Source organism: Clostridium sp. DFI.1.208 (assembly GCF_024463855.1).
GTDB lineage: Bacteria > Bacillota_I > Bacilli_A > Erysipelotrichales > Erysipelotrichaceae > Clostridium_AQ.
The window spans coordinates 1-55,758 of sequence record NZ_JANGCA010000001.1 but is presented as its reverse complement, the minus strand read 5'-3'; the positions used below and the strand labels follow the sequence as shown (position 1 = coordinate 55,758).

At 46.4% G+C, this 55,758-nt stretch carries 64 protein-coding genes and 1 tRNA gene (1 of these 65 only partly in view); 5 read left to right on the top strand and 60 right to left on the bottom strand.

What is annotated here, in order from left to right; genetic code table 11:
- The 18 genes from NE665_RS00325 to NE665_RS00240 form a co-directional block, all read right to left on the bottom strand.
- Positions 1-416: the 5' portion of a peptide chain release factor 3 gene (locus NE665_RS00325; protein ID WP_117441652.1), read on the bottom strand. 1,177 nt of this gene lie to the left of the window's left edge; the window shows 416 of its 1,593 coding nt (coding positions 1-416); its start codon is at positions 414-416; the stop codon falls past the left edge of the window.
- Positions 417-594: 178 nt separating this feature from the next.
- The gene (locus tag NE665_RS00320) at positions 595-1,596 is read right to left on the bottom strand and encodes an NAD(P)H-dependent glycerol-3-phosphate dehydrogenase (RefSeq protein ID WP_117441653.1); all 1,002 of its coding nucleotides are present in this window, start codon (positions 1,594-1,596) and stop codon (positions 595-597) included.
- Between the two features lie 2 nt (positions 1,597-1,598).
- Positions 1,599-2,909: a ribosome biogenesis GTPase Der gene (gene der / locus NE665_RS00315; RefSeq protein WP_117441654.1), complete on the bottom strand. Its 1,311-nt coding sequence runs from the start codon at positions 2,907-2,909 to the stop codon at positions 1,599-1,601.
- Between the two features lie 35 nt (positions 2,910-2,944).
- Positions 2,945-3,601 (bottom strand): (d)CMP kinase, encoded by a 657-nt coding sequence (cmk, locus tag NE665_RS00310; protein WP_117441655.1) that lies wholly within the window; start codon positions 3,599-3,601, stop codon positions 2,945-2,947.
- Positions 3,602-3,603: 2 nt separating this feature from the next.
- Positions 3,604-4,581 (bottom strand): hypothetical protein, encoded by a 978-nt coding sequence (locus tag NE665_RS00305; protein ID WP_117441656.1) that lies wholly within the window; start codon positions 4,579-4,581, stop codon positions 3,604-3,606.
- Between the two features lie 122 nt (positions 4,582-4,703).
- Positions 4,704-5,267, bottom strand: coding sequence for an elongation factor P (gene efp, locus NE665_RS00300; protein WP_002609065.1), 564 nt, complete (start codon positions 5,265-5,267; stop codon positions 4,704-4,706).
- A gap of 97 nt (positions 5,268-5,364) precedes the next feature.
- A complete protein-coding gene (locus NE665_RS00295) occupies positions 5,365-5,694 on the bottom strand; it encodes a hypothetical protein (protein WP_117441657.1) in 330 nt (109 codons plus the stop codon).
- Positions 5,695-5,710: 16 nt separating this feature from the next.
- Positions 5,711-6,196: a hypothetical protein gene (locus NE665_RS00290; protein WP_117441658.1), complete on the bottom strand. Its 486-nt coding sequence runs from the start codon at positions 6,194-6,196 to the stop codon at positions 5,711-5,713.
- Positions 6,141-6,560 (bottom strand): competence type IV pilus minor pilin ComGF, encoded by a 420-nt coding sequence (locus NE665_RS00285; RefSeq protein ID WP_117441659.1) that lies wholly within the window; start codon positions 6,558-6,560, stop codon positions 6,141-6,143. The genes NE665_RS00290 and NE665_RS00285 overlap by 56 nt, the downstream gene beginning before the upstream one ends.
- Positions 6,523-6,687, bottom strand: coding sequence for a hypothetical protein (locus NE665_RS00280; protein ID WP_178759873.1), 165 nt, complete (start codon positions 6,685-6,687; stop codon positions 6,523-6,525). Before NE665_RS00280 ends, NE665_RS00285 begins: the two co-directional genes overlap by 38 nt.
- Positions 6,677-7,084 (bottom strand): competence type IV pilus minor pilin ComGD, encoded by a 408-nt coding sequence (comGD, locus tag NE665_RS00275; protein ID WP_117441660.1) that lies wholly within the window; start codon positions 7,082-7,084, stop codon positions 6,677-6,679. The genes NE665_RS00280 and comGD overlap by 11 nt, the downstream gene beginning before the upstream one ends.
- Complete coding sequence (comGC, locus tag NE665_RS00270) at positions 7,050-7,349, bottom strand: competence type IV pilus major pilin ComGC (RefSeq protein WP_117441661.1); 300 nt, start codon at positions 7,347-7,349, stop codon at positions 7,050-7,052. The genes comGD and comGC overlap by 35 nt, the downstream gene beginning before the upstream one ends.
- A gap of 22 nt (positions 7,350-7,371) precedes the next feature.
- Positions 7,372-8,379 (bottom strand): type II secretion system F family protein, encoded by a 1,008-nt coding sequence (locus NE665_RS00265; RefSeq protein ID WP_233104498.1) that lies wholly within the window; start codon positions 8,377-8,379, stop codon positions 7,372-7,374.
- Positions 8,315-9,313: an ATPase, T2SS/T4P/T4SS family gene (locus NE665_RS00260; RefSeq protein WP_117441663.1), complete on the bottom strand. Its 999-nt coding sequence runs from the start codon at positions 9,311-9,313 to the stop codon at positions 8,315-8,317. The genes NE665_RS00265 and NE665_RS00260 overlap by 65 nt, the downstream gene beginning before the upstream one ends.
- A gap of 116 nt (positions 9,314-9,429) precedes the next feature.
- A complete protein-coding gene (locus tag NE665_RS00255) occupies positions 9,430-9,894 on the bottom strand; it encodes a GNAT family N-acetyltransferase (RefSeq protein ID WP_117441664.1) in 465 nt (154 codons plus the stop codon).
- Between the two features lie 2 nt (positions 9,895-9,896).
- A complete protein-coding gene (locus NE665_RS00250; RefSeq protein WP_117441665.1) occupies positions 9,897-10,508 on the bottom strand; it encodes an MBL fold metallo-hydrolase in 612 nt (203 codons plus the stop codon).
- A gap of 38 nt (positions 10,509-10,546) precedes the next feature.
- Positions 10,547-10,696 (bottom strand): 50S ribosomal protein L33, encoded by a 150-nt coding sequence (rpmG, locus tag NE665_RS00245; RefSeq protein ID WP_002609076.1) that lies wholly within the window; start codon positions 10,694-10,696, stop codon positions 10,547-10,549.
- Between the two features lie 53 nt (positions 10,697-10,749).
- On the bottom strand, positions 10,750-12,822 hold the full coding sequence (locus NE665_RS00240) for a penicillin-binding protein 2 (RefSeq protein WP_117441666.1): 2,073 nt from the start codon (positions 12,820-12,822) through the stop codon (positions 10,750-10,752).
- Positions 12,823-12,964: 142 nt separating this feature from the next.
- On the opposite strand from NE665_RS00240, the gene ispG reads away from it, so the two are divergent.
- On the top strand, positions 12,965-14,029 hold the full coding sequence (gene ispG, locus NE665_RS00235) for a flavodoxin-dependent (E)-4-hydroxy-3-methylbut-2-enyl-diphosphate synthase (protein WP_117441667.1): 1,065 nt from the start codon (positions 12,965-12,967) through the stop codon (positions 14,027-14,029).
- 279 nt (positions 14,030-14,308) lie between these two features.
- On the opposite strand, the gene NE665_RS00230 is transcribed toward ispG, so the two are convergent.
- From NE665_RS00230 to NE665_RS00220, 3 genes are read right to left on the bottom strand one after another with little or no spacing between them, the layout of a single operon-like run.
- Complete coding sequence (locus NE665_RS00230) at positions 14,309-14,839, bottom strand: GNAT family N-acetyltransferase (protein ID WP_117441668.1); 531 nt, start codon at positions 14,837-14,839, stop codon at positions 14,309-14,311.
- A gap of 1 nt (position 14,840) precedes the next feature.
- On the bottom strand, positions 14,841-15,722 hold the full coding sequence (locus NE665_RS00225) for a deoxyribonuclease IV (RefSeq protein WP_117441669.1): 882 nt from the start codon (positions 15,720-15,722) through the stop codon (positions 14,841-14,843).
- The gene (locus NE665_RS00220) at positions 15,719-17,083 is read right to left on the bottom strand and encodes a DEAD/DEAH box helicase (RefSeq protein WP_117441670.1); all 1,365 of its coding nucleotides are present in this window, start codon (positions 17,081-17,083) and stop codon (positions 15,719-15,721) included. Before NE665_RS00220 ends, NE665_RS00225 begins: the two co-directional genes overlap by 4 nt.
- 200 nt (positions 17,084-17,283) lie before the next feature.
- Here NE665_RS00220 and ispH point away from each other — a divergent pair, with 200 nt between their 5' ends.
- Entirely contained in the window at positions 17,284-18,195 is a 912-nt protein-coding gene (gene ispH, locus NE665_RS00215) for a 4-hydroxy-3-methylbut-2-enyl diphosphate reductase (protein WP_117441671.1), read from the top strand.
- 203 nt (positions 18,196-18,398) lie between these two features.
- Here ispH and NE665_RS00210 read toward each other — a convergent pair whose 3' ends face one another.
- The 10 genes from NE665_RS00210 to ybeY all read right to left on the bottom strand — a co-directional run bounded on the left by NE665_RS00210 (position 18,399) and on the right by ybeY (position 27,324).
- Complete coding sequence (locus NE665_RS00210) at positions 18,399-18,911, bottom strand: NUDIX domain-containing protein (protein ID WP_117441672.1); 513 nt, start codon at positions 18,909-18,911, stop codon at positions 18,399-18,401.
- A 134-nt stretch (positions 18,912-19,045) separates the two neighbouring features.
- Positions 19,046-19,708 (bottom strand): class I SAM-dependent methyltransferase, encoded by a 663-nt coding sequence (locus tag NE665_RS00205; protein WP_117441673.1) that lies wholly within the window; start codon positions 19,706-19,708, stop codon positions 19,046-19,048.
- Positions 19,708-20,904, bottom strand: coding sequence for an RNA polymerase sigma factor RpoD (rpoD, locus tag NE665_RS00200; RefSeq protein ID WP_117441674.1), 1,197 nt, complete (start codon positions 20,902-20,904; stop codon positions 19,708-19,710). The genes NE665_RS00205 and rpoD overlap by 1 nt, the downstream gene beginning before the upstream one ends.
- A 4-nt stretch (positions 20,905-20,908) precedes the next feature.
- On the bottom strand, positions 20,909-22,681 hold the full coding sequence (dnaG, locus tag NE665_RS00195) for a DNA primase (protein WP_233104499.1): 1,773 nt from the start codon (positions 22,679-22,681) through the stop codon (positions 20,909-20,911).
- A gap of 14 nt (positions 22,682-22,695) precedes the next feature.
- Complete coding sequence (locus NE665_RS00190; RefSeq protein ID WP_117441676.1) at positions 22,696-24,078, bottom strand: glycine--tRNA ligase; 1,383 nt, start codon at positions 24,076-24,078, stop codon at positions 22,696-22,698.
- A 404-nt stretch (positions 24,079-24,482) separates the two neighbouring features.
- On the bottom strand, positions 24,483-25,223 hold the full coding sequence (gene recO / locus NE665_RS00185; protein WP_117441677.1) for a DNA repair protein RecO: 741 nt from the start codon (positions 25,221-25,223) through the stop codon (positions 24,483-24,485).
- The gene (gene era / locus NE665_RS00180) at positions 25,223-26,122 is read right to left on the bottom strand and encodes a GTPase Era (RefSeq protein ID WP_117441678.1); all 900 of its coding nucleotides are present in this window, start codon (positions 26,120-26,122) and stop codon (positions 25,223-25,225) included. The genes recO and era overlap by 1 nt, the downstream gene beginning before the upstream one ends.
- On the bottom strand, positions 26,119-26,529 hold the full coding sequence (gene cdd / locus NE665_RS00175) for a cytidine deaminase (RefSeq protein WP_117441679.1): 411 nt from the start codon (positions 26,527-26,529) through the stop codon (positions 26,119-26,121). The genes era and cdd overlap by 4 nt, the downstream gene beginning before the upstream one ends.
- Positions 26,526-26,888: a diacylglycerol kinase gene (locus tag NE665_RS00170; protein WP_117441680.1), complete on the bottom strand. Its 363-nt coding sequence runs from the start codon at positions 26,886-26,888 to the stop codon at positions 26,526-26,528. The genes cdd and NE665_RS00170 overlap by 4 nt, the downstream gene beginning before the upstream one ends.
- Positions 26,857-27,324, bottom strand: a complete 468-nt coding sequence (gene ybeY, locus NE665_RS00165; RefSeq protein ID WP_117441681.1) for an rRNA maturation RNase YbeY — start codon at positions 27,322-27,324, stop codon at positions 26,857-26,859. The genes NE665_RS00170 and ybeY overlap by 32 nt, the downstream gene beginning before the upstream one ends.
- A 292-nt stretch (positions 27,325-27,616) precedes the next feature.
- Between ybeY and NE665_RS00160 the strand changes: the two genes are divergently transcribed.
- On the top strand, positions 27,617-29,305 hold the full coding sequence (locus NE665_RS00160) for a Na/Pi cotransporter family protein (RefSeq protein ID WP_117441682.1): 1,689 nt from the start codon (positions 27,617-27,619) through the stop codon (positions 29,303-29,305).
- A gap of 242 nt (positions 29,306-29,547) precedes the next feature.
- Here the strand turns inward: NE665_RS00160 and phoU are convergent, their stop codons facing one another.
- The 5 genes from phoU to NE665_RS00135 all read right to left on the bottom strand — a co-directional run bounded on the left by phoU (position 29,548) and on the right by NE665_RS00135 (position 34,191).
- On the bottom strand, positions 29,548-30,186 hold the full coding sequence (gene phoU, locus NE665_RS00155) for a phosphate signaling complex protein PhoU (protein ID WP_117441683.1): 639 nt from the start codon (positions 30,184-30,186) through the stop codon (positions 29,548-29,550).
- 12 nt (positions 30,187-30,198) lie between these two features.
- Positions 30,199-30,960, bottom strand: a complete 762-nt coding sequence (gene pstB / locus NE665_RS00150; RefSeq protein WP_117441684.1) for a phosphate ABC transporter ATP-binding protein PstB — start codon at positions 30,958-30,960, stop codon at positions 30,199-30,201.
- A gap of 15 nt (positions 30,961-30,975) precedes the next feature.
- Positions 30,976-32,223: a phosphate ABC transporter permease PstA gene (gene pstA / locus NE665_RS00145; protein WP_117441685.1), complete on the bottom strand. Its 1,248-nt coding sequence runs from the start codon at positions 32,221-32,223 to the stop codon at positions 30,976-30,978.
- Positions 32,220-33,161, bottom strand: coding sequence for a phosphate ABC transporter permease subunit PstC (gene pstC, locus NE665_RS00140; protein WP_117441686.1), 942 nt, complete (start codon positions 33,159-33,161; stop codon positions 32,220-32,222). The genes pstA and pstC overlap by 4 nt, the downstream gene beginning before the upstream one ends.
- A 79-nt stretch (positions 33,162-33,240) precedes the next feature.
- A complete protein-coding gene (locus NE665_RS00135; RefSeq protein ID WP_117441687.1) occupies positions 33,241-34,191 on the bottom strand; it encodes a substrate-binding domain-containing protein in 951 nt (316 codons plus the stop codon).
- A 171-nt stretch (positions 34,192-34,362) separates the two neighbouring features.
- On the opposite strand from NE665_RS00135, the gene NE665_RS00130 reads away from it, so the two are divergent.
- The gene (locus NE665_RS00130) at positions 34,363-34,947 is read left to right on the top strand and encodes a hypothetical protein (RefSeq protein WP_117441703.1); all 585 of its coding nucleotides are present in this window, start codon (positions 34,363-34,365) and stop codon (positions 34,945-34,947) included.
- A gap of 91 nt (positions 34,948-35,038) precedes the next feature.
- On the opposite strand, the gene NE665_RS00125 is transcribed toward NE665_RS00130, so the two are convergent.
- Positions 35,039-35,323 carry a hypothetical protein gene (locus tag NE665_RS00125; RefSeq protein WP_117441688.1) on the bottom strand — a complete coding sequence of 95 codons (285 nt, stop codon included), beginning with the start codon at positions 35,321-35,323 and terminating at the stop codon, positions 35,039-35,041.
- Positions 35,324-35,705: 382 nt separating this feature from the next.
- On the opposite strand from NE665_RS00125, the gene NE665_RS00120 reads away from it, so the two are divergent.
- Entirely contained in the window at positions 35,706-35,996 is a 291-nt protein-coding gene (locus tag NE665_RS00120) for a hypothetical protein (protein ID WP_117441689.1), read from the top strand.
- Between the two features lie 59 nt (positions 35,997-36,055).
- Here NE665_RS00120 and NE665_RS00115 read toward each other — a convergent pair whose 3' ends face one another.
- The 23 genes from NE665_RS00115 to spoVAE all read right to left on the bottom strand — a co-directional run bounded on the left by NE665_RS00115 (position 36,056) and on the right by spoVAE (position 55,618).
- Complete coding sequence (locus NE665_RS00115) at positions 36,056-36,544, bottom strand: hypothetical protein (RefSeq protein WP_117441690.1); 489 nt, start codon at positions 36,542-36,544, stop codon at positions 36,056-36,058.
- A 396-nt stretch (positions 36,545-36,940) separates the two neighbouring features.
- Positions 36,941-37,015 (bottom strand) — tRNA-Glu (locus NE665_RS00110).
- Positions 37,016-37,139: 124 nt separating this feature from the next.
- Positions 37,140-38,360, bottom strand: coding sequence for a HAMP domain-containing sensor histidine kinase (locus NE665_RS00105; RefSeq protein WP_117444632.1), 1,221 nt, complete (start codon positions 38,358-38,360; stop codon positions 37,140-37,142).
- Positions 38,347-39,027 carry a response regulator transcription factor gene (locus NE665_RS00100; protein ID WP_117444631.1) on the bottom strand — a complete coding sequence of 227 codons (681 nt, stop codon included), beginning with the start codon at positions 39,025-39,027 and terminating at the stop codon, positions 38,347-38,349. Before NE665_RS00100 ends, NE665_RS00105 begins: the two co-directional genes overlap by 14 nt.
- Complete coding sequence (locus tag NE665_RS00095) at positions 39,005-39,991, bottom strand: PhoH family protein (protein WP_117444630.1); 987 nt, start codon at positions 39,989-39,991, stop codon at positions 39,005-39,007. The genes NE665_RS00100 and NE665_RS00095 overlap by 23 nt, the downstream gene beginning before the upstream one ends.
- A 15-nt stretch (positions 39,992-40,006) precedes the next feature.
- Complete coding sequence (locus tag NE665_RS00090) at positions 40,007-40,933, bottom strand: sporulation protein YqfD (protein ID WP_117444629.1); 927 nt, start codon at positions 40,931-40,933, stop codon at positions 40,007-40,009.
- Positions 40,923-41,123 (bottom strand): YabP/YqfC family sporulation protein, encoded by a 201-nt coding sequence (locus NE665_RS00085; protein ID WP_117444628.1) that lies wholly within the window; start codon positions 41,121-41,123, stop codon positions 40,923-40,925. Before NE665_RS00085 ends, NE665_RS00090 begins: the two co-directional genes overlap by 11 nt.
- Before the next feature lie 313 nt (positions 41,124-41,436).
- Positions 41,437-42,234, bottom strand: a complete 798-nt coding sequence (locus NE665_RS00080; protein ID WP_117444627.1) for an ABC transporter permease subunit — start codon at positions 42,232-42,234, stop codon at positions 41,437-41,439.
- Positions 42,227-43,123: an ABC transporter ATP-binding protein gene (locus tag NE665_RS00075; RefSeq protein ID WP_117444626.1), complete on the bottom strand. Its 897-nt coding sequence runs from the start codon at positions 43,121-43,123 to the stop codon at positions 42,227-42,229. Before NE665_RS00075 ends, NE665_RS00080 begins: the two co-directional genes overlap by 8 nt.
- A gap of 231 nt (positions 43,124-43,354) precedes the next feature.
- Positions 43,355-43,534 (bottom strand): 30S ribosomal protein S21, encoded by a 180-nt coding sequence (rpsU, locus tag NE665_RS00070; protein WP_002609166.1) that lies wholly within the window; start codon positions 43,532-43,534, stop codon positions 43,355-43,357.
- Positions 43,535-43,657: 123 nt separating this feature from the next.
- Positions 43,658-45,118, bottom strand: coding sequence for a UDP-N-acetylmuramoyl-L-alanyl-D-glutamate--2,6-diaminopimelate ligase (locus tag NE665_RS00065; RefSeq protein WP_117444625.1), 1,461 nt, complete (start codon positions 45,116-45,118; stop codon positions 43,658-43,660).
- The gene (gene mtaB / locus NE665_RS00060; RefSeq protein ID WP_117444624.1) at positions 45,096-46,421 is read right to left on the bottom strand and encodes a tRNA (N(6)-L-threonylcarbamoyladenosine(37)-C(2))-methylthiotransferase MtaB; all 1,326 of its coding nucleotides are present in this window, start codon (positions 46,419-46,421) and stop codon (positions 45,096-45,098) included. Before mtaB ends, NE665_RS00065 begins: the two co-directional genes overlap by 23 nt.
- A 4-nt stretch (positions 46,422-46,425) precedes the next feature.
- Positions 46,426-47,211 (bottom strand): RNA polymerase subunit sigma, encoded by a 786-nt coding sequence (locus tag NE665_RS00055; protein ID WP_117444623.1) that lies wholly within the window; start codon positions 47,209-47,211, stop codon positions 46,426-46,428.
- The gene (locus NE665_RS00050) at positions 47,195-47,953 is read right to left on the bottom strand and encodes a 16S rRNA (uracil(1498)-N(3))-methyltransferase (protein ID WP_117444622.1); all 759 of its coding nucleotides are present in this window, start codon (positions 47,951-47,953) and stop codon (positions 47,195-47,197) included. The genes NE665_RS00055 and NE665_RS00050 overlap by 17 nt, the downstream gene beginning before the upstream one ends.
- A gap of 215 nt (positions 47,954-48,168) precedes the next feature.
- Entirely contained in the window at positions 48,169-48,906 is a 738-nt protein-coding gene (locus NE665_RS00045; protein ID WP_117444621.1) for a pseudouridine synthase, read from the bottom strand.
- Between the two features lie 61 nt (positions 48,907-48,967).
- Positions 48,968-49,297 carry a cell division protein SepF gene (locus NE665_RS00040; RefSeq protein WP_117444620.1) on the bottom strand — a complete coding sequence of 110 codons (330 nt, stop codon included), beginning with the start codon at positions 49,295-49,297 and terminating at the stop codon, positions 48,968-48,970.
- Positions 49,298-49,327: 30 nt separating this feature from the next.
- Positions 49,328-49,840: a spore maturation protein gene (locus NE665_RS00035; RefSeq protein ID WP_008817187.1), complete on the bottom strand. Its 513-nt coding sequence runs from the start codon at positions 49,838-49,840 to the stop codon at positions 49,328-49,330.
- Positions 49,833-50,405, bottom strand: coding sequence for a hypothetical protein (locus tag NE665_RS00030; protein WP_008817186.1), 573 nt, complete (start codon positions 50,403-50,405; stop codon positions 49,833-49,835). The genes NE665_RS00035 and NE665_RS00030 overlap by 8 nt, the downstream gene beginning before the upstream one ends.
- Positions 50,402-51,385, bottom strand: coding sequence for a serine hydrolase (locus tag NE665_RS00025; RefSeq protein WP_117444619.1), 984 nt, complete (start codon positions 51,383-51,385; stop codon positions 50,402-50,404). The genes NE665_RS00030 and NE665_RS00025 overlap by 4 nt, the downstream gene beginning before the upstream one ends.
- 757 nt (positions 51,386-52,142) lie before the next feature.
- The gene (scpB, locus tag NE665_RS00020) at positions 52,143-52,691 is read right to left on the bottom strand and encodes an SMC-Scp complex subunit ScpB (protein ID WP_002609177.1); all 549 of its coding nucleotides are present in this window, start codon (positions 52,689-52,691) and stop codon (positions 52,143-52,145) included.
- Positions 52,684-53,421 carry a segregation/condensation protein A gene (locus NE665_RS00015; RefSeq protein WP_117444618.1) on the bottom strand — a complete coding sequence of 246 codons (738 nt, stop codon included), beginning with the start codon at positions 53,419-53,421 and terminating at the stop codon, positions 52,684-52,686. The genes scpB and NE665_RS00015 overlap by 8 nt, the downstream gene beginning before the upstream one ends.
- 467 nt (positions 53,422-53,888) lie before the next feature.
- On the bottom strand, positions 53,889-55,265 hold the full coding sequence (locus tag NE665_RS00010) for a spore germination protein (protein ID WP_117444617.1): 1,377 nt from the start codon (positions 55,263-55,265) through the stop codon (positions 53,889-53,891).
- Positions 55,265-55,618 carry a stage V sporulation protein AE gene (gene spoVAE, locus NE665_RS00005; protein ID WP_008817181.1) on the bottom strand — a complete coding sequence of 118 codons (354 nt, stop codon included), beginning with the start codon at positions 55,616-55,618 and terminating at the stop codon, positions 55,265-55,267. The genes NE665_RS00010 and spoVAE overlap by 1 nt, the downstream gene beginning before the upstream one ends.
- Between the last annotated feature and the right edge of the window lie 140 nt (positions 55,619-55,758).

Here is a 55,758-nt window from a genome sequence, read left to right as displayed (position 1 = left end):
ATAAAGGTAAATACCGGAATCTTGCGCAGCAGACATACCTTGAACAGCTTTTTCGTCTGTGCCTCAACACCCTTGGAAGCATCGATCACCATGACGGCAGAATCTGCGGCCATCAGGGTACGATAGGTATCCTCCGAGAAATCCTGGTGACCCGGGGTATCCAGAATATTGATACAGAAATCATTATATTCAAACTGCAGCACAGAGCTTGTGACGGAAATTCCTCTTTGTTTTTCGATTTCCATCCAGTCGCTGACCGCATGCTTGTTTGCTTTTTTTCCCTTTACACTTCCGGCAGAAAGTATCGCCCCGCCATACAGCAGCAGCTTCTCCGTCAGCGTTGTTTTTCCGGCATCCGGGTGTGATATGATGGCGAAGGTTCTCCGCCTTTGTATTTCATTGACATAATTCGTCATACAGCTTCCTCCTATAGTTCTATGTGAAACGATCTTCTCGTATCCTTTTTCGCATAAAGCAGTTCTCATCTACATGATGATTCCTCCAGTACAGGTAGATGACTAGCGTTTTTTATTATAGCATATTCCCACGCTTAAAATCCATAAAACACAAAAAAATGACGCCTTTTCAGCATCATTATTTCATTTCATGTTTTAAATCCCGCAGCATCAAATCCCTTGCGGACTGCTGTGGTTTCTTATCCTCGTACAATACCCGGTAAATCTCTTCAACAATCGGCATATCGATCTGCTTTAGCTTTGCTACCTCGTGTACTACCTTGGCCGTGCGTACCCCCTCCACGGTCTTGGTATTGTTCTCCCAGAAATAGCGGGCGCTGTTATGCGTTCCGATTTCATAGCCTGCCTGAAAATTTCGGGAATGTACACTGGTGCAGGTCACAATCAAATCACCGATACCGGTCAATCCCATAAAGGTTTCCGCTTTGCCGCCCAATGCGACGCCATAGCGAATCATTTCCGCAAGCCCACGCGTAATCAGGGCAGCCTTGGTATTATCCCCATAGCCAACGCCGCTCAACACACCGCTGGCAACCGCGATGGCATTTTTCAATGCAACCCCGATTTCACTTCCAACCTCATCATCCCCACGATAAACACGCAGATATTCATTGGAAAACAGCTCCTGTACAGTACAGGCATCCTCTTCACTTAAGGATACTGCACAGATCGTTGTCAGCATGCGCAGGACAACCTCCTCTGCATGACTGGGGCCAATCAGCGATACGACGCTTTTCAGCTTATCCTTTGGCATAAAGCGACGGATGACATTGGACATGCGTTCATTTGTCTGCGGATGAAATCCCTTGGATGTATTCACGATGATTACCGGTTTTTCAACAAGCGCTCCGATTTTTATACACAGCTCTTCGACAGCGATGGTTGGAACGGATAAAACAAGAAGATCTGCATCACGAACAATATTGAGATCACATGTCGCCTTCAGCTTTTCATGCAGCGTCACATCCGGGAAAAAGCGGGAGTTTTGATGCCGCAGATTGATATCGTCTATCTCTTTGGGATTCTTCCCCCACAGGATAACCTCTCTTGCATTGTCGACGAGTACCTGTGCAAGCGCCGTTCCCCAGCTTCCACTTCCAATCACAACTGTCTTCAACATGATCACCTGTTTCTTTCTCTGGCAAGTATTCTTAGTGTGGTACCGCTAAAGCCGAATGCCTCCCGCAATCTGTTTTCCAGATAGCGCTTATAGCTGAAATGCAGCAGCTCCGGATCGTTGACAAACAGAACAAAGGTCGGCGGAGCTACCGATACCTGAGATGCATAGTAAATCTTCAGCCGCTGTCCCTTGTGGGTTGGCGGCGGTGTCATCAGCTGCGCATCCATAATGACCTCATTCAGTACATTGGTTTGAATTCGCAGAACGGAATAATCATGAACCTCGTCAATGACTGGCAGAATCGTGTGGATCCGCTGCTTTTTCAATGCGGAAACAAACAGAATCGGTGCATAGGATAAATACAGAAACTGTGCACGAATTTCCTTTTCAATCGTATGCATGGTCTGCTCGTCCTTCTCTACAGCATCCCATTTGTTGTATACGATGATAACACCCTTACCTGCCTCATGGGCATATCCGGCAACGTGCTTATCCTGATCACGGATACCTTTTTCCCCATCGATGACAACAAGTACGACATCACTACGCTCAATGGCGCTCATGGCACGCAAAACAGAATATTTTTCAATGTTTTCATATACCTTGCCGCGCTTTCGGATTCCGGCAGTGTCAATTACAACATATTCCTTGCCTTCCCGTTTGAACGGTGTATCAATGGCATCTCTGGTGGTGCCCTCGATATTGGAAACAATAACACGCTCCTGATTTAAAATTGCATTGACAAGGGAGCTTTTTCCTACGTTTGGACGACCGATAACACAGAATTTTGTCATGCCGTCATATTCGTTTTTCTCTTTTTCCGGTAACGCATGGATAACCGCATCCAGCACATCACCGATCCCGATACCATGTGCACCGGATACGGCGAGCGGATCTCCAAGTCCCAGACTGTAAAACTCATAGATCGCATCATTCTGTGCAAAATCATCCACCTTGTTGACAGCCAGAATGACCGGTTTTTTTGTTCTGTGCAGCAGTCTTGCGACATATTCATCATCATGTGTCAGACCATCCTTGCCACTTACAACAAATACAATGCAGTCAGCCTCATCGATAGCGATTTCCACCTGCATGTTGATTTCCGTCTGGAAATCCTGGTCTGCCAGCTGAATACCTCCAGTGTCGATCACCCGGAATTCTCTGGTCAGCCATTCCGCTTTTCCATAGATACGATCCCTGGTTACTCCTGGTGTATCCTCTACAATGCTTTTACGTTCACCGATAATTCGGTTAAAAATCGTTGATTTACCGACATTCGGACGACCAACGATGGCTACAATTCCATTTATCATATATTGACTTCAGCTTGCGCTGAATTCACCTCCTATCATGAAAGGGTAGGAATATTCCTGCGTATTTCTTTGACAACCTCATCGATCGTCATATTTGACGTATCAATTTCGATTGCATCCTCCGCCTTACGCAGTGGCGAGGATTTGCGGTTCATGTCCTGATAATCACGCTGTTCAATATCATGGTAGATTTCGTCATAATCCGCCTCTACATGCTTTTCCAGATATTCCTTATATCTGCGATCCGCCCTAGCCTTGACACTGGCAACCATGTAGACCTTCAGTTCTGCATCCGGCAAAACAACCGTGCCGATATCACGGCCATCCATGATGAAGCCTTTTTCACGTGCGATCTGCTGCTGGAGCTCCACCAGGCGCTCTCTTACCTTAGGATGCGCAGAAATACTGCTGGTAAGCATGGATATTTCATTTACACGAATCTGTTTGGATACATCCTCGTCATTGATATAGACATTCCCTGCCGGATCAAAGCTAATCTTCATTTCATCCAGCATGGCTGCCAGAGCAGCTTCATCGTTTGGGTCGATACCGCGCCGCTTAGAAGCAAGCGCCGCACAGCGATACATCGCACCGGTATCCAGATGCGAATAGCCCAGCTCCTTTGCCAGAATTTTGGCAATGGTGCTTTTACCGGCCGCACTCGGTCCGTCAATAGCGATATTTATTTTCATCTCTAAATTCCTCCAGCCTTCCATAATGAGTAAGCGATAAAGCCGATGATGACCAGCAGTACCAGAATCAGAAAGCACAATACAAAATTCAACAGCTTGTTGGTCTTCTCCACACCATCGGAAAGATCGGTCAGCTCATCCTCATATTCATCCATTTGTACACGCAGCTGCTGTGTTTCCTCCAGCAGCTTTTTATGCAGCACCGCCTGTTGCGGCGCATCCTTTTTCACCGACGCCTCTTCTTCATCCTCAACCGCATCCTCCATCATGATTGGCTGAATGATTTTTTTAGCAGGACGCTGGGGCTTTTGCTCCGGCTGTGAGATATATTCCTCGACAGCTTCCTCAGCAGCTGGCTGTGGCTGAAAGGATTCCACAACAGGGGCTTCCTCCACCACCGGTTCCTCATATACAACATCCTCCGCCTGAGCATGATCAGCAGGTGTTTCCTTTGGCTCCTTTGCAAAGCGCATATCTGAATCAAAGGAAGGAGCTTCCTCTTCCTTTAACAGATTTTGTACCTGCAGGGCAATATCATCCCGGCTCAATATGGTTTTCTTCGTCTCCTCCGGCTGTGGCTCCTCTTGAATTTCCTGTATGTAATGGGATCTTTTTACACGGTTTGCCGCATTCAGCTGATACAGAATATCAGCCTGTGTATTATCGCTTTCTCTGGTTCCCTTGCGAATATTGTATTCTCTTACTTCCTTAATGAAATCATCCAGATATTCATTGGTAAAGGTATCATCTACCGGCGGCTGCTCCAGCGGCTCCTGTTCTTTCTTTTCCCGAACCGGAGTATATTCCTCATCCTCTTTGATATCCACCTTCTTGAAGATGGATGAATCGAATTTCTTTAGGGTTTCCTCCTGCTCCAGCGCAGCGTTTTCCTCTGTGTGCAGAGTTTTATCTATATTATTATCAGTTTCAATGGATTTTCTCAATTCCGCATATTTTTTTACTCTTGATAGCTTTTCCATCCGATTACCTCCCAATCTAACAATCATTATAACAAAAATAAAGGTTCTTGGATACGTATAATCCTTAAGAAATCATACTTTTTGAAAACGATTTGCAAAAGAAAAGCTGCATGGGCAGCTTTTTAGTCTTTTGCTCTTCCGGAATATTTTCCATCGGACGTGTTTACCAGCACCATTTCATCCTGATTGATGAACAGCGGCACCTTGATTTCCAGCCCGGATTCCAGTGTGGCGTTCTTGCTTGCGGAAGTAGCTGTATCACCCTTGACAGCAGGCTCGCATTCCACAATCTGCAGCGCTACCTTATCCGGCAGGATAACACCGAGAATTTCACTTTCAAACATGGAAATATTAACGTTGTCATTCGGCTTCATGAAGTTCATTTCCCATTTCAGACGATCCTTTGGAATCTCAATCTGCTCATAGGTTTCATTATCCATGAATACCAGTGCATCATCTGTATCATACAGATACTGCATTTCTTTCTTCTCAATGTGCGCAGGTGTGATTTTGTCTCCACCGCCCCATGATAATTCTACATTGGATCCCGTTCTCAGGTTTCTGACTTTCGCCTTTACCACCATAGCGGAACGAGCTGTTTTATTCTGACTCTGTTCCAGCACAACGAAGATTTCTCCATCCTGCTGAATCGTCATACCAGGTTTTAAATCATTGGAACTGATCATAATACATTCACCTTTCCTTTATATTTTCTTATGTCCTATTCTATTTTATAGGATTTGGCGCATTTGTCAAATTTTTTATGAAAAAAGTCTGATTTTTTCACATCAGACTTTTAAATCGGATACTGTCCGCATACAGCATAAAGGATAAAAATGTTGTAAGATACAAATACCAGAAGATTGTAAAATCAAACAGCTCCTGACGCCATTCAAAATAGCCAAGAAACAGCAGGACAATGACCAGTGTCAGCAAAAAGTCCTTTCCTTCCAGCGCCTTGCAGTTTGCCTCGCGATAAAACAGTCTGCCAAACAGCAGCAGCACAGCATACAGCGGAACCAGCATATAGGCTGTTTCATTCATAATCAGCAGCAGATTTCCAAGCCCTGCAAATGCCAGAAACAGCAGGGTGCTCAATCCGATTGTCAGCATGGTAACCACCTCTCTTCTAGTGTGGTTCACCCTGCTGTAAATATACAACGTCCTGTATGGTGCCATCTGTTTGGTCAAAGTATACCTGCATATGAACGGTATGATTTTTTTGCGTATAGGACACGGCAATATATGCCTCCTCTCTTGTGAAATGAAAATATGTGTTTTGAAACAGCTCCTCCCATTCCTTCGGCGGTTCTTCCTTCTGCTGGTCATCTAGTGGCTCCTCTGTTTCCCCATCCCTTTGATCCGTTTCTATGGCGGTGTCCGCATCCTGCTTATGAGCCTCCTGCAAATACTTGCGGCAGCTGTGAATTGCAAAAAGATCATAGGACTCCCGTAGTCCACGTACAGCTGCATAGGCTGCTACACGCTGTACAAGCAGGGTGGCAAAGCAGAGGAAAATCAATAGCAGCAGCATAGCATACAGGCTGATGAAGCCCTGCTCATTCACACGTAAGCAGCGCTTCTTCACGTTTGTCTTTTCGTACCCATGTGACATAATAGCATTCCCTTCTCTTTTGAAATTGCAGCGCATCCACATCCTGCAGAAAGATTTCATAGCCGCTTCTACGAACCAGACGTCTGCGGTCATATTCCAGCGTCTGCTTCTTTTTCTGATAGGTAAAGGAAAGTGTCTGCTCCTGCAGGGACAGCTCACTGCTTTGTGCAAGCAGGAAGCGAAGCTGATAGATTGCAAGACGGTCTTCAGTGTAGTAGACAGGCCTTTGCAGCCTTTGCAAAGTTGATACCAGTGGCATCAGCAAGCTACAGGAAACAGCAACACAGCTGAAGGCCACCAGCATCTCCACCAGCGTGAAGCCGCTGTTATTTCTGATAGACTTCCTGCACTGCATGATTGTCATACCCCTCCCCCTTCTCATTCATCGTATGTGTAATCCCTGCGCACTGCAGGCAAAGCAGTGCCAGAATGCCCAGTATCAGTAAAAGAAACAACGCCTCCATCAGGACAAACCCACGCTTATCGGACATCCATACGCCCGCTTCCCAGCTGAGCCACCAGCTGAATGGAGGAGGCTGCACTGCGGCAGTTCAATGTGAAGGCCTTTGAGATAGTCCCCTGTGGCGTATAGTGAAAGCTCATTGGTGAACAGCTGGTAGAGGTCTGCAGGGAATACACCTCGCGATCACAATATACTTTACTGCCCTGTATCTTTATAGGGATACGTTTATGCTCCTTTACCGCCTGTGCCTGCGCCTTCGTACAGATTTCGCGAATCTGCTGCACATCCATACGCAGCAGGATGCGCTGCTGCCGCTTCACCAGCGGTGTCACAAGCAGCAGCACAGAGAGCAAAAGCAGGACAATCATCATCTCCACCAGTGTGAATCCGCTATCGCACTGCGGCCTGTCCATTGCTAATTTCAATGGTATCTCCATTCGGACAGCGACGCTGTGTATCCTTCAGATACCCCTTGCTGATTAGATCGGACATGCTTTTGGGCGGGCTGAGATTCTCTACCTCATACAGGAGAATCTGTGCATTGGCAACCTCAATCAGTGCCTCACAGCCCTTGCTGCGTATGATTTTTTCCTTCTGCTGTATATTGGGGAGTGTCAGCAGAAACACGAGTGCGATAATGGATAATACAATCATCATTTCCAGAATCGTAAAACCTTTGTTATTGTTCATAATTACGTTTCCTTTCCAATTTCTACATCTGTTCCAGCATTGACAGCGGAATCAGCATGATCTGGTAAACAAGTAAAACCACGATACCTACAAAGCCGTATGCGACACACTGTACAACGATTGCCGTGCGCTTTAGCAGACGCTCCCATGTGCGTTCCTGCTGCCGCAGCCCACTCTGCAGCATATTGCACAAAGATCCGGTAGAGCTGCCGATGCGAAACGACTGCTTAAAGATATCGTTCAGCAGCACCTCACGCTCGATGACACAATGGATATCCTCACCATGTTGCAGGCCGTTCATCAAATGCTTATGTAATTCACAGAACAGTGACCCCTTCCGTATCTGCTCCAGATACTGCAGGGCGGTTCGCGTCGGTATCCCCTGCTGCAGCAGTTCAATCATATAACCGCTAAACAGATAGGATTCCACATGGGATGCCAGTTTGCATAGGCGCGGGCTTCTTAAAACCAATGCATTACGTATGGCAGGTTTCTTTCTCAGATACAGCATACCTGCCAGCGCACACAGCGTGCATATACCGATAAGCCGGCAGCCTCCCTGCAAAAGACTGACCCCTAGCATCAGCCCTTGAAAATTCTCCCCCTGATCAAAGCTTTGCAGCATTTGCGGAATGATTGCAGAGCTGAATACCAGTAGCATCACATAGGCAAACACAAAGATGGAAAGCGGATAAGCGGTTTTCTTTAAAAGGCCGGACAGCAAATTTCGTTCAAAGTCATACAGATGCAGGGAGCTGTCGATTGCCTTGCTTAGGGAGGTGATTTTCAAAAAGAAGGATAGATGCTCAAAAAAGCGCCCTGTTCCCTGTGTTATCAGAATTTCCTCCATGCTGTGCCCCAGCTCCAGCTCCTCTTTGATCGCTGTAGTATCCTTTCCCAGCAGCTGCAATGCCTCCAGATAGGGATAGCCGTTCTGCAGCAGATCATGCAGATAGCGCCATTCCTCATTGCGCATGTGGAAGGTCGATGACGGCTTCCTCCTGTGCAACAATTCCTTTTGAAACAGCAAGCTGAATCTCCTGAAAGATGTCACGATGCTGCTGCTGTGGCAGCTGTTCCTCATGGAAGTAAGCATCCAGTTCATTTTGTTCCAGTATTTCATAAATACACACCCTTTCCTGCGTTCCTTTTCTCTTGTACAGACGCTGCGCACAAACTGCGCTCAGTGTATGATACAGCTCCTCCCTGCGCAAGCCGAATTCAAGCAGACGCTTGATTGCCTCACTGCAGCATTTCGCATGAATCGTTGTAAAAATCAGATGTCCGCTCAATGCACATCGAAGCAGCATTCGCGCTGTGGTTGGATCGCGTATTTCTCCGATCATGATGACATCCGGATCATGGCGCAAAAGCTCCTTGATTCCTTCCTCATAGGTAAAGCCTCCTGCCTCATTGATCTGCAGCTGTAAATAGCTGTCATCAAAAATTTCAATTGGATCCTCCAGCGATACGACATGCAGTCTGTTTTCTTTGGCAATCCGTTTTAGTATCGCATGCAGGGTCGTCGTTTTCCCGCTGCCGGTGGGACCACTCAGCACGATAAGTCCGCTTCTTGTCTTTGTCCAATTCAGAAAGCTGGCCGTCTGTTTTCTATCCATACTCAGCTCCTCCAAGGATATCTCCTCATGATTGTTCAGCACACGCAGTACTGCTGTCTGTTTTTCAAGTGTCGGCAGCAAAGAGAAGCGGAAATACAGAAGCTCCTGACGAAACTCATACTGAAAATTTCCGCTTTGCGGCTGCAGGGTATTTCCTAAGTCCAGATTACTGATATACTTCAGATAACAGAATAAGCCCTCATCAAATGCAGCGTTCTGAATGGTTTCCAGACCATTCCAGCCGCGTACCTGCACATGCAGTCTGTGCTGCATCAATGTGAAATGTACATCGGTGGCTCGCTTGCGCTCCACCATATGCAGCAGCTGTTCAAATTTTTCTTTCATACTCTCACCTTCTTTCTATTTACATACTTCTATACGTTTCAAATTTGCAAAACTCCTAAATTTTCCTGAAAAAAGGTAAAAAAAAACGAGAATTATCCCGTTTTCTTACAAATGTATCATTTTAATTTCTTTTTCATGGTTTTTACCGCTGTCATGTAGCCGTGCTTTTCATAAAGCCTCTGCGCACTGCGATTTTCCTGCAATACGTTTAGCTCCACATATTCCAGCTGACGTTCTCTGGCCCAGTGCTCCACCTCCTGCAGCAGGCGATTGCCGATGCCAAGCCCTCTGGCTTCCCGGCTCACCACCAAATCCATCAGTGTGGCATATGCATGCGGAATCACAAAGGAATCCGCCGGTGTCAGCTGCTTCATTACCAGTGCCAGACCGAAAATACAGGAATTTTCCACTGCCAGCAGGATGTCACAATCCTCCAGCCGGATCATCGTTTTTAAGAACTCTTCGTCCTGCACGCCACGACAGTAGCTAAAGGGCTGCAGTCTTGCCATGTCTGCATATAAAACCTCATACAGCCTCAAAATATCCCGTATATGAGACTGCGTCGCCGTAATGATCGTCATAATCAGAACCGCAGATATGGGTTATAGCGAAATTCCATATCCAGCGTCGTATCCGGACCGTGTCCCGGATACACCTTCAGATTTGAAGGCAGTGTTTCCCGGATCATCCGAAGCGTCTGCATCATTTTGGTATTGCTTCCGGTCGGCAAATCCGTACGTCCGATGCTGCCCTGAAAGATGACATCTCCACAGATCAGATTATCATCCCACAGCAGCATGGTACTTCCCTCACTATGTCCGGGAGCGTCAATTGCCTGAAGCGTAAAGGCTCCGATGCTGTTTTTCCCCGGCTTCAGCTTAGTTACCGGACTGTTCACAACAACAGGAGCCTGATAGGAGAAGTTCAGCATTGGGTCCTGCAGCATCGCCATATCCAGCTCATTGATATAAACAGGACAGTGATATTTCTTAACAAGTGCATCCACACCGGCAATATGATCAAAGTGTCCATGTGTCAGCACAATCGCATCCACAACACCATTTTGTGAATCAATCGTTTCCTGCAGCTTGTGAGATTTGCTTCCGGGATCAACAATCAGTACATGATTCTCTTCCCATAACAGGTAGGTATTCACCTGCACCATACCTAAAACAAAAGTATCCATCTTTTTCATGTCAGCCACCGAATAAAAAAGACCGTAGTCGGCCCTTCTTATTTTTTCTCCTTATGTAAAGTTTTCTTGTTACAACGTGGGCAATATTTCTGAATTTGCATACGTTCTGGATTTTTACGTTTATTACGTGTCCCGATGTAGTTTTCTTCGCCACATTCTGAACATTTGAACGTGATTCTATCTCTCATGTTGTCCCTCCTCGTACTTGCTTGAAAATTATATCATACTCTTTACAAAAAAGCTAATACTTTTTGAAAAACTCTTTTAAAACTTCCGGCATGATATTGTAGGCGCACAGGTTTCCGGCAACGCTTTGATCATTTGTTGCAGATTCCGGTACGGAACAGGCAAATGCCACCTTGGCTTCCTTATCATATGGCGCATAGCCGACAAGAGAAGCATTGGTATAATTTCCTACCTCGGCAGTACCGGTTTTTGCAGCTACCTGTACATCCAATGACTTGATAGGATCGATTGCATGCTCTCCTGCAACCACCTCGCGAAAGCCCATCTGGATTGTTTCCAAATCCTCCTTGCTTCCCGGTAATGCTGACAACACCTGCGTTTTATTTTCGTATACTGTATAATCTGTATTTACTTCTGTTGCCGTATTAACCAGCTTCGGCTGTACCTTTTTACCGCCATTGGCGATGGTTGCCGCATACTGCACAAGCTGAATCGGCGTATAGTTATCATACTGCCCGATGGAATAATCTAGTAATAATCCAGGATTCATAGTATTCCCTGTAAAGCCTTGTGCTTCATTTGGGACATCCAGTCCTGTTTTTGTACCAAGACCAAACATGGAATAATAATTCCGCATTAGCTTGAAGGTTTCCTGCGCCATCTCATTTGTGATGCCCAACGGCTGATTATATACATAATTACCACCAGCTAATTTTATAACAGACTTAAACATATAAACGTTACTAGATACCGCTAGTGCTCGAATAGAATTCACAGTACCATATGTGTTGAACGATCGCTTAAATGGTGTTCCCGCTATTTTCATTTGCTCATCCTGCTCGGTACTATAGCGCGTCTGAATTCCCTGATCCAGCATCATATACACCGTAGCACCCTTCACAACGGAACCGGACGCAAAGGCATCCAAATACGCTCCACTCGAATAATTCTGTATTTTCCCATCCTCATCCAGATATTTACCGCTCATCGCATAAATCTCACCGGTCTGTGGATTCATGAGGACAACAATCGCTTTTTTGAATTTTTCACGACCGGCTGTACCTGCATATTTCTTTAATGTATCCTCCAGAATGTCATCAACCTTTTTCTGTAGCTCCACATCGATGGTAAGATGCAAATCATAACCGTTCTTGCCACTACTTGTCTCATTCATAATGGCTGTACCATCGGAATCATACGATATCTCACTGACTCTCGGTGTACCGCTCAGTAAATCTTCATACTGCTTTTCCAGACCGCTTTGCCCGACACGATCCGTCAGCGAATACCCCATCGCTTCATAATAGGAGCGAAGCTCGGAGGGTACACCCTGCTTAGAGGTCGTAATACTTCCCAGCACATCACGTAGCGTATCCTTATATGGATATTCCCGCTTCCAGGAGCCGAGATTAACATCAAAGCCCCGGTATTTATCTTTGTTTTCCATCAGCTTTGCGACACTATCACTGTCCACATCCTCCAGAATCACCTTATTCTGATTGTTGGGCAGCTTGCGCATAGACAGATATACAGAAAATGCATCCTTCGTATCATCATCCGCCAGCTCATCCACCATTTTCATCGTGATCCGGCTTCTGATTTTCTTTTCCTGCTCCTCTGCTGTCAGTGTTTTCTTCTCCTGTTCAGACAACAGATTCTGACCGGAGTCCTTATTTCCTTTTTCATCCTTATGTAAAAACATATACAAATCCTGATAATCCGAATTTGTCATACCCTTGTGATCCACCTTAAAATCCTTGGCAAAGGTCTGAGCCAGCTTCCACTGCTCCTCGCTTGTTGTATCCTTTGGAGGAAAGTAGACAATATTATGTGAGGAAACGGTCTTTGCAATGACCTTTCCGTTTCGATCCACCATCTCCCCGCGCGCCGTACTGTCCGTCTGCTTTTGCGATGAGTAATTTTCCAGCTTCGCTGCATAGTCCTCCTGATTTCTTATCTGCAGGAAGACCAGCCGTACAGAAACAACGGCAAAAATCAGACAAATGATAATACCGAAAATAAAGATGCGCCTGTTTACGATTTTAAAATAATCGTTCTGCGTCTTCAGAACATCAGAGCTTCTGCTTAATTTTTTTTGATCAAGATCTCGAAAAGGGTTTCGTATCATGCGCACACCTCCTGCCCATTAGTATACCATAAACAAAATAGTGATTCCATACATTTGAAAATTTGTAAGATTTTCGTAATGGGGCAGTGGATTGCTTTTCGCAAGCGACTTCTGCTATAATGAAGGCATGAGGTGAAACGACATGAAAAGAACGGAAACAAGAAGCATTCAGGTACGTAATATAACAATCGGCGGACAGAATAAAGTCCTTATTCAGTCCATGTGCAATACAAGAACAAGTGACATAGAAGCCACCGTGGCACAGATTTTACAGCTGGAACAGGTTGGCTGTGAGCTGGTGCGCATGGCTATCATTGATGAAGCGGATGCAGCTGCCATCACAGAAATCAGAAAGCGTACACATATCCCGCTTGTTGCGGATATCCATTATGACTATCGACTGGCCATCGCTGCGGTAAAGGCCGGTATTGATAAGATACGTCTGAATCCGGGAAATATCGGCAGTAAAGAAAATGTGAAAGCTGTCGTGGCGGTATGCAAGGAACACCATATACCGATTCGCATTGGCATTAACAGCGGTTCTCTGGAAAAGGATATTCATGAAAAGTATGGCAGACCTACCGCTGAGGGCATGATGGAAAGCGCACAGCGCCATGTGCAGATTTTAGAGGAGCTGGACTTCCATGACATCTGCCTGTCTTTTAAATCCAGTGATCCACTGCTTTGTATCGATGCCTATCGCATGGCATCCACTGCCTTCCCCTATCCGCTGCATCTTGGCGTAACGGAGGCGGGTACCTTCATCGGCAGTGCAATCAAAAGCAGCATGGCACTGGGAACATTATTAAATGAGGGCATCGGTGATACGATTCGCATCAGTGTGAATGGGGATCCGGTGAATGAAATAACGATCGTCAAGCAGCTGTTGAAATGCTGCGGTTTATTGAAAAACACGCCGAATTTGATTGCCTGCCCGACCTGCGGCAGAACAGCATGGGATATGCAGCCGGTTGTAAATGAAATGGAAGCCTTCCTGCAGACCATAAACTGTGATGTAAATGTGGCGATTATGGGCTGTGCAGTAAATGGACCCGGAGAAGCGAAGCATGCGGATATCGCGATTGCCGGCGGCCGCAACGAGGGCTTGCTCATCAAAAAGGGAGAGATTATTGAAAAGCTGCCGCAGGAACAGATGGTAGCACGGCTGAAGGAAGAAATTTTAGCGTTTGAAAAAGAACACAGCTGATGAGATTTTTAGACGCAATGCATGGCATTATCCATCGGACCTTGTAGAGAAAGTAAAAGAATTCAGGGTTACCAATCATAACCGGTAACTTCTGAATTCTTTTTTATGTCATCCATAACAGACAATGCCCCAGTTTCTTTTCTTTTCATATAAAGAAAATTCCTTTTATAGATATTTGTATTTGAAAAGCAGGAAGCCTTAAAGTGTGTTGAAAAGGATGTACTGCCCTTGCTGTTTACTTTTGTTCTGCTTCCATTCCATGCTTTAACAATCAATCAATTACAGATAATAGCCCATTTCTATACGGACATTTTTTCTTTGTATATCCTGATTGCTCCCAACACTCAAATCACAGCCCAGAAACACAAAGCCGCTGCGCAGATAGCATTGTATTGCAGGATCATTACAGGACTGCGTTTCCAACAGAACGCAGCGGATGTCGCGCTGTCTTGCTACTTGTATGGCATGCTCCAGCAAACGGGTAGCACAGCCTCTTCCCCGATCGGCGGGCTCTACAAACAAGTTGGAAATGCGCAGTCTCTGCGACCAATCCTCCATGCAGATTTCCAACAGCCCGACAATCTGTCCATCCACACATTCGCCATACAGCTCCGGCTTAGTTAGCCATTCACTGCCCCATATATCATCAAAGCCGCAGGACAACGGCTTTGGTAAAGCCGTGCGCTGAAACATTACGCCAAAGCATGCTGCGTTCTGATTGACAACTGCTTCATAAACATACGATGTCGTGTATCGAACCTTTAAGGCTTTTCCACGATATGCGGCAATATCCAATTCACATATTTCCATATCAGATGCCCGCTTTGATTTTCTCCATAATCTGTTCATCAAACACACCGCTTCTCAGCATGGCGATTTCTTGACGATATGGCGGATGATCCTCGACATATGGTGTTTCCAAAATCTTTACAACATCCTTTACACGTTCATTATGTACAATGGCATTCAGCTTTTCAAAACCGATTTCGCCAAAGCCGATATTCGCATGCCGGTCCTTACGAGCTCCCTGTACATTTTTGGAATCATTGATATGCATACAGGCCAGACGTTCCAGACCGATGACAGCGTCAAATTCATCCAGCACTTTATCAAAGTCGGACAGATCATAGCCAGCATCATGAATATGACAGGTATCCAGACAGACGCGCAGACGATCACCGTATTTTGCATGATCCATCAGATAACGGATATGCGCAAAGCTATAACCGATTTCACTGCCCTTGCCAGCCATCGTTTCAATGGAAATCTGAACATCCTGTACATCCTGCATTGCCAGATTCAATCCCTCAACGATCTTCTTGAGACCTTCTTCTTCTCCGGCCTTTACATGACTTCCGGGATGCAGCACCAGAACCGTTGCATGCAGCGCCTGTACGCGCGCTATTTCCTTTTGTAAAAACTCCACGCCCAGCGCAAAGGTTTCCTCACGGATACAATTTGCCAGGTTGATGATATAGGGAGCATGCACTATCATACTGCTTTCGTCAATACCATGCTCCTTCATCAGTCTGTGCGCTTCCTCTATTTTCAGTTCCTGCATTGCTTTGCGTCGTGTATTCTGCGGTGCACCGGTATATAGCATAAACGCATTGGCGCCATAACTGATCGCCTCTTTTACCGATCCCAGCACATAGTCCGGCGCAGACATGGAGACATGACAGCCTAGCTTCATTCCTGCCCACCCCGTTTCTCCATGACCTTTTGCTTTGCGCGTTCCTTTTTCTGTCGCTGGATATCCTCCTGAATCATCTGACGGCGTGCCTTACGCTTCAGCTTTTCTACTTCCTGTTTCCGTTTCACCTTATAGCCCGGCTTCACCTTTTTCTTCTTTTTGGAAACGATTTTAGAAATTTCCTTTTCCAGCGGATCATCCTTTTTGACCTTTTTGCGATGCAGCGGCTCCAGCTCACTCCAGGTACCGTTTTTCAGGTTGCGATGCTTAAAGCCGATTCCCTTAACCTCCAGAGAGCGAATCATGGCATCATCCTGCTTTTTATATAAAGCATAGCAAATACCATCCCGACCGGCACGACCGGTACGTCCGCTTCGATGAATATAGTAATCCAGCTCCTTTGGAAAGCCCAGAGAAACGACATGGGAAATTCCTTCAATATCAATACCGCGCGCAGCGATATCCGTCGCTACCACATAGGATTTCTGTATATTTACCAAATCCTTCATCGCCTTTGTACGCTCTCGCGGTGTCAAATCCCCGTGCAGCTCGATAATACCGTACCCGGCATCCCGCATCATGCCGGCAACACTTGCGGCCTGCGTTCTCGTGTTTGCGAAAATCAGACATACATAGGGTGTAAAGGTCGCTAACAGCTCCATCAGCTTTTCTTCATAGCTCTTTTCCTGACACGGTATCAGCACGTGCTCGATTTTCGGATGAAAATCGCTCTGCTCCTGAATATGCACCGTACTTGGATTATCCATATATTTCTTTAAAAACTGCTGTAATGCAACCGGAATCGTCGCAGAAAAGCTCATCATTTGTAAATTCTTTTTCATTTTTCCGGCAATCGCATCCACATCCTCCAGAAAACCAAACTCCAGTGTCATATCCGCTTCATCGACAACCATGATATCAGCGGTATCCACACGCAGGGTCTGTTCCTGTAAAAACAGGTCCTTGATACGCCCTGGTGTTCCTACAACAATATGCGGCTGTACCTTCAGCTGTTCGTTCATTCTGGATTTTTCCATTCCGCCGGTAATCAGACGGATGCGAAGCTTAGGGTCTGCTTCACTCATCTTTTCACAGCGGTTATAAATCTGTAAGGCAAGCTCTCTGGTCGGCGCCGTGATAACTGCCTGAATCACAGACTGACTGCTGTCCACCCTCTCCATAATCGGAATCAGAAAGGAATGTGTTTTTCCGGTACCGGTATCGGAAATACCAATGATGTTTCTTCCCTTGCATGCCAGCGGGATCACCGCCTGCTGGATCGGTGTAGGCTCTTTGAAGCCTTCCAGGTTTATAAATGTTTTCGTGGCCTCACGAAAGTTGTAATCCGTATATTTGCTCATAAATACCTCCTTATACAAATAAGCAGCTTCTTTATTATACAGGAAATCTGAAAGTTGTAAAACAATTTCTTTTTTCTGTAACACGTGCGCTCTTTTTCTGTTACCTAGTGTATCGTATACGCTTATTATGGCATATTCTGCGGCAAAATTCTATGCATGTACCGGGCTTTTCCTGTATAATGATATCTGAGGTGAAGTACATGGAAGTTATAAAGGTCGTACCACGTGGATATTGCAAGGGTGTTATCAATGCCATTCTTATCGCGAAGAAAACAGCACAGGAGCATCCGGATACCCCGATTTATGTTCTGGGAATGCTCGTGCATAATTCCTATGTTATGCAGGCACTGAAGGAATTGCATATTTATCCCGTTGATGATAAAAATAAAACCAGACTGGAGCTGCTTGATGAAATTGAAGAAGGAATCGTCATATTTACCGCACACGGTATCTCCCCGGCAGTAAAGGAAAAGGCACTTCGCAAGGGACTTCAATGTGTTGATGCGAGCTGTCCGGATGTGGTCAAAACACAGGATATTGTTATGGAGCAGCTGAAAAACGGCTGTGATGTCCTGTATATCGGAAAGCCGCGTCATCCAGAGGCAGAGGCCGTTTTATCGCTTAGTGAGAAGGTGCACCTGATCAGTACGCAACAGGATCTGGACGCTCTGCCTCCCTTGGCACATGTGTTTGTCACCAATCAGACGACCATGTCCATTTTTGATATTGAAGCACTGTTTGAGGCAATTCGTGAACGGTATCCGAAGGCTGTATTTTGTGAAGAAATCTGTAACGCAACCCGTATACGCCAGCAGGCTGTTGCCGATTTGAAGGATAAGCAAATCGATGTATTATATGTGGTTGGTGACAGGTATTCCAACAACTCCAACCGTCTCGCGCAGATTGCCCGTGATCAGGGTATTCATCAGGTATATCTGATTGATGATGTAAAGGATGTTCAGGATGAGCAGCTATGCAATGCAAAGCGTGTGGCGGTAACCTCTGGTGCTAGTACGCCAACGTATCTGACAGCACAGGTTATCGCTTATCTGGAGGATTATGCGCCGGGGAAATGTAAGCCGCAGATAAGACTGTCTGAAATATTGTCATAAAACAGAACTGGATAGTAAGTAAATAGCACGAAAAAAGGTAGACGATTGCGGATGTCTGCCTTTTTTTCCTGCTTGCGTTTCCTACCGTAACGCCGGTTCCTGTTGTTTGATGATAATGCTGTCTTACTTTGCCGTACGCATATGCTATCATCTGATTATTCACGATACATCACATAGACAAGGACACCCCTTCATACCAGCCGCTATCTGTTTTTTTGAAAGTAAACTGCAAGCGTATCCTTCAGCTCATGATACCAAAGCTGCAGCGGATGTGTCAGAATATGAACCCGCATCATGTCCTCGAATGTGGATTGATCAACCAGCATGGCATCGATGGTCTCCTTTTCCTGCAGCTGCAGCTTGTCCAGCTCTACCGGATACTGCAGCAGGTAATGGTCGTAAATCCCCTGCCCCTTTACCTTGTTATGCAATTTTTGCAGCTGTTCCACTCTGCAGGAGATGCCGGTCTCCTCATACAGCTCCCGCTTTGCCCCCTCCTGCGAGCTTTCTCCATGCAATACAGAGCCGCCTGTAACCTCCCAGAGCAAACCGCCAGGCTTGCAGGCATCCCGCTTTGTCAACAGCAGTTTGCCGTCATAGGTGAATGTCCAAATGAAAACAACGATATGATAACAGCCTTCCGGTATTGGTTTTCCCCGCATCTGCAGCTTATTCATCGGCTGCCGTTGAGCGTCATACAGATCCCAAAGTTCCATATACTCACTTCTTTCCAGTAAATATTATATCAGAAACCACCGCATCCAAACAATCCCTATTCCTAGCAGCTTTGATTGCCATGTATTACATACTGCCCCGATAGCACCTGCAACAAATAAAAAGGAGCCGGTGTTTAATCCAGCTCCTTCAGCTTTTTTTCAATTTTTTTGATTTTCTCAACAGCAACAGCATATCCATCATGATGCGGCTGTGTGTGCTGCACAATCTTTTTCTGTTTTTCCAGAATATATGTCCAATATTCTTTAAACAATGGATGCTGATCCAGATACACGCCGAATAGATACTGGTCTTCCCGCATAGCAGAAGGCTCTTTATGTATAGAAAGCATCTGATAATAGTGATGATCCTTTACGAGCTGCTCCGCATCGATTGTGAAACCGTTTTGATGCAGCCAGCGGCGCATATCTTCGACATGTGTATTGCATTGCAGAATTATCTGCTTATAATGTTTCAGCTGCTTGTCACCTTTCATAAGAATACTGCAAATGGTGTCATATCCCATACCGGCAATTACGACAACCTCCACATCATCCTCTAGCCCCTGCAGACCGTCACACAGCTTTGTGGTGATAGAATTCTGCAGACCGTACTGTCTGATTGCTTCCTGTGCCCGTGACAGCGGTCCCTTTCGCACATCGCACGCATACACATGTGCACATTTTCCCGCCTGTATAAGAGCGATAGGAAGCAGTCCATGATCACAGCCGATATCCGCAGCAACGCCACAGGGCTGTACCATATCAAAAATCGTATGTAATCGTGTACTCAGCTTCATTATGGCTTATCGACGAAATCCTTCAGACGCTTGGAGCGTGTAGGATGCTTCAGCTTACGCAGTGCCTTTGCCTCAATCTGACGGATTCGTTCACGGGTAACGTTGAATTCCTTTCCAACCTCCTCCAGTGTACGGGTTCTTCCATCATATAAACCGAAACGCAGACGCAATACCTTTTCCTCACGCTCGGTCAGACCCTGCAGCACCGTGTTGATTTCATCTTTCAGCAGCTGATTATTGGCATATTCATCCGGTGATAAAGCTTCCTTGTCCTCGATGAAATCACCCAGATGAGAATCGTCCTCTTCACCGATCGGTGTTTCCAGAGATACCGGTTCCAGTGCGATCTTCTGAATTTCACGCACTTTTTCCGGAGAGATGTTTTCCATCTTTGCTGCGATTTCCTCTGCAGAGGGATCCCTTCCCAGATCCTGCACCAGCTGACGCTGAATACGTGTCAGCTTGTTGATTGTTTCTACCATATGTACCGGAATACGGATCGTTCTTGCCTGATCTGCAATGGCACGTGTGATGGCCTGACGAATCCACCACGTCGCATAGGTTGAAAACTTAAAGCCCTTGGTATAATCGAATTTCTCAACCGCCTTAACCAGACCCATGTTTCCTTCCTGAATCAGGTCCAGAAACAGCATACCGCGGCCAACATATTTTTTTGCAATGGATACAACCAGACGCAGGTTGGCGGAAATCAGCTTTTTCTTTGCCTCTTCATCACCTGCCTGAATGCGCCGCGCAATTTCCGGCTCCTCTTTCGGATCCAGAAGCTCAACGCGTCCGATTTCCTTTAAATACATTTTCACCGGATCATTGATTTTTGTGTGGGAAGAGTTAGCAAAAGACTGCTCCAGATTTTCGATATCGGCAGCCAGCGTATCCTCTTCATCGGTATCGTCATCCAGAAAATCAATATCATCGTCATCCTCGGTTGCGACCAAAGCATCATCGTCCATCAGATCGACATCATCATCTTCATTTTTTACTTCAATATCATTGTCGGAAAACCACTGGAACAGATCATCAAAATCTGTATCTGTCATTGCCAGATGCTCCACGGCATCCATAACATCCTTCTGATAGAGGACATCATTCTGTTTGTATTCGTCCAGGAATTCCTGCTTGATATCATCCAGTGTCTTGTATTCCTGCAAAACAGCTTTTTTCTTGGTGTTCTTCATATCCTTACTTCCTTCCCGCGCTGCGCCATTCCTCACGCTCCTTGATCAGCTGATTTTTCTCCACGGCAAGCTTAGCCTTTTCCATGGGATCATTCACAGATCGTATTTTTTTATTCAACAGCTGTATCTTATCATCCAGAAAGCAGGATTTTTCCTTGGCGATTGCTTCCTGCAGTACAGCCATATCCACATCCTCACGGGCAAGCTCCCAGTTTGCGATTTCCAGAAGAAGTGCTTTCACATCCTCCTCCCGAATCACATCCAGCAGCTCCGCTACAGCAAGGGTGGTGTGTGTTCGATAATAATCAATGATGTACATCGCAAGCTTGTTGCCGGTATCATCCTTTAAAAATCCCAGCTCCTCCTTGAAGAGATTGCTGGCAGCAATTCCATTCAGCATCTGCGAGAGAATTTCATGCTCCGCATGACTTCTTCCGCTTTTTGGAAAGGTCAAAAAGCTCTGTCGCGGGGGCTGCGGCTGATGGATCGCCTTGCGTTCCTCTTTGGGCTGCTCCACCTGCATATCAAATTCAGTCAGCTCCCGCAAACGAATGAAATAGCTCTGTTTCTCAAAATCATCCTGCAATGCCTGAATTTCCAATGCCATTTCCTGAGCGAATTCCTTTTTCTGGGAATAGTTTTCCAGATTGTATCGCCCAAGCAAATAAGCAAAGAGAAAATCAATCCAGGATACCGTTTTATCGAGCAGTGTGCGTAGCTCATCCTTCCCGTATACATCGATGACCTCATCCGGATCCAGACCGTATTTGTTGTCTACGATTTCAAAGGGCAGCTGTGCCTCTCTGGCCATTTTTCCGAATTTATAGGTGGCGTTGCGGCCGGCCTTATCTCCGTCATAGCAGACGACGATCGGTACATGCAAAAGCTGTAAAAGCCGCAGCTGTTCCTTGGTCATCGCCGTTCCCAACGTTGCCACTGCATTGTGCAGCTCCACCTTTTCCAGAGCAAGCACATCCATGGCGCCTTCCACCAGATAGGCTTTTTTTGCTTTTCTGGCCTCCGGCTTGGCTCTATGATAGTTGAAAATCAGATTTCCTTTCTTGTAGATATCCGTTTCCGTAGTGTTGATATACTTTGCTTCTTCGTTTTCCGCAACCCGCCGGGCTGTAAAGCCGACCGGTTCTCCGAATTCATCATGAATTGGAATCATGATACGATGCGAAAATACATCCTTCATACCTATGGAGGTAACACGTACAAGACCTGCGGACACAAGATCATCATCCGCATGCTTTTTGGCATGCAGGAATCGATATAGGGCGTCGTCCATCGGATTGTACCCGATTTCAAAGCGCTTGATAATTTCTTCCGTAATATTGCGCCTCATCAAATATTCCTTGACATTTTTCGCATCCAGCGTATCCAGCTGATAATGGGTGAATTCAATAGCCTCCCGGCATGCCTTATGCAGTGCCTGCAGGTGCGGATCCTTTACCCGGGGGGTGACATCAAGAGTATGCTCCAAAGTCACACCGGCATACTCGGCAACCTTGTAAACCGCCTCGATAAAGGATATTTTTTCATAATTCTGTACAAACGTGAATACATTGCCGCCTGCTCCGCACACAAAGCATTTGTAAATCTGTTTATCGGCAGCTATGGACATTGACGGATCATGATCATCATGAAACGGGCAGACGCATTTATAGCTCTTTCCCTTTCTTGTCAGCGGCACATAGCGCCCAATCACATCTACGATATCAGCTTTTGCACGAATCTGGCTGATTTCCTGTTCACTCAAGCGTGCCAAGAACATCACTCCCCGCTATTTTACAGCTTAATTCGCTCTTCGATATACGCGCTCAAATCCTTCAGACTCACGCGCTCCTGTTCCATGCTGTCGCGGTGGCGTACGGTGACGCAGTTGTCGTTCTCTGTTTCAAAATCCACAGTGATACAAAACGGTGTTCCTACGGCATCCTGACGACGGTATCGTTTACCAATGCTTCCCGCCTCATCATAATCGCAGTTTCCCACTGGTGCAATCAGCTGGAATACCTCCATCGCCTTGTCGCTCAGCTTTTTGGAAAGCGGCATGACACAGGCCTTGATCGGCGCCAGGAACGGATGCAGATGCATGACGATACGAGTATCGTTCTCCAGCTCCTCCTCATCATAGGCATCGCACATAAACGCCAGCATCAGTCGTTCAACACCGACTGCCGGCTCTACGCAATAGGCCAGATATTTTTCGTTCGTTGCAGGATCCAGATATTCCAGCGATTTCTTGCTTGCTTCCTGATGCTGCTTCAAATCATAATCGGTTCGATCTGCAATTCCCCACAGCTCCCCCCAACCAATCTGGGAATGGAAATTATACTCGATATCACAGGTACCCTTTGAATAGAAAGCCAGCTCCTCTGCTGTATGATCACGAAAGCGCAGATGTTCACTGTTAATACCCAAATTCGTCAAAAAGCTCATACAGTAATCCTTATAATACTGGTACCATTCCATATCCGTTCCCGGTTGACAGAAGAACTCCAGCTCCATCTGTTCAAATTCTCTGGTACGGAAAATAAAGTTTCCCGGTGTAATTTCATTACGGAAGCTCTTACCGATCTGTCCGATACCAAATGGTAGCTTCTTGCGCATGGAGCGCTGTACGTTTTTAAAATTGACAAACATCCCCTGTGCCGTTTCCGGGCGCAGATAAATGGCGCTCTTCGCATCCTCTACAACACCCTGAAAGGTTTTAAACATCAGATTAAACTGACGGATATCCGTAAAATTATGCGCACCGCATTTTGGACATTTCAGCTGATGCTCTTCAATATAGTCCATCATCGCTTCATTGCTCCAGCCCTCAACGCTGACCTCTCCGTTTGTGGCATCCTCAATCAGCTGATCAGCACGAAATCTGGATTTACACTCCTTGCAATCCATCAATGGATCAGAGAATCCGCCGACATGACCGCTGGCAACCCATACTGCCGGATTCATTAGGATCGCAGACTGTATACCTGTATTATATGGAGATTCCTGAATGAATTTACGCCACCAGGCCTTTTTTACATTTTCCTTCAGCTCGACTCCCAAAGGACCGAAATCCCACGTATTGGACAGACCGCCGTAGATTTCAGATCCCTGAAACACAAAACCACTGTTTTTCGCATGGGCTACTACCGTATCAAATAATTTCTCGTTGTTCATGTTTATGCCCCTTTCAAAAAAAATTCACCCGCCGGTGATGCTCATGAAACTATGAAAATAGTTACAAGAATACACTATAATATAACACTTTTTTAAAGGAAATGTCAACGTGTTTTCCCCAATTAGAATAACAAAGTAAAAAAATAAAAAGAAGAATCCCCTTCTGTTTGAAATTCTTCCCCATATGGTAAAGGCAGCGTCATAAAAGCACTGGGATATATTCCCTTTTCATTTGATGCAGACCGCTTTGCTCATCGTCCGTTTATTGACAGTCTGAACGAAAAAACGCCGATATAAAAAAAGCAGTCCTACAGAGAATCTCGTTGTAGAATTGCTTTCCTTTTTTCATTCTCAGACATTTTCATCGCATGCAACTGACAGCTGCTGTAGGCAACGTGTGCAGCTTACGTATGTCCCTCCATAGCAAACAGGGTACGAAGAAATCGCACGCTCTTCAGCGCAATGCCGCCATAATCCTCAAAAAAGCCATACAGCTCTTCAAAATTTTCACTGCTGAACGGATCCAGTCTCTCTATCAGCTCATAATGCTCCAGCTCTGCCTTACAGAGCAGACGAAAGGTTTTCAAATCCCTGCGTGAAATGACATGATCGCCAGATCGCAGACAGCGTTTGCAAACAAAGCCGCCATCGTTTCGCGACACTGCCTGAATATGCTGCGTGCTCTGACAGCGGACACAGCCATCCACAAACGGCTCAATTCCATGCATACGATTCATAACAGCCTGAAACAGACAGAGAATCTGCAGCGGATGCGTTGCATCCTGTAAAATATCCAGACTCCGCTTTAGCAGGTTGTATACATTTTCCTCAAAGCCACTGCGATACATACATTCACAGAAGTAGGAGGCAATGCTCTGCTTTACAAGATCCTCCCGAATCTTGCGATAACTGTTTATAATTTCTGCCCGGCGCAGAGATTGTATGGAGGCGGTCTGCTGATAATTCAGCTGCAGACGTGCCAATGTAAACAGCTGTACGGCAGGAGCATTCTTGCTTGTGACCTTACGAACTCCACGAGCGCTCAGACTGAGCAGGGAGCCATCCTCACACAACACCTTCAACAGGGCATCATGTTCCCGATACTCCTTCACATCCACCAGGATTCCGCACACTTCCTCCTGCATTATCTTCCTTCTTCCAGCTCCAGATAACCCAGCTGATGCAGCTTGCTGCTGCGATTACGCCAGTTTTTCTCGACACGAACATACAGCTCCAGCTCCACCTTTTTACCGAATTTCTCCTTCAGCTCCTTCTGGGCCGCAAGACGGATGCCACGAATCATCGCTCCCTGCTTTCCAATCAAAATACTCTTTTGCGAGGAGCGCTCCACGACGATGAGCGCCGACAGCTCCATGCGATTATCGCTTTCTTCCTTTTTTTCCACGATGACCGCAACAGAATGCGGTACCTCTTCATTTGTTTTATACAACACCTTTTCCCGAATGATTTCCGCAATCTGGAAATTTTCTCCATGGTCACTGATCATATCATCCGGAAAATACTTCACGCCCTCCTGCAAATACTTCTTCGTTACCTCCAAAAGATGCTCCACATTTTCGCGCTTCAACGCAGATACCGGAAAGATTTCCGCAAACTGCATCCGGTTCTGCCACTTACTCAGGGTCGTAAGCACCGCTTCCTTATCCAGCAGATCGATTTTGTTTAGTATCAGAAAAACTGGAATCTGTGCATCCTTCATCTTTTCCAGAATGAATTCGTCTCCACTGCCAAAGGGCTGTGTGGCATCCACCATCCAGTAATTTACATCCGCCTCAGCTATCGCCGTATACGCATTGCGGTTCAGAGTACGCCCCAGCTCATGCTTCGGCTTATGAATCCCCGGTGTGTCCACGAAGACAAACTGTGCATCCTCCCGCGTCAATATCCCTGATATATTATTCCGTGTTGTTTGCGGCTTCGGCGTCGTAATGGCTATCTTTTCCTGCAGGATGGCATTTAGCAGCGTGCTTTTGCCGGCATTCGGACGTCCGATAATGGATATAAATCCCGACTTATAGCTCATAAGACATCCTCACTCGTAAAGGACATCGGTAAAAGCTCGGCGATGCTCGTTATTTTCTGCTCCTGTTTGTTGCTCAACACGATGGGAGTATCCTGCTGCAGCAGCTCCACCAGTACCTGCCGACAGGCACCACAGGGAGCCGCAAGCTTTGTACCGTCACTCACAATGGCGATCGCTACGATATCCTCCTTGCGATAGCCCATAGAATATGCGGCAAATATCGCACTTCGCTCTGCACAATTCGTCAGACCGAAGGATGCATTTTCTATATTCGCCCCCGGAATCAGTGTTCCGTCCTTAGTTTTCACACAAGCTCCCACATGATAGTGGGAGTATGGTGCATATGCATGCCGCATGGCAGCAAACGCCGCATCCAGCAGCTCCTGATATTGTTCATTCACATTCATAAAAACAGCCTTCCTCCTATGATCACGATTCCAACAGCCGCCGCTGCCAGCGACATCACCAGCACAGCTGCAGCTGCATAATCCTTTGCTTTTTTCGCTCCCTCACTGTATTGCGGTGACACCATGTCCACAATCGTTTCCAGAGCGGAATTGATATATTCCAGTGCAATCACAGCACCAATGACGATCAGAATGACACACCATTCCATCGCCTCCAGACCCAGATAAGCACAAACCGCAAGCACAGCCATTCCCAGAACGGCCTGCAGCACAATGCTACGATCATGCAGCAGCCCATGCGTGAGTCCGGCAAATGCATACCGGAATTTATTTCCGTATTTTTTTAGGAACGATATCATCCAGTATCACATCCTGCAGCTGAAACATCACAGCCTCATCCTCCGGTGTCATGTGGTCGTATCCCAGCAGGTGCAAAAGCCCATGCGTAAACAGAAAGCAGACCTCTCTTCGCAAGCTGTGACCGTAATCCGCTGCCTGCGCTGTTATCGCTTCTATATTGATGAATATATCCCCGAGCTCTTCCTCTCCCTCCATGACCTCATATGCATCCTCGCTGTCCTTCATGGCGAAGCTGATGACATCGGTCGGCCGGTCGATACCGCGATAATCCCTGTTCATTTCATGAATCATCTGCGGGGTCACGAAGATTACGGAGGCACTCCTGTGCCCTTCCAGCTTTACCACCTGCTGTGTCTTTTCACTGATTGTTCTGAAATCGGAGGCATAGCGCGACCAGCGCCGTTCTCCGCTTTGATTAAATACACTGATTTCCATAAGCCACCTCGATCCTTAACCATATATCCCCATATGCAACCTTACATAGCGGCGTCGCTTCCTATAGGTCCTGTTTCCTATACAGGCATATACTATATTATAACACGAGCTGCGTGCAAATGAATAGCAGAAAAAGATTGTAGCCGCTGAAGCAGTTTCCCATACTGGACTGGAAGGGCTTTTCTAACGTGAAATTGTAAAAACGCCTTTCAATTTATATACAGAATGTAAAAATTCTGTTAAAATTACCTTGCTACCATGTAATTTTAGAGTTTTTTTTGGGAGGAATCTTATGTTACATATTGCAGCTTCCGCCATGACACCGGCAAATATCAGCTGGGACTTCATCATTGGAGGGCTGGCGCTCTTTTTGTTCGGAATACAGTTCATGGGAGATGGTCTGAAAAGCATCGCGGGAGAAAAATTAAGAGAGTATATCGACCGTTACACCAACAAGCCCTGGAAGGGAATCCTTGTGGGTAGTATCATTACCGTATTTATTCAATCAAGCAGTGCCACCAGTGCCATTGCCATTGGCTTTGTACGTGCCGGATTGATGAGTCTGGAGCAATCCATCGGCATCATCATCGGAGCCAACATCGGTACGACTGTAACCGCATTTTTAATCGGCTTAAAGGTAGAGACACTGGCTTTGTATTTCGTATTCCTGGGGGTTTTGATCACCCTGTTTGCCAAACGGAAGAAACAGACCTATATGGGACAGATCGTTCTTGGCTTCGGTCTGCTGTTCTTCGGTCTGCGGCTGATGGGAGATGAGCTGAGCAAGCTGGGACAGATGGATTTCTTTACGACACTGGCAACGACTATGCAGAATCAGCCGATTCTCGGCTTTATCAGTGGTACCCTGATGACCGCCGTCGTGCAGTCCAGCTCTGCGGTTGTCGGCATCATACAGAAAATCTATGATTCCGGAGCCATGACGCTGACAGCTGCCCTGCCGTTTGTCTTTGGATCCAATATCGGTACAACAGTAACCGCCGTGTTTGCGTCCATCGGCGGCAGTACCTCGGCCAAACGAGCCGCGGCCGTCAATGTTCTGTTCAATACCATCGGTTCTGTGATTTTCATGTTCCTGTTGACACCGTATGTTGATTTTATCGCCTTTTTATCAGATAAATACAGCATCTCACCGATGATGCAGATCGCCATTGCTCACATTCTGCGAACCATTGTCATATCCATCCTCGCTTATCCTTGTATCAATCTGATGGTCAGGGTCATCAAAAAAATCATACCGGGTGAGGAGGAACGCATTGAAGTCGATCTGGAGGGTCTGGATCCAAAGCTGGCCGCATCCCTTCCTGCCGGAGCCCTTGGCGTATCCAAACAGGTAACGGTAAAAATGGGAGAGCTCGCTTCCGATTGTATCCGTGCGAGTCAGGAGTATTTCAATAAGAAAAGTGGCAAATACCGTGGTATGTCCAGTCAGTATGAGGATGCTATCAATTCTCTGGATTCCAAGATTACCGAATACCTGATGACGATTGCCCACAACAGTCTGAGCGAGCACGATACGGATGAATTCATCAACAATCTGCAGATTATCAAGAATATCGAGCGGGTTGGCGATTTAACGATGAATTTGAACGAATTCTATGAACTGACCTATGAAGACAAGGGAGCCTTTACAGATGAGGCTGTTGGGGATGTCAATGAAATGTATGAAACCGTTCTGGAAATGAATGAAATTGCATTGAATTATTTCTCTACCCGCGAAGAACATTATATTCAGATGATCAACGATAAAGAAAATTATCTGGACCTGGTGGAAGAAAAAGCCAGACAGCGTCACTTCAAGCGTATGGCCGGAGAGGTCTGCGGAAGCGGTGTTGCTGCCAGTATCTTTGTGGATATCCTCGGTACGCTGGAACGTATCGGCGACCATATCTGGAATATCGTGAAGGAAGGAAATGAGGAAGCTATGACGCTGGACCTTCGCCCAAACGAAACGGATGATTAACAAGCAAAAGCCCTGCCGTGTGTGCAGAGCTTTTTTTTGTGCAGCTGTAGGAGCATGGAAACATCGTAAGACACATTTTTGCAGGGTTTACAGCACGTTGGGTGAAGGGACACCTTGTTACCAAAGCATGTAGTCCTTCACCATACACAGTTCCCTTTCCAAAATCACAAGGCCGTTCCCAAAGAACGTCAATGCCTGCTTGACCTAGACTGTTCAAACGGCTTTCCCGCAAACCGAAGCATCTATCCGAAGTCGTAATGCTGTCCCTTGATCATATAAATGATATGCTCGCAGATATTCTTTGTATGATCCCCTGCCCGCTCAATGCTACGCAGCATGGAAGAGATTTCAAAGATGTGCTCCACAAGGTAGCTGGAATCATCATGACGGATTTTCTCCTTCAGCTCCTTATACAGAACATTGATCTCCTTATCCTTTTCCGGGATTTCAAAGGCTGTTTCAATATCGCGATGCTCATAGCAGGTCATTGTTTCCTGCAGCATGGCGATAAAGCCCTTTTCCATAGCCTGTGCGTAATCGAGAATAGAGGCATCCATATCATCGTGCTTGATTAGAAAAATGGAAATATTTTTTGCATAATCGCCGATCCGCTCCAGCTCGGAAGCGATTTTGATGTCAGCCACCACCTTGCGAAGATCACTGGCAACCGGGGACAGCAGCGCCAAAGAGCGTACTGCCTGATCGTTGATTTCCTCCTCCAGATGATTGATAATATCATCTGACTGTACGATTTCCAGCTCGATTTCCTTATTGGGAGAATTTAAGGCCTGTACAACCTTTTCGTGCATACGGACAACCTTCTGCCCCATTTTCAGCACGTTTTCCTCCATGGTGTCCAGCTCTTTATCAATTTTAATCATAGGTTCCTCCTTCTATCCGAATCTTCCTGTAATATAATCCTCGGTACGCTTGTCACATGGCTGCTGGAATATCTTGCTCGTCTTATTGAATTCCACAACCTCACCAAGCAGAAAGAAGGCAGTGTAGTCGCTTACTCGGGATGCCTGCTGCATGGAATGCGTAACGATAACGATCGTATAATCCTTTTTCAATTCTTCCATCAAATCCTCAATCTTATTGGTTGCAATCGGATCCAATGCACTGGTCGGCTCATCCATCAAAATCACCTCCGGCTCCATGGCGATTGCCCGGGCGATACACAAACGCTGCTGCTGTCCACCGGATAAACCGAATGCAGAATCATTCAGCCGATCCTTGACCTCCTCCCACAGGGCTGCTTTTTTTAGGGACTGCTCAACGATGGCATCCAGTGTTTTACGGTTCTTGATTCCCTGACACTTCGGTCCATAGGTGATATTGTCATAGATCGACATTGGAAATGGATTCGGCTTTTGAAATACCATCCCCACCTGCGTGCGCAAATCCACAACATTCATATCGGAGCCATAGGCATCCACCCCATTCAGCTCGATCGTTCCATCAATGCGGCAGCCCTCAATCAGATCATTCATACGATTCAGGCAGCGTAAAAAGGTAGATTTCCCACAGCCGCTTGGTCCTATGAGTGCGGTTATTTTATTCTGCTCGATATCCATGCCGATATCCTTCAGTGCATGCTTGTCTCCATAAAACAGATTCAGGTGTTCCACATGGAAAACAGGTTCCTTCTTCATATACTTATTCCTCCTCTAATACCAGGATTTGTTGAGCTTTTTACTCAGCAGCTTCACACAGATATTTAAAATCAGCACAAATACCAGAATCACTATCGAAATTGCACTGGCCAGTTCAAAGTTGGGCTGCTCACTGCTCATGATGTTATAAATATGCACAGCAAGGCTGGTTCCCTGCGACATAAGGGTTGGTGTGTCATTGACATAGGTACCCATGGTATAGATCAATGCTGCGCTTTCTCCAATCACTCGTCCGATGCTCAGCAATACGCCGGTCAAAATCCCCGGTACCGCACAGGGCAGCACAACCTTGAAAATTGTCTGCGACTGATTGGCACCTACAGAAAGCGAGGCATCCCGCAATGACTGCGGTACAACGATCAGCGCCTCCTCTGTGGAGCGGATGATGGTGGGTAGCAGAATGATGGACATCGTGAAGCTGCCCAGCAGAATATTGGTAGTCGTTGCCCCAAACAGCTGTGTAATCGGAAAAAGGACAGCGACACCCATCAAACCGAAGATGATGCTCGGCACACCCGTCAGCATTTCTATGGCACTACGAATCAATGCTGTCAGCCTGTTTGGCTTCGCATATTCATGCAGATAAATGGCAGAAGCAATTCCCAGTGGAAGTGCAATCAGCAGCGAAATCAGTATCAGATACAGGGTGGATATAATCGAGCCGCGAATACCGCCGCCCGGTGTTTTGTAATATACCTTTGTAATACTTTGTGCGGAGTTGTCCAGTGCCTGTGCCACCTCAGCAGCAGTTTGTGACATGATGTTGCCCGCAATCATCGTCGCGCCGCCTTTGGTCCGGTAGCCGAGATTTTCCACCTGAAAGCCAACCTCCGTAGATAGGGAAACATCCTTATCCTTAATGCTTTCATCCTTCAGATCATGGAAGGGAGATGCCTCGTCAATGTATTCAACCAAAACGATAGCATCACCATTTTGGTCCTTGGTATCCACAAAACCGATTCCCCATTTTGAGGAGAAGGAGGCCTCCTCACTCAATGACGACGGCCGTTCAAAGCTGCCGGGGTGATTTTTCGATGTTTCTACACTGGTCAGATAATTCTTTGACCAATAGTTCCCCTTCAGAAGATCTATCCCCAGAGAAGAAAAGCCCTTGGAAAAGATGAAGACAAAAATTGCAAGCAGCACGAATACACTGAGTCCGCTGGAAAGGTAGGTTACACCGTTACACAAGCCATCAAACAACCGGCGCTTCTTTTTCTGATTGGAGGGTGCTTGTATCATTTCATATTCCCCACTTTCTTCTTCATCAGATTCAATAGCAGGTTGGACAGCAGAATGACTGCCATCAGCACCAGACCTGCTGAGAATCGTATATCATAATCCAGCCCGGTCGTTTCCTTTAAGCCGGCCAGCATGGTTGTTGTCAGTGTTCTTGTCGTATCAAACACATTGACGGTAGGTCCGAACATCTTGTTTCCCGCCACCATGGCAACAGCCGTTGCTTCTCCAAAGGCTCTGCCGATGCCCAGTATCGCTCCGGCGAAGATTCCGGATTTGGCACTGGTCAGAATAACCTTGAAATTGGTTTGTGTTCGCGTGGCGCCAAGTGCCAGACTGCCAAGCTCCACTTCTCTGTCTACGGAGCGAATCGCCGTGATTGACAGGGATGTAATCGTTGGAAATATCATAATCGCCAGCAGCAGAATCACCGCCAGCAAAGAGCTTCCTCCCGCTGTCACAAAGCCAAGGGAGGAAGCAAGCGAGCTGACAAGTACAGTAATCGTACCGGATGCAAATACACCATAAACAACGGATGGTATACTGGCAAGCAGCTCCACAACCGTCGTCATGACCTCTGCAACATGCTTGGGTGCTATTTTTGCGATAAACAAGGCCGTCAGTACAGACAGCGGAAAGGATATCACCAGTGCGCCGAATGCAGAAACCAGCGTATTGATAATAATAAAGCCAACACCATAGATTCCCTGATCCTTACGCCACATCATTCCGGTCAGAAAGGAGACGATATCCTGCTGCCCATAGGAATAGCCGCTCAGGAAGGGAGATATCCCCTTGACACTGATGAAGATAATGATAATGGCAATCGCACTGGACGACAGCAATGCCGCCAGAAGGAAGATTGCCTTCATCCTTTGATCCTTTTTCAGTTTTTTTCGGTTTTTCTCTGTACTGATGCTATCTCGTACATAACTTTTCATTCTTCACCAATCCTTATCATCATAAGACAGCCTGGAAATCCAGGCTGTCTTGCAAGTCACGTTTTTTAGCTTCTTTTCTTTATTTGATGTCTTCCCATTTCAGCGTTTCACCTGTGAAGATGCTCTTCAGCTGGGCCTGCGTCAAAGATGTAACACCTGTATTTTCCTTATTTACAACTGCAACGACTGCATCGATGCAATACTGTCCGCTTTCCATTGCTTTGGAAATATCCTCGGAACCATCCTCCTTGAATGCACGGGAAGCAAAGCCGATATCACCTTTGTTCGGACCGTCTTTTTCTTTACCAAGCACTCTTGGTACAGCATCTCCGCTTCCGGACTGATTCATGGTGAATTTGAAGTTTCCTGCCATTGGAGAGAACGCCTCCAGAGAAGCCTTTACCGTTTTTTCTACGGATGTTGAACCGCAGGTTGTAATGGTGATTGCGGAATTATCCTTCCCTAATACAGCTTCATATTTTTTGGAGAGCTCATCCCAAGGCTTTGCCTTGCTTTCATCAACTTCCCCGCCATTTTTCTTAACGATTGCCATTCCTTCTGTAGAGTTCTGCATGAAGTCCAGGAATGCCTGTACCAGCTGTTCCTTGTCATCATTTCCATAATCACCCGCCGCTCTTGTTACATACATAAACGGACGCTGCAGCTTATAGCTTCCATCCAGTACGCTTTCACTGCTCGCTGTGACACCTTCATACTGCAGAGCGCTGACACCGTTTTTCTCAAAATCGGTGGACAGGGATGTATACCCAATACCGTTTTTATCGGCGCCTACCTTGGCAGCCATATCGTCATTGCTGGATACCTCGATAGCGTTCTTTGTCAGACTTCCTTCAAAGTCTACCCCCTTTTCAAATGCCTCTCTGGTTCCGCTTGATGAATCTCGCGTATATACTTTGATATCACCGCTGACACCTGCTGTTTTTCCTTCATCGCTGGATCCGCAGGCAGCCAGTGAGAATGTCATCAGGCAGGCTACGGTAGCCGTCATAGTTTTTTTCCACATGTTCATTTTTCATATTCCTCCTTGAATACGGTTCTATCATACGACACCTTTGTTAATTGATAATGAAGAGATTGTTAAGCATTGGTTAAAATGTAAAAATGTTTTCCATCCATTGCTATCCATACCGGTAATATAATGTGCTATACTTATGATATGAGATAAAAAGGGATGGCGATTATGAAGAAATTGTTAAGAAGCTGTTTCGCTGCGGCAGTCGTTTTCCTTTGTAGCAGCTGCAAAGGGATACCTCCGGAAAACGAGGCCATGAGTAAGGCGTTGCAGGACAAGGATGTAACCTACAGTATTGTTGCATTGGATGACAAATGCTTTTATCTAAGCCTGGAGAATAAGGATTTGATATTTGATTATCTTCTGGAAACTGACAGGAATAAGGCAGGCGGAAGCTACTACTCAATGGAAATCACCACAAAGAAAACGGACAGTATGAGCTTTCAGTGGGTTCAGGCGGCGGCATATCGGGATCATACGCTGAAGAAAATCAAAAATGGAAATTGCGATGTCATGATGGACGAAGCCATCGGTGCTTTTGATTCTAAGAAGAATTGCACGGGAGCAGCCCTGCAGGAGGCAAAGACATTTGAGGCAGAAGTACGAAAGCGGCTGGCTGCTTATGGCCTTACTCCACAGGAGGCCTTCTCCTATGGACGCAGCTACCTGAAAAACAACCAGGATACAGCACTTGTCAATTTGGATATCGTGACCCGCTTCAAAAATATCATACCCATGAATAGTGACAGCTAAACAAATACAGAAAAAAACAGATATCGCTGAGGTGACACTCACTGATATCTATTTTCTTCTATTTTGTTTTAGATTGTCTGTAATGCACATATCAGATCATTGGTATTATATCGTGCAACCAATGCATCCGGACTTCACCCTCACCTTTTTCAAATGGCAATATCCGAGATTCATAATATCCGTTCAAAAAGGTCTCTTCATTACAAAGATACAGAGAACAGCCACTCGCATAGCAAATAAAATGGATATGGCTGTCTGTGATCTTGTTGCGTAATTCAGAGTACAGCTCAAGCGGAAGAAAGACAAGCGTTTCCCGATCCAGCTGCTGGACAGTCACCGGTATCATGCTGTTGCAGGGCTTCTCAATCTGCAACATAGCCTGCCAATTCGCATGGAAGTGTTACCGGCAGCTCTTTCTTGGCAAAACCGCATTTCATCAGGATCTCACCTTTTCTCTAATCTCAGAATACCGTTTCTTGTAGAAACCACAAGCTGTGATCCCCCTCTTCATGCTATCTCCCCTACCGATTTATTTTCACATATAAACACGGATATCGGTTACTCCCTTATTGAAATCAGAAAACGGAAGGATAACAATCCAATACCCTTCATGATCACATTCACCATTTTCTGCCGGTGAAGCATAACGGTCGTGAATACATATTGTACAAATTTCTATCCTTCATTTGCATTTTACAGCGTATCGCGCTATGATATTGTGCAGATGGCTGTAAGCACAGCAGAATGGGAGTAGAGCTATGACAGTAAAGGAAGTTTTTAAAAAGGCAGTGATTGCCGGTGCCGACCCCCTATCCATAACAGAGCTTGGCTTTGCCTATCTCAATGACATCGGCACATGGAATATCAATATCAATTCACAGAACACCGGCTGCAGGGATAAAACAATCACCGTAGAGCAGCTTCTGGATATCTTTGAGCATCACTGTACCTGTTTTCGTACACAGAATGACTGCTTTGAGGAAAAGCGCAAGGAAATGATTCAGCTTTTAAAGGAACAGGATCCACAGGCAGTCATTGATTTTAATTAAAAGAAGCATTGTTTCAATCACCGATTCCCATCGGTTTGATACAATGCTTTTTATGTATGTTATACGCGCAGAAGCTCCATCAACCGTGCTTCATTCTCATATATATCGCTGCGGCTGTTATGCAGAAAGGCATTCAGCCCCTCCGGTTCGCACATTTCCCACATAATCACTTCAATAAAATGATTGTGTGCGTTTAACAGCTTTTCATATGCCTCCCATACATCCTTCCTTATGAACGGTTCATGCAGTCTCAAAAAAGACTGACAGTCCGTTAGACGTTCTTTGACCGTATCAATCATCTGCGAGGTCATCATCATGTCATTTTCCAGATAATCATCACAGATCCGATATACCGACCGATACATATCGTAGCGATTCCACAGGTCTTTAAGAAGCACGCGCTCCTGTGTCTGTACATGCTCCATCTCTTCAACTGCCTGCCCTTTCCGGCTTACCATCCACTGGTAAAAGGCAAAAAACATCCCGGCACTTCCAATCACCGGAGCAGCCATTTTGAGAAATCGCCTTGTGCTGTGTGTCAATTCCATACTACTACCTCCTTACGATTTCCCCGTTTTCTCTTCCCACCTGTATCTTACTATGTATAGAATGCAGATTTTGTGTTATTTTGTCGAACTTGTCTGTATATATCAGAAATTTCACCAAATTTGTCATATAGTGTTATCATTTTAATACGAGATCTCACAATTTAATATAATTACATCATGTTACCAAACATGGTATCAGCATTTCATATATCATAGAGAAATCATAGCATAAATTTCTCTATCTGCGTAGAAAAGTCATCAAATCGCGGATTATCGAATTCCTTTTTACCTACCGACGCTTTTTTGATCTGATTGTGCATATACCCTTTTGACAATACTTCTTCCTCATAGCAAAACAAAAAGGACACCGTTTATCAGTGTCCCTCATTTTTTATATGGTATCGCGTACGGGATTCGAACCCGTGATACAGCCTTGAGAGGGCTGTGGCTTGACCGCTTGCCGAACGCGACATCTTTGTTTGCTCGGTTATTATAGCATTATTCTTTTTTAAACGCAAGAGCAAATTTACATTTCATGACAATTTATATAATTTTTTTCAGTAAAGAACCGGCATTCACGATCAGTATCAGAAAATCAGTTCTTCAACCTGACCGTAAATGTCGTTCCCTTATCGAATTCACTTTCCACCTTTAATTCCCCATGGTGTGCCTCAACAATGGATTTTACAATGGACAGCCCCAGCCCGGAGCCGCCGCTGCTTCGGGAACGATCATCATCCACCCGATAAAAGCGGTCAAAGATCTTCTCCAAATCCTCTGCGGCAATACCATGCCCCTCATCCATCACCTGCAAAACAAACCAGGAGCCCTCTTCCCTCGTTTTCAGGGTGATCGTACCTCGATCACTGTACTTGATGGCATTCGACAGCAGATTCAACACAACCTGACTCATTTTCAAAGGATCACAGAATACCAAATCATGATTCTGATATTCCTTCACGATGTGCAGGCCCTTTTTCTCCGCCTTTTTCTGCAATGACTTTACCGCCTTATCGATCACCTGGCAAAGATCGGTTTTCTCTCGTTCCAGCAAAACCGTGGACAGACTGAGGCGTGACAGCTGCAGCAAATCCTTCACCAAAATATCCAGACGATTGATTTCCTGCTCAATCTGGTCCATAAATTCACGGCGCGTTTCCTCATCATCAAAATCCTCACGATTGAGAATTTCCACCATGCCCTTAATAACGGCAATCGGCGTTTTTAGTTCATGCGATGCATCGGCAATAAAGCGCTTCTGCATCTTTTCCCCCTCCAGCGTTTTTGAAATATCCTGAAACAACACCAGACAGCCGCTGTATTTCTTCTTGGCTGTTACCGGTACACTGATGGACTGATATTCCACACCATTGATATCGATGATTTTATCCATCGGCTTTTCCAAAATAAAGGCATCCTTGATAAACTCCCGCACCGGATGCAAATAAGCATTGCTCATATATGTCATATGCTCATTGATCAAGCCATCCTCACACAGCTCACTGACATTGTTATGCATGACGATATTCCCAAACTGATCCACCAGCAGCATCGGGAACGGTATACTCGTAACAACCGTCAGCAGCTGCTTATTCTTCAAATGCGCATCCTTGGCAGTCGATTTGATTTCCTCCTGCAGCTCGATGTTTTCCCGACGATGCACGTTCAGGTTTTTCTGATCCAGAAGCTCCCAGAGCAGCGCAATCGAAACAACCACGAGCAGCAGCAGTATATATTCATTCAAATGATAATTGTACTGAATAACCGCAATGCAGGCCAGAATCAGTCCCAGATACCCGTATTTATTGCGCTTCATGCACTTCCTCCAGCAAATAGCCGACACCGCGGGAAGATTTGATATGTACATGCGATTTGTTCAGCTTGTTGCGCAGCTTGAATACATGCACATCCACAATCCGGGTATCTCCGTCATAATCAAAGCCCCAAATGTCATTCAGAATGCTGTCACGGGACAACACGATATCCTTATTCTGGATAAAATACTCCAGCAGATCGAATTCCTTCTTGGTCAGCGTCATCAGCTGGTCTTTGATATACGCCTCCCTGCGCTTCATATCCATGGACAAATCACCAATCGCCAGACGCTTCTCCTGCTTGCGGTTTTGCCGCTTCAGATGGGCATTCACCCTGGCCAGCAGCTCTCTTGGAGAAAACGGCTTTGTGATATAATCATCCACGCCCTGCTCAAAGGCATACAGAATATCCGTTTCATCATCCCTTGCCGTCAGCATGATAAAAATCGCGTCAATGTGCTCACTGCGCAGCCGTTTTACAATATCGATTCCGCTGACATGCGGAAGCATCCAGTCGATGATCAGCACATCGAAATCCTCTTTCATCGCCAGATCGACCGCTGTTTTACCATCTGCACATTCCACGATATCAAAATCGGCCTTTTTCAGATCATATGCAATAATCTTGCGTATGTTGTCTTCGTCTTCAATCAATAAAATCCTTGCCATATCGTTCTTCCTCCTGCTCATATCGTTCAATGATCTTTTGAACCAACGGATTACGAACTACATCGAGGCTGGTCAGCTCCACAAAGGAGATGCCCTCTATTCCGGAAAGCAGATGCTTGGCATTCAGCAGACCGGAATCCCGTTTTTTAATCAGATCGATCTGTGTTACATCCCCGGTAATGACGATACGGGAATGAAATCCCATTCTCGTAAGAAACATCTTCATCTGCGCCCGTGTTGTATTCTGCGCCTCATCCAGTATGATGAAGGCATTATCCAGCGTTCGTCCGCGCATATAGGCCAGCGGCGCGATTTCAATGACTTCCTTTTCCAGCAGCTTCTCCACCTGCTCCTGTCCCAGTGTATCATACAGGGCATCATAGAGCGGACGCAGATACGGATCCACCTTTTCCTTTAAATCACCTGGCAGAAAGCCCAGATTTTCTCCTGCCTCCACAGCGGGTCTGGTCAGAATTATCTTGCGAATTTCTCCCTTTTTCAACAGGTCTGCCGCATAGACAACGGCCAGATAGGTCTTCCCCGTCCCGGCTACTCCGGTCGCAAAGACGATTTCACTGTTGCACATGCATTTAAACAGATGCCGCTGTCCAATCGTTTTCGGATAGATCAGCTTTCCGTTGATCGTCTTTCCTATCGCTTTTTGATAGGTGGTGGAAAGCTCCTGCAGCCGATTCAGCTTCGCCAGCCGACAGGCATATTCAATATCGCGGCCGCTGACATCAATATGCGCCTCCATCATATCAAACAAGGCCTTTACCACAGATTCAATACTGTGAAAGGTAACTGCATCCTCGCTGAGAATACGCAGCTCATTGTCCCGCATGATGATATCACAGGAAAAGGCGTTTCGCAGCAGCTCCAGATGCTTATCCTGTGCTCCGCATAATTTTACGATCCATTCCATCGGGTATTCTTCTAATGCAATACGAAATTGTTCACTCATAGGCGCTCCTTCTCGTTATGGTGTGGTGATGTCCTTAATCAGTGTGTAATGAATCACCATCTTTATTTTACCCATATCTGTAGAGAATTGCAAAATATTTTCCTTGTAAATGCGATCGTCCTTATGAAAGTCCTCGCTAACCTTGCGTCTGGCATCAAACAGCAGCTGAAAATACTGAAAGGCCTTCGGTTCCTTTGTCTTGTCCATCGTCACGGTGATATCCTTCCAGACATAGGCAAAGACACGTCCCTTGACATATACCTCCTGCTTGCCACCCTTGGAATCCTCCAGCACATTGCTCACCAGCACATCCCCTTTGTGGACAAACTCATTGACCTTATGAAGCTTGTTTCCATGCTGTATGTCAAAGCGCTCAATCATGCCGTCCTCCCGGGCAATGAGCTCCTCATGTCCCAGCTGTGATAAGGAAGCAAATTCCTTCGGTGTGTAGGTGATCAGATAGCGGCTGCCCTGCTTCTCGATTTCCAGCCAGGCGATATCGTTTTCCAGATTCTTTTTCAGCTGTGCCTTCAGCTGGGTGACATCGCGGCTTTTCAGGGGAGGTACCACCTTCATCTTTTTCAGGGTATCCGCAATCAGCCTGCGGCTTTCATCCTTTTCGCCCTTGATCTGTATCTCAAACACCATGGAAGAAAGACCATACCAAAGCAATATGGAAAGCAGAATCGCTGCTATGCGATAGGGCTTTTTCAAGCTGCGCAGGGCATACCCCAGCATACCGGTGGTTGTGATCAGATCACAGGTTTCAAAGCAGCGATAGATTTTCGGGCGCTGGAAAATGGATGCGTAGAACTGAATGTAGTTTCGATGTAGAGTAATATCATATAGTTCCAGCTGATTTTTCTTTGTTATCCATAAAAACTCATCGCAAGAGGCCTGCACTTTCCATTGGTCAAGACCGAATCCCTTTCTATTTTTCATATGCGAACGCCAGATTCTGCACGCTGCCCTCCAGCAGGATCTCATCCTTTCCCAGTGCCAGCACATGCAGCCGCTCCCCGTCTATCGTTATGCGGTAGGCTTTCATCGTCACCTGTATTCTCGTTTCGCTCACCAGGGTCAGTTCCCTGTAGTGTTCTATCATGACCTGATTCTTATCTATGGAAAGCATACTCTCACCTCTATACAAAATACGTTTGTGCGTGAGGTTTTATGCCTGTGAATGCTATCCTCCTTCGTTTCCATTATAAAGAAAAGCGTAACCGGAAATGTTATGTTTTTGTTAAAAGTAAAAAAATTGTTGTTTCTCCCCTGCATGAATGCACTTTCAAGCCTTGATTTGCTAAGATTTTGTTGTGTTTTTGTAAATTGCCTTTTCTATGGCAAGATATCCTGTATGCGACAGCCTGCTTAAAGCTTTCTTTCATGCACTGCTAAAAAAGAAAAGAGGTACCCCTGTGTATGCAGGAAATACCTCTGTGCAGCTATAAAGGAAGATCTCTTTGCAAGAAGAATTGACGGGCGACAATAAGGCAGCAAACAGCGATCAGAAGCAATACACCCAGACGGCCCCAGGCCTGTGCCTCATTGGCAATCAGCCCCTGTGTATCAAACAGCGTCATAATCGTTGCATACTGCAGCTTTTCCAGATTTCCCTTCATATTGGCCAGCATCTGAATCAGAATGAACAATACCCCGCTCCCCGCACCGATCAAGGCGGCATGGCGATATTCATTTAAAGCAGAGGAGGCGAGAAAGCAGATGGATGCCAGCGCTGTCTGTAGCAGCAGACACCCCAGATTCAGCCGCAGAAAAGCTGCGACATCCAAATCATCGGGGAACATAACCATACTGCATACGATTCCCAAAAGCGTACAGAAGGCGATCAGAAGAAACAGCGCACTCAATAGGACTGCCAGCTGACTCACCCAGACATGACTTCGCTTTTCCCCGCAGCTCAGCAGGTAGGTCATACTGCCGTTATCCACCTTTTTGACAAGCAGCCGCAAAGAGAGAATGACAGAGAATAGAAATGGAAACATAATCATGATCATGCCATATAGATAAGTAGAAAAGAAATCCACCAGCGTTGTTGCCGTACCGCTCATACCAACCGCTGCCATCATTTCCGGCATAAGCTTCTCAAACTGCGCCAGTGCTGAGCCCAGCTCTGGATCGAACATCGTCAGCATAATACTGAAATACATCGCTAAAATCAAAATAAAAATAAGCAGCAGCTTCCAGGCTGATTTCCACTCCATACGAAATAGTGTCTTATTCATGTGCTTCTCCCCTCTCTCCGTAATACTGCAAAAAGATATCCTCCAGACTCTGTGTTGCGACACTGAGATCCCGCAGCTCATAGGCCGGCAACAGCTGCAGCAGCGCCTTGAGCTCCTCCCGGATATATACATGCACGCACAGCTCACTGATCTGCTTCATGTTGAGTCGTTCGTGCAAAAAGCGCTGTGTCTGTGAGGAATCAGCAAAGGTGAGGATATACGTCTTCGTTTTATTCTTCTGCAATATGGTGGTATCCTCGACTGCCGCCATATGCCCCTGCCGAATGATACCGATACGATCACAGGTTTTTTCCACTTCCTCAAACATGTGGGAAGACATCAGAATCGTCTTTCCTCTTTGCTTTTCCTCCTGAATCAGCTCGACAAAGGCATTTTGCATCAGCGGGTCCAGTCCGCTGGTCGGCTCATCCAGAATCAGCACCTTGGGATCATGCATAAAAGCCGCTACGATTCCAAGCTTCTGCTTCATCCCCTTGGACATACGCCGTATGGCTCCGTTTGGCCGCAGTTCAAAGCGCTCCAGCAGCTCCTGTGTCCGCCCGCTATCCTGCATATTCCGATAACGCGCCATAAAGCGCAGAAATTCATCACCGCTCATTTCATTCAGCAGATTGATTTCTCCCGGTATATAGCCAAGCTGTCTGGTAATGGCATCGGCTTGCTTCCAGCAGTCCATACCCAGAATCCGTGCAGATCCCTGTTTCGCCTTCAAAAATCCTAGCAGATGACGAATCGTTGTCGTCTTCCCTGCTCCATTCGGTCCCAGAAAGCCGAAAACCTCTCCCTCAGCGATGGAAAAGGAAATATCAAAGATTCCCCTCCCCTCTCCATAATCGCGGCTGAGACGCTCTATTTCGATGATTTGCATATCGTACCTCCCCATGTTCATGGTGTATCTCATCTTCATGCTGATTATAGCAGATTGACTCGTTTGCACAACCCCCTGCACACCCGCTTTGTTTGATTTCTTTTTTATTATAGAAAACCTTTTGGCTAGCTGCCGATACATGCACCACAGCTCTTGTACAGAGCAGCTCCTTTGATAATCAACCTCTCCCCACGAGCATAAGCATTAAAAAAAGAAGCCTATCGGCCTCTTCTATTTTCCACGGCGTGCTTTACGCGCAGCTTCTGACTTTAATTTACGACGAACGCCAGGTTTTACGTAAAACTCTCTTTTGCGAGCTTCAGCAAGGGTTCCATTTCTTGATACTTGACGTTTGAATCTACGTAAAGCATCATCAAGAACTTCGTTTTCTTTAAGTACTACTTTCGGCATGATTTACCCTCCCTTCTGATGCAAGCAATATTATTATACTGAAAAACATATGAAAATGCAACATAAATATGTTCATTTTCTATAAATTCATACAGAAAATTTTTTTATACTTATTTTACAACGCTATTTTTCATCGTCCTCCAGTCCAAGACTGTATTTGCGGATGCAGTGACGAGCGACATTGTGATCTCCCATCCACGGCTCCCGTCCGAATTCCCGATACATGAAAACCTCATCCCCCTTGCCGAGAATCAGTACGGTATCCTTCACATTGGCACTCTCGATGGCCTGCCGTATGGCAGCGTAACGATCCGCAATGAAAATATTATTCGTATCGCTGATACCGCTTTTGATTTCGTTAGCGATTTCCCGCGGATCCTCATCCCGTGGATCATCCTCCGTCAGAATGATGCTGTCGCAATAGCGGCTTGCGATTTCACCGAAGACCCTGCGCTTCTTTGTATCCCGCTTGCCGGCGGAGCCAAACACGGCGATAATGCTGTGTCCGTCCTCTGTGATATCCTTCGCATATTCAAAAACCTTTTCCATTCCGTCCGGAGTATGTGCGAAATCAACGATGACATTAAACAGCTGGCCCTCGTCTATGCGTTCCATACGCCCTTCAATCTGCCGGATATCATTCAGGTAGGGCAGCTGCTGTTCAATCGGAATACCGCTCTCTGCCATCGCTGCAACAGCACCCAGCAGATTGTATATGTTATACAGGGCAACCAGATTGGTTGAAACCTCATAGCGCTGTGCCCCATGAACCAGCGTAAACCGTGATCCCGTTTTCTCTATCCGGATATTTTCCGCCTGATAGGTCGCATGGTTGTCAATACCATAGGTAACAACGCTGGCCTCAGTAGCATCTGCCAGCTGATCCACATAGGCATCATCCGCATTCAACACAGCAACGCCCTCTTTTTTCAGATTAGTGAACAGCTTTTTCTTCGCTTCAAAGTAATGCTCAATCGTCCCATGAAAATCCAGATGGTCATAGGTCAGGTTACTGAACACAGCGACATCAAAATCCACGCTCTGCACACGTCCCAGCTCCAGACCATGCGAGCTGACCTCCAAAGCGACGGCCTGCATACCATGCTCCACCATATCCTTCATCGTCTTATGAATCAGCACAGCATCCGGCGTCGTCAAAGACGGCGGCAGAGTCACATCGCCATAGCTGATAGAGATGGTTCCGATGTAGCCGCAGGGCGCAAAATGGGAATATACGTCCCGAATGATGCTGGTGATGGTGCTCTTCCCGTTTGTTCCGGTAACACCGAACACCTTCATTTTACGGCTTGGATGCCCATAAAACATGGACGCCACCCGATTCAGTGTGCGATTGACATTTTCCACCTGAATATAGGCGACCCCTTTTTTCATATCGTCCACCGGCTTGGAATGCACGATGCATTTTACACCCTTTTCGATGACATCATCAATAAATTCATGCCCGTCATGCACCATGCCCTCCATGCAGAAATACATATCATTCGCCTTGGCGCAGCGGGAATCGATGCACAGCCCCGCAATCTCAATCTCCGGGGCATTTTCAAACATTTGAGACAGCTTCATAAGACTCCTCCTTTAGCGGACAGCCAACCAGCAAATCCCCATCCAGTGCCGTGATGCGTACGGTATGCATCGTATGCAGCCAGGTTAGCGGAGCCGCTGCTGCGACCTCCAGGTATTCACTGCTGTGGCCGATCAGTTTTCCATCTTTTTCCTTCTCAAAAATGACAGAAACTTCCTTTCCAATGAAATTCTGTTTATAAGCAGTATATAACTGTTTGGAAAGATTCGCAAGTCTTGATGCGCGTTCTTTCTTTATTTTATTTTCCAGATGACCGCTCATTTGCGCAGCTGCTGTATGATCGCGGCGGGAATACGGGAATACATGCAGAAAGCTTAGGCGCATACGTGCGATATTATCCAGGGTATCCTGAAACTGCTCTTCACTTTCCTGCGGAAACCCGGTAATGACATCGCTGGATATGGAGATATCCGGAATAAGGGAGCGGATATACTCCACCCGTTCCATAAACCATGCTATCGTATAGGGACGGTTCATATTCTTCAATACCGTAGTATTGGCAGACTGCACGGGAATATGCAGATGCCGGGCGATTTTTTCTTCCCCCTTTATAAATTCCAGCAGCTCATCCGTGATTTCATTCATTTCGATTGAAGAGATACGGATTCTTTGCAGGTTGGGAATTTCCTTCACCATGCGCTTCATCAGCTGGCACAGACTGCTGTTGATCCCATTGCCGTAGCGACCGGTATGAATGCCGCTCAACACGATTTCCTGATGGCCGCTTTCACACAGTCTGCGTGCGATGGCAAGTACCTCATCCTCCGGCAGCGAACGCTCCGCTCCACGTGCAAACGGTATGATGCAATAGCTGCAAAACTGATTGCAGCCATCCTGTATTTTCAAAAAAGCCCGTGTCTGATGCTCGAAGCGATGAATCGGAAGCGCTTCAAACACATTGACCTTGCGGACATCATGAATGAGCTTCTGCGGACGCTTCTGCCGAAGACCCTCTTCAATCATATCCGCCAATCTGCTTTTCCCATCACTTCCCAGCAAAATATCAATATTGGCGTCCTGCTCCAGCTGTTCACTTGCCGTCTGTGCATAGCAGCCGACAACCGCAATCAACGCATCCGGATTCAAAGCGATGGCCGCATGTATTTTCTGACGGGATTTACTGCCGGCCGTATTGGTCACGGCACAGGTGTTGATGATATAGACATCCGCTCGCTCTTTAAAGGATACCTGTACGTAGCCCTTTTCCAGCAGGGCACTCTCATAGCCCTGTGATTCATATGTATTTACCTTGCAGCCCAGTGTGGCTATTGCAAATGTTGTCATGCTGTCACTCCTTGTCTGCCTTCTTTTTCTGCTTTTTCTTTTGCTTCTCCAGCAGCTTTTCCAGCTTTTTGCCCAATCGTTTTTTTATCAGCGCATGCTCGATCAAAAACGCAACGAGCGCTTCGTGCTGCTCCTTTAATAAAAGCAGCGCAATTTCCTGCTTCCAGGCCTCCTGCAGCTCCTGTTTCATATCCACGGATACGCTGCGCTTTAGTCCGGTTTCATCATACAGATACCAGCGATGCATGACTGGATGGAAAACGACATAGCCCTCATCCGCCTCCACCAGCAGCTCACAGCTGGAAAAGCCATGCTGAAACGGCTTGGCACCATAGCGCCTGTACTGTACTTCCTTTGCACATTCTCGGATAAACTTATGATACTGCTTCAAATCCAGCAGCACGATTTCCGTATGATAAAGATGATTAAAGCCCGGCGCAAAGGCAGGCATATAAATCGTTTCCCCATCCGCCTCAAAATGCCGGAGCTCTTTCACGAAGCGTTCCACATCCACATTCATCTGTGCCTTACGCTCCAGATAATTCAGATCATACCAGTAATCGAACATTTTTACATAGGTGTCAAAAAAAACATCCTCAAACTGCCGTTTAACGAGCAGGGATTCATAGACGATTTCATTCTGTATCACAGCATCATCGCTTTTCCCGTCGTGGGGAATCTGATATTCCTCCAGCAGGTCACAGATGGTACGGTAATGCTTCCGGATATCCTTTTGATCCAGAAGTGTCTTATCATACACCTTATTCAGCCGATCATATATCGTCTTCATTTTTTTCACCTGCCATATCGTAGTAAAACTCAATGGAATTCAGCAGCGAGATCGCCGCTGTTTCCGCACGCAGTATCCGTCCGCCTAAGGATACGCGGTGAAAGCCGGATGCGCACAGCGTTTCAACCTCATCCGCCGAAAAGCCGCCCTCACTGCCGACCACCATCAAAACACGACTTGGGGACGAATGTGCACGCAGCACCTCGCACAGGCGCTCACTTTTGCAATCGGCATCCTCATAGGCAATCAGCCGCAAATCAGCATCGATCTGCGACAGCTTTGAGAATGCACAGGGCGACTGCAGCCGCACCAGTGTAGAGCGCTTGCACTGCTCGCAGGCCTCACTTAAAATTTTATTCCATCGTACAATTTTCTTTTCCGATTTCTCATCCTTGATTTTTACAACGCAGCGGCTGGATACAAACGGAATGATTTCCGCCACGCCCAGCTCTGCACTTTTCTGCAGCAGATAGTCCCATTTCTCCCCCTTGATCATCCCCTGCGCAAGAATCAGCTCTACACTTGTCCGGGAGCGATCCTGCACTTCCTTTACAACACGTGCCGCTGCTTCCTCCTGATGATATTCCACTTCCGCTAGCAGTACGCGGCCGCTGTTGTCGGCAACACGAATCACATCCCCCTGCTGCATACGCATAACGCGGCGGATGTGATGTGTCTGTTCCTTTGTCATCGGTATCAATTCTCCTGGCATCGCCAGTGTATTTACAAAATATTGCTGCATAAAATCACCGCGTTAATCATACATCATTTTCTGTGTTTCTTCAACCAAAAAAACATTTCAGAAACGTAAGCACATAAGTGGAAACAACATAAAAAACGAATCCGACAGCATTCTGCCCGATCCGCTCTTATGCCCTGCTGTAGCTTTTCCCACACTGCACTGCTTGCTTTCCTGGCCGTACGGCTGCTGTGCCTGCCAACCATAAACAGTGATAGCTATCGCTGCTTCATTTCCCCCTTCTGGGCAAGACTGCGCAGCTGCTTCACCTCAAAGGGCTTCAGCACACGGTACTCTCCCTGCCGCAGATCACTGCAATGCAGGAAGGCGAGCTTACTGCGGTGCAGACGGCGCACCTCATAGCCAAGGGCCTCCATCATGCGCTTGATCTGCCTATTTCTTCCCTCGACAATCGTCAAATCAAAGCTGCACTGATTTTTCTCTGTATCCTTTTCCGTGATGCGATATTTCGCAGGCAGGGTCTTGATACCGTCATCCAGCACGATACCCGTTTTTATTTTCTTCATGTCCTCCGGTGTCAATATCCCGTTGATCGTCAGATTGTACACCTTGGGAATGTGATATCGCGGATGAATGATCTCATTTGCGAAATCCCCGTCATTGGTTAAAATGATCACACCGCTGGTATCATAGTCCAGACGCCCTACGGTAAAGATACGCTGCCTGCAGTCCACCAGATCCACCACGGTCTGTCTTCCAAATTCATCATCGCTGGTACACATGGTGCGCTTCGGCTTGTTCATCAGAAAATAAACCTTATCTTCCTTTTCAATCGCCTTGCCATCCACCTCGATGAGATCTCCGCGCTTTACCTTATATCCAAGTTCTGTTATGGTTTCTCCATTCACAGCGACTCTTCCCTCGCTGATCAGAACCTCAGCTTTTCTTCTTGATGTGATTCCGGCTGCCGCAATCACTTTCTGTAATCGTTCCATATACTATACACCTCACATGGGTATTGTACATGAAATGCTGCGCTTTGAAAAGCAAAATCGACTAATTCTGGAATTCCTGAATCTGATAGCCATCCGGCAGATATACCAGAATGTTCTCGCTCATCTCCTGAATCCATACCTGCATCGGATAGGCAACACCCTTCATGAAATCGCGGATTCTGCGTGCACACTCCTCATCACATGCCGTAATATCCAGCAGCACGAGGAAGTTCTTTTTCAAAGCCTCTCCCACAGCCTCTACATCATCAAAGCTGTCCAGGCGAAACACACATACAACGTGGTCGCTTTTTTCTGCAGCTACAGCCACCTTTTCCTCATTCACTGCCAGCATATTCTTTAATCTGTTTTTTACATCGTTCATATCTGCCATTTTCATTCCTCCTGTTATTTATTATCTATTTCACGCAAACACATACAGTGCCAGCAGAATGGCCATGGAAATTCCAGCCACATCCGCCAGCAGCCCGATGGCCAGCGCATTCTTGATCCTGCGAATTCCCACACTGGAAAAGTACAGGGTGATCACATAAACGGTCGTATCGGTAGAGCCCTGAATGATACTCGCCATATTGCCGGCCAGCGAATCAACACCGCATACCTGAAAGATATCGACCAGCACCGCCAACGAGGCGCTTCCGGAAATCGGACGAAAGATCACCATCGGCCAGATTTCCTTAGGGATATTCGCAATATGGGCAGCCAGTGCACTGCACAATATATCCATCAGTCCACTCTGCCGCAAAAGCGCGATTGCACACATCATGGCAAGCAACGCGGGATAAATATCCAGAAACAGCTTCATCCCATCCTTGACACCCTCGGTAAAGGAATGGTACGCATTGATACGACGAAGCAGTGCGACGGCGACGATGACCAGTACAAGGATTGGTAGAATATAGTCTGTGTTAATCACGGTAATTCCACCAGCGGTCAATGCTCAGGCCGACAACAGAGGCAAACAGCGTCGATACAATGGCATAGGGCATAAAACCGGTCACATGCAGGGAATGGAAGGAAGCCCGCAGGGCAATCAGTGTCGTGGACAGCAGCGTAACACCAGCCGTATTCAAAACGAGAAAGGTAATCATGGAGCGGGAGGCCGTATCCTTGTCCGGATTCTGCCGCTGCATGCCCTTCATCGCCTGCAAACCAACCGGCGTTGCTGCAGAGCCCAGTCCCACCATGTTGACGACCACATTCGTTGCCACATAGCCCAGTGTTTCCTCATCGTCCTTCAAATCCGGAAACAGCCGCTTCAACAAAGGATGAAACAGCCGTTCCAGTCCATGAATGATCCCGGCGTCTCGTGCGATGTAAAGAATTCCGTTCCAGAAGCAGGTCACACACAGCAGCGGAATCACAAAGTCGAGGGTTTCCTTGCCGACATTGAGAAAAACATCATTGATGATACCGACATTACCGGTCATCAGACAGTAGAGAATCGTGACCAGCACGATGAGCAGCCAGATGATATTCACGAAAACAGACCTCCTCCCCTTACCTTTTTGCTTGCGAAGCTGTATACATTTACATCGTCATTTTTCTGAACCTCAACGACAAAATCCTTATGGTCATAGTGTGTTTTAACGCGCAGCTTGTCACTGCCATCCTTATGCAGCGTCACCTTCAGCGTTTCCGGGACATGGAATTTCCTACCGTTTACCGTATAGTCACCCTTGCGCATAATCGTTACCACATCCATCTTCTGAAACACCTCGGTGTGCTTTTGTTCATGAAAGGCGAAATCATCCCCCTCCCGCAGCGTCACCACAATGCTTTCCACACCGTCATGCTCTGCGGCACTCACCAGTGTCCGGCCGGCCTTTTTGGTGAAGCCGGTTTTCCCACCGACGGTAAAGGGATAGTCAAACAGCAGGCGATTCTTGTTTTTCCAGCGCATATTCCAGTCAGTCGTATAATATTTGCTTCCGGTAATGGTCCGAAATTCTTTGTTTTTCATCGCATAGCTCATCAGTACCGCCATATCATTGGCTGTTGAAATATTGCCCCCATCCTCCTCATCCAGACCGCTTGGATTGGAAAACGTCGTATTGCTCATCCCGATTTCTGCCGCCTTGCGATTCATCAGCTCAACAAAGGCAACTTGTGAACCGGCAACATGCTTTGCAATTTCCACCGCTGCATCATTACCGCTCCTCAGCATGAGGCCATACAGCAGATCCCGCATGGTTACCTGCTGTCCCTGCTTCAGATAGACACTGCTTCCATATGCCTTATTGATTTCATCATCAACCGCAAAGGATTCATCCAATTGTCCATGCTCGATTGCAATCACAGCGGTCATGATTTTGGAAATAGATGCCACGCTCTGCTTCTCATCCTTGTTTTTTTCTTCTACAATCGTATTGTCCGCACCACTCAACACCACATAGCTCTCTGCATGGACACTCATCAGCTGCAGCAGCAGACACAGCAGGATACAAAGACTTCGTTTCATTCACATCACCTACGAAAGTATATGTGCACACGCAAAAAAAGAGAACGCCTTTTCCTTTGCGTTCTCCTTTTTCTATATACGTGAATCACGGATTCTACCCGTTTCCTGATTTCCTTAACTCTCGTACGTTTCTCGCACTTATAAGTTTCATCAGTTTCGATACCCGCAATCCACAGCTATGAGCTACTCTTTCATGCTTCCTACTTTCACAGCGTTCGTTGTTCCGGCGTTCCTCGCACTTTTCCAATTTCCGCTTGCTTTCGTCCCCATGTCCAAGCTTCCCTTTTGAATACCTTGTTCCTGACTTCCTTAACTCTCATACGTTCTTCGCATTTATAAGTTTCATCAGTTTTCTTCTTCTGGGATTCTCACAGCCTTTACAGGTGTCCACCTACTCGCTGACCAGTGCACGGAATCCGTTCTTTTATTATATCGCCTCCGTATCTATCCAGTTTTCTGTAGTACCAGCCTGTATATAAGCTCTTGTAAGTACCTTTCCTTGGTACATGTACAGTATAGTCCGCAATGATACATATGTAAAGTGTTGTGGAATAATTGGCATCATTATGGAAAAGACTGCAGTTTTCCACAATACCAACGCTTTATACAGTGGAAAAGTTATGGATTTTCCACAAATGTGACAAAAACAAAAAATCCATTTTCCTTTTTCTATATACGCATATGCTAAGCTTCATCAAAGGAAGATAGTTTTTTCACTTCGTCTTTTTGCATCATACCTCCTCCATGTAAAAAAGAGCTATTCCTCAAACAGCTCTTCCTCCATGGTATCCTTGAAATCCGGAAGCTCCGGAAGCTCCTTCAGGCTGACCAGCTTGAAGGTATCCATAAACTCCTCCGTGACCTCATATAGAAACGGTCTTCCCGGTGCATCACTTCTGCCGCATTCCTTGATCAGATTTCTCGCCAGCAGCTTGCGCACCATCATATCGCAGCTCACACCGCGTATTTCCTCGATTTCTGCACGGGTGATCGGCTGCTTATAGGCGATGATTGCCAAAGTTTCCAACGCGGCATTGGACAGGGTTGCCACCTTGGTAGAGCTGAACAGCTTCTGCGCATACGGATGGATTGCCTCCTTGGATACGAATTTATAAATTCCGCCAAAGCGAACAAGCTCGATCCCATGCACATCCGCAAGATAATCCTGCATCAGCTCATCCAGTACCACTTCAATTTCCTTTTTATCCAGCTCCTCGACACAGCCGTTCAGCTGCTCGATGCTCAGTCCCTCATCACCGCTGAGAAAAAGCAGTCCCTCAAGAACCCGTTTTTCATGCTCATGCATATATTTGTTCACCTCGAATGATCCATATGTTTTCTTCTTCATCTATGTGGAAGGTTATTTCCTTATGCTTGATTAAATCCAGAACGGACAGAAACGTAACGATAATCATGTGCAGATCCGTGCAATCGCTGCACAGCTCTTCAAAGCTCATCTTTCCTACCCAGTTCTTCAGTCGTTTTTTAATTTGTATAACGCGCTCATCCAGGGATAACTCCTTGACCTTCATTCTGGTTTCATAAGGATGTGTCAGTGCCGCTCTGCGCAGCACACGGTTCATCGCCTTAATGAGATCATAGGGATTTCCGACAAATTCCCCTTCTACCGTTGTATTCAACCATTTCTGTGTTTCCTCACTCATCGGCTTACTCATCATCAGCTGGCGTTCCTCATATTTCTGTTCAAACTGCTCGCTGATTTCCTTATAGCGCTGATATTCCAGCAATCGGCGAACCAGCTTTTCCCGCTGATCCTCTTCATACTCTTCTTCAATGACAACCTTTTCCCGTGGCAGCAGCTTCTTGCTCTTGTATTCAATCAGACCAGCCAGCTCTGCCAAATATTCACTTGCTATTTCCAGATGCATCGATTCCATGGCATTGAGATAATGCAAATACTGATCTGTCAACAGATCCATATCCAGCTCGAACAAATCCAGCTTATTGTCCTTGATCAGATGCAGCATCAGGTCAAGTGGCCCCTCAAACTGATCGATTGTCACCGTAAACGCCATAGAAATCACCTCGCATTTTTTTATTATAGCAAAAAACCGCATGAAAATGTAGAAAAATTTTCACACAGCTCTGTTTTTTCATCTTTTTTATATAGAATCGGCTTTTTTACAGGCTAAGGCATCCCTTCTTCAGAACGCCTTGTAAATTTATAAAGCGTATAGACATCCCCTTTTCCGGTAATAGACATACGCGCTAACCTGCACGTTCATCAGACAGCTTGCGTACTTCCAGCTGCGCAAGCATGCTTGTACAGGCTGAATACAGATGCTACATCCTGTGCCCCATATACCGCACACACGTCCTAATGTTTACCTGCACCGTCAAGCAGCAGCCTACCATCCACCTGATGCTAGTCTTCATCCGATACACACAAGCAGTTCACGAAGGCTCTATGCGTTTCCACAGTATAGCGGCATAACAGGGTACAGGAGAAGCAAAAAGAACAGAAATTCGCATCTGTTCTTCGTTATCCTTTTGTTGATTTAGAGGTAGTGTCCCGTTTGACCTTGATGGGAGCACCGAACAGGATTCGCTGACATTCCTTGTAGGAAAACGGGATGAGCGGATACAGGTATGGAAATTTAATTGTCTTGGTCGATAGCAGTATCACGATGTGCAGCAGGACGCCCACACAGAAGCCGCTAACGCCAAATACGAGTGCCAGAAAGCCGATAAAGATACGAAATACCTTATTGGCAAGCGACAGCTCATAGCTTGGTGTTAACAGATTGCCGATATTGACCAGAGCCACCATGATGAGAACCTCTTTTGTATAGGCTCCCAGCTCAATTGCCATATCCCCCAGCAGAAACACAGCCACAAAGCTCATGATGCTGGAAAGGATGGTCGGTGTATGGATCAGGGACTGCCGGATCCATTCGACAATGATATCCGCCAGAATTACCTGAAAGCCGAACTGATATACATTGACATGCTGAATCGGAATATTGAGCAGCGTCGGATTCTGGTCGATGACCAGAGCAATCCACAGGGGAAGCAGATATAGAGAAAATACAATCCCGATCAGGCGAAGGACACGGGTAAAGGTCGCCACCAGCGTCGTCTGCGTATATTCCTCAATCTGCTTGGTCTGTTCAAAAAATGTCGTCGGAAGGATTACACCGGTAGGAGAATTATCAACCAGTGCAACCAAATATCCCTGCAGCAGGTGGATTGCACAGATGTCCGGGCGCTCGCAATAGCGGACATGCGGATAGGGATTCCATGTCTTTCCATACAGCAGCTCTACAAGATTTCGCTCGCTGAGGATTTCCGCCTCCGGAAGTGTATGCATGCGTGTTTCAAAATCATGCAGCACATCCACATCCACCAGACCATCGATGTACAGGTAGGCAACATCTGTCCGCGTCTTGATGCCTTCCTTGTTCATCGTGACAACCAGACGGGGATCACGGATTCTGCGGCGGATCAGACCGACATTGAGAATAACATTTTCCACAAAGCCGTCATGTGCCCCGCGTACGCTTTTCTCGACATTCGGTTCAGCAGTGGATCTGGCAGGATAATGCCGGGTTTCTATGCAATAATAAACCTCGCTGGTATCCATCAGCACCAGACACTGTCCGCTCAGCATATTGGTGATTGCCTTTTTTCGATCGGTCAGCTTATCGATTGCCCCCGGATAAAAGGTGATATGCAGATCATTCCCGGCCGTGATGACAAAGCCCTCCACCAGAGAAGCAATCAGCTCACTATCCGACAGGGAGGAGAGAAAAATCAGCCATGCCTGTGTATTTTGTATGGTGACATGGCGGTAGACAATGTCAAAGGACGGCGACAGTGCCGTGCGGATTTCCTCCAGCCGCTGATTCAGATCCTTCATCAGGATTTTGCACGAAACACGAGCGCTGCCAGAAAGGCAAACAGAATGGCGCTGGTGATTCCGGCCGCCGTCAAATCAAACATACCAAGTAAAATCCCCATGACACCGTCGCTTTGCGCCTTCGCAAGCGCCCCGTGAATCAGAGAATGTCCAAAGCTGGTAATCGGTAAGGAGGCCCCCATGCCGGCAAACTCCAACAGCTTGTCATACCATCCAAAGGTATCCAGGGCTGCACCGATCACCACAAATATAGAAGTGATATGTCCCGCTGTAAGCTTCGTATTGTCATAAATCAGCTGCCCTGCAAGACAGATTCCGCCGCACACTACAAACGCACTGATAAATGTCATCATTTCACATCACTCCTGGTATATTTAAGTTACTCATATAATGAGTAATAAATTTAATATACCAGTTCTCCTTTCCACCTGAATTATTTGGTATCACTTCAGGTTGTGATAAAATGTGTAATTGTGAATGTGGATTTGTGTCA

What these genes read in the sequence shown, in the direction of transcription:
- NE665_RS00320 (WP_117441653.1), bottom strand. Translation starts at nt 1,596, where the DNA reads ATGTTGAAGACAGTTGTGATTGGAAGTGGAAGCTGGGGAACGGCGCTT.
- der (WP_117441654.1), bottom strand. Translation starts at nt 2,909, where the DNA reads ATGATAAATGGAATTGTAGCCATCGTTGGTCGTCCGAATGTCGGTAAA.
- cmk (WP_117441655.1), bottom strand. Translation starts at nt 3,601, where the DNA reads ATGAAAATAAATATCGCTATTGACGGACCGAGTGCGGCCGGTAAAAGC.
- NE665_RS00305 (WP_117441656.1), bottom strand. Translation starts at nt 4,581, where the DNA reads ATGGAAAAGCTATCAAGAGTAAAAAAATATGCGGAATTGAGAAAATCC.
- efp (WP_002609065.1), bottom strand. Translation starts at nt 5,267, where the DNA reads ATGATCAGTTCCAATGATTTAAAACCTGGTATGACGATTCAGCAGGAT.
- NE665_RS00295 (WP_117441657.1), bottom strand. Translation starts at nt 5,694, where the DNA reads ATGCTGACAATCGGATTGAGCACCCTGCTGTTTCTGGCATTTGCAGGG.
- NE665_RS00290 (WP_117441658.1), bottom strand. Translation starts at nt 6,196, where the DNA reads ATGTCACATGGGTACGAAAAGACAAACGTGAAGAAGCGCTGCTTACGT.
- NE665_RS00285 (WP_117441659.1), bottom strand. Translation starts at nt 6,560, where the DNA reads ATGACAATCATGCAGTGCAGGAAGTCTATCAGAAATAACAGCGGCTTC.
- NE665_RS00280 (WP_178759873.1), bottom strand. Translation starts at nt 6,687, where the DNA reads ATGTCCGATAAGCGTGGGTTTGTCCTGATGGAGGCGTTGTTTCTTTTA.
- comGC (WP_117441661.1), bottom strand. Translation starts at nt 7,349, where the DNA reads ATGAACAATAACAAAGGTTTTACGATTCTGGAAATGATGATTGTATTA.
- NE665_RS00260 (WP_117441663.1), bottom strand. Translation starts at nt 9,313, where the DNA reads ATGAAAGAAAAATTTGAACAGCTGCTGCATATGGTGGAGCGCAAGCGA.
- NE665_RS00255 (WP_117441664.1), bottom strand. Translation starts at nt 9,894, where the DNA reads ATGACGATCATTACGGCGACGCAGTCTCATATACGGGATATTTTGAGG.
- NE665_RS00250 (WP_117441665.1), bottom strand. Translation starts at nt 10,508, where the DNA reads ATGAAAAAGATGGATACTTTTGTTTTAGGTATGGTGCAGGTGAATACC.
- rpmG (WP_002609076.1), bottom strand. Translation starts at nt 10,696, where the DNA reads ATGAGAGATAGAATCACGTTCAAATGTTCAGAATGTGGCGAAGAAAAC.
- NE665_RS00240 (WP_117441666.1), bottom strand. Translation starts at nt 12,822, where the DNA reads ATGATACGAAACCCTTTTCGAGATCTTGATCAAAAAAAATTAAGCAGA.
- ispG (WP_117441667.1), top strand. Translation starts at nt 12,965, where the DNA reads ATGAAAAGAACGGAAACAAGAAGCATTCAGGTACGTAATATAACAATC.
- NE665_RS00230 (WP_117441668.1), bottom strand. Translation starts at nt 14,839, where the DNA reads ATGGAAATATGTGAATTGGATATTGCCGCATATCGTGGAAAAGCCTTA.
- NE665_RS00225 (WP_117441669.1), bottom strand. Translation starts at nt 15,722, where the DNA reads ATGAAGCTAGGCTGTCATGTCTCCATGTCTGCGCCGGACTATGTGCTG.
- NE665_RS00220 (WP_117441670.1), bottom strand. Translation starts at nt 17,083, where the DNA reads ATGAGCAAATATACGGATTACAACTTTCGTGAGGCCACGAAAACATTT.
- ispH (WP_117441671.1), top strand. Translation starts at nt 17,284, where the DNA reads ATGGAAGTTATAAAGGTCGTACCACGTGGATATTGCAAGGGTGTTATC.
- NE665_RS00210 (WP_117441672.1), bottom strand. Translation starts at nt 18,911, where the DNA reads ATGGAACTTTGGGATCTGTATGACGCTCAACGGCAGCCGATGAATAAG.
- NE665_RS00205 (WP_117441673.1), bottom strand. Translation starts at nt 19,708, where the DNA reads ATGAAGCTGAGTACACGATTACATACGATTTTTGATATGGTACAGCCC.
- rpoD (WP_117441674.1), bottom strand. Translation starts at nt 20,904, where the DNA reads ATGAAGAACACCAAGAAAAAAGCTGTTTTGCAGGAATACAAGACACTG.
- dnaG (WP_233104499.1), bottom strand. Translation starts at nt 22,681, where the DNA reads ATGTTCTTGGCACGCTTGAGTGAACAGGAAATCAGCCAGATTCGTGCA.
- NE665_RS00190 (WP_117441676.1), bottom strand. Translation starts at nt 24,078, where the DNA reads ATGAACAACGAGAAATTATTTGATACGGTAGTAGCCCATGCGAAAAAC.
- recO (WP_117441677.1), bottom strand. Translation starts at nt 25,223, where the DNA reads ATGCAGGAGGAAGTGTGCGGAATCCTGGTGGATGTGAAGGAGTATCGG.
- era (WP_117441678.1), bottom strand. Translation starts at nt 26,122, where the DNA reads ATGAGCTATAAGTCGGGATTTATATCCATTATCGGACGTCCGAATGCC.
- cdd (WP_117441679.1), bottom strand. Translation starts at nt 26,529, where the DNA reads ATGAATGTGAATGAACAATATCAGGAGCTGCTGGATGCGGCGTTTGCT.
- NE665_RS00170 (WP_117441680.1), bottom strand. Translation starts at nt 26,888, where the DNA reads ATGATATCGTTCCTAAAAAAATACGGAAATAAATTCCGGTATGCATTT.
- ybeY (WP_117441681.1), bottom strand. Translation starts at nt 27,324, where the DNA reads ATGGAAATCAGTGTATTTAATCAAAGCGGAGAACGGCGCTGGTCGCGC.
- NE665_RS00160 (WP_117441682.1), top strand. Translation starts at nt 27,617, where the DNA reads ATGTTACATATTGCAGCTTCCGCCATGACACCGGCAAATATCAGCTGG.
- phoU (WP_117441683.1), bottom strand. Translation starts at nt 30,186, where the DNA reads ATGATTAAAATTGATAAAGAGCTGGACACCATGGAGGAAAACGTGCTG.
- pstB (WP_117441684.1), bottom strand. Translation starts at nt 30,960, where the DNA reads ATGAAGAAGGAACCTGTTTTCCATGTGGAACACCTGAATCTGTTTTAT.
- pstA (WP_117441685.1), bottom strand. Translation starts at nt 32,223, where the DNA reads ATGATACAAGCACCCTCCAATCAGAAAAAGAAGCGCCGGTTGTTTGAT.
- pstC (WP_117441686.1), bottom strand. Translation starts at nt 33,161, where the DNA reads ATGAAAAGTTATGTACGAGATAGCATCAGTACAGAGAAAAACCGAAAA.
- NE665_RS00135 (WP_117441687.1), bottom strand. Translation starts at nt 34,191, where the DNA reads ATGAACATGTGGAAAAAAACTATGACGGCTACCGTAGCCTGCCTGATG.
- NE665_RS00130 (WP_117441703.1), top strand. Translation starts at nt 34,363, where the DNA reads ATGAAGAAATTGTTAAGAAGCTGTTTCGCTGCGGCAGTCGTTTTCCTT.
- NE665_RS00125 (WP_117441688.1), bottom strand. Translation starts at nt 35,323, where the DNA reads ATGTTGCAGATTGAGAAGCCCTGCAACAGCATGATACCGGTGACTGTC.
- NE665_RS00120 (WP_117441689.1), top strand. Translation starts at nt 35,706, where the DNA reads ATGACAGTAAAGGAAGTTTTTAAAAAGGCAGTGATTGCCGGTGCCGAC.
- NE665_RS00115 (WP_117441690.1), bottom strand. Translation starts at nt 36,544, where the DNA reads ATGGAATTGACACACAGCACAAGGCGATTTCTCAAAATGGCTGCTCCG.
- NE665_RS00105 (WP_117444632.1), bottom strand. Translation starts at nt 38,360, where the DNA reads ATGAAGCGCAATAAATACGGGTATCTGGGACTGATTCTGGCCTGCATT.
- NE665_RS00100 (WP_117444631.1), bottom strand. Translation starts at nt 39,027, where the DNA reads ATGGCAAGGATTTTATTGATTGAAGACGAAGACAACATACGCAAGATT.
- NE665_RS00095 (WP_117444630.1), bottom strand. Translation starts at nt 39,991, where the DNA reads ATGAGTGAACAATTTCGTATTGCATTAGAAGAATACCCGATGGAATGG.
- NE665_RS00090 (WP_117444629.1), bottom strand. Translation starts at nt 40,933, where the DNA reads ATGAAAAATAGAAAGGGATTCGGTCTTGACCAATGGAAAGTGCAGGCC.
- NE665_RS00085 (WP_117444628.1), bottom strand. Translation starts at nt 41,123, where the DNA reads ATGCTTTCCATAGATAAGAATCAGGTCATGATAGAACACTACAGGGAA.
- NE665_RS00080 (WP_117444627.1), bottom strand. Translation starts at nt 42,234, where the DNA reads ATGAATAAGACACTATTTCGTATGGAGTGGAAATCAGCCTGGAAGCTG.
- NE665_RS00075 (WP_117444626.1), bottom strand. Translation starts at nt 43,123, where the DNA reads ATGCAAATCATCGAAATAGAGCGTCTCAGCCGCGATTATGGAGAGGGG.
- rpsU (WP_002609166.1), bottom strand. Translation starts at nt 43,534, where the DNA reads ATGCCGAAAGTAGTACTTAAAGAAAACGAAGTTCTTGATGATGCTTTA.
- NE665_RS00065 (WP_117444625.1), bottom strand. Translation starts at nt 45,118, where the DNA reads ATGAAGCTGTCTCAAATGTTTGAAAATGCCCCGGAGATTGAGATTGCG.
- mtaB (WP_117444624.1), bottom strand. Translation starts at nt 46,421, where the DNA reads ATGACAACATTTGCAATAGCCACACTGGGCTGCAAGGTAAATACATAT.
- NE665_RS00055 (WP_117444623.1), bottom strand. Translation starts at nt 47,211, where the DNA reads ATGAAGACGATATATGATCGGCTGAATAAGGTGTATGATAAGACACTT.
- NE665_RS00050 (WP_117444622.1), bottom strand. Translation starts at nt 47,953, where the DNA reads ATGCAGCAATATTTTGTAAATACACTGGCGATGCCAGGAGAATTGATA.
- NE665_RS00045 (WP_117444621.1), bottom strand. Translation starts at nt 48,906, where the DNA reads ATGGAACGATTACAGAAAGTGATTGCGGCAGCCGGAATCACATCAAGA.
- NE665_RS00040 (WP_117444620.1), bottom strand. Translation starts at nt 49,297, where the DNA reads ATGGCAGATATGAACGATGTAAAAAACAGATTAAAGAATATGCTGGCA.
- NE665_RS00025 (WP_117444619.1), bottom strand. Translation starts at nt 51,385, where the DNA reads ATGAAACGAAGTCTTTGTATCCTGCTGTGTCTGCTGCTGCAGCTGATG.
- scpB (WP_002609177.1), bottom strand. Translation starts at nt 52,691, where the DNA reads ATGCATGAGCATGAAAAACGGGTTCTTGAGGGACTGCTTTTTCTCAGC.
- NE665_RS00015 (WP_117444618.1), bottom strand. Translation starts at nt 53,421, where the DNA reads ATGGCGTTTACGGTGACAATCGATCAGTTTGAGGGGCCACTTGACCTG.
- NE665_RS00010 (WP_117444617.1), bottom strand. Translation starts at nt 55,265, where the DNA reads ATGAAGGATCTGAATCAGCGGCTGGAGGAAATCCGCACGGCACTGTCG.
- spoVAE (WP_008817181.1), bottom strand. Translation starts at nt 55,618, where the DNA reads ATGATGACATTTATCAGTGCGTTTGTAGTGTGCGGCGGAATCTGTCTT.